Raw genomic sequence first — 57,671 nt, 5'->3', positions numbered from 1 at the left:
ATCGTTGTTCGAAACAATATAAGGAGGAAAAAGCTCTTATGCTAACGCAAATCAGTCAGTTTCAGCTTCCAATCCATTCAGTAGACAACCAGCCCTATTCCGATGATCAGATTATTAAAATGTTTTTTGCCACCTATCAGCGCTCTACATATACAGTGAGAAACTATCTTAGTGCCATAAATAAATTTCGCGATTTTATAGGGGACAAATCTTTGAAGGACGTTACGTGGAAAGATGTCGAGGTCTATAAGATAGGGCTATTTGAAGGACTTTTCTGCAAGGACAACAAACCGAAAGCACCTGCAACCGTTGCCATTTATTTAGCGCCGCTGCGTTCTCTCTACAAATGGGGAAGCGATTCGAATATTGGTATTTTCAAAAATAATCCGATGACCTGCATTCGTACCCCACAAATAACCATAAACAGTAAAAACAATTATTTAACAAAACGCGAGGTTCTTCTTCTGTTTGAACAGCTGAAACTCGAGGGATCGAGGGAATATTTAATCGGATTGACCCTTGTTTTATTAGGATTGCGGGTATCTGAATTAATCTCTATTGAATGGGGACATTTCCATACGGATCCGGAAGAAAGCTCAATTTGGTTGACGATCCTTGGAAAAGGGGGGAAGCAACGCGAAGTGAAGGTACCGGCAATGCTGTGGAAATTATTCAGCGAACGCAAACAATTTTTCCTGCAACAGGAAAAGCCCCTAAATCAGAAAGTATTCCCCATATCCGTAAGACTTATAGAGAAGATGATTCAAAAAGCCCGTCAGCAATGCAGTCTAGAGAAAAAGGTAACCCCACATTGGCTTAGACATACGAGTGCTACTTTAGCCCTACTTCGGGGGGCAACCTTGCAGCAGGTACAGGAATCCCTTGGACATACACACATTAATACTACCCAACGCTATCTTCATACCGTACAACAAATAAAAAAAGCAGCCCCCGATTTCGTGGAAGACAGCTTAAAAGACGGTTTATAGGAATATTTTCCTAGTGCTCTTGTATTATTTTGTAGTATTTACTATAATACAAAATAATGAATATATTGTAGAATAAAAGCAGAAAAAGAAGAATTTTACTAGAAAATGTCGAACAACGATAATTGTGCGAACACTACTCTACTACAATTTTGGGGAAAAATATAGTTAATAAAAAATGATGGAGAATAATACCAAATTAACTTGTTGAACTTCCATTAACGATAGGTCTGAAGTATCGCGTGGAACCTCATCTTTAGGTATTTAGACATTCTTGGATATCCAGTAATCATAGATACACATAAAAAAAGAGGCCCACACTTAAACCATCCGAATTAGATGGTAAAGTGTGGGCCTCATGTATAAGAAGCTGGCTCTGACAAATATACTTTTGGACCTTTATGACTGAATTGCGCTCAAGTTAATATTAAGTCTTGCTGCTACGCCAGCCGGGTTGTCCTGACTTCGAGCGCCGTTATCGTTGAAAGCTATAATGACAATGTCGTTGCGACCTTTGCGCAGAAAGGTGCGGATGTTGAAAGTGCGACCCGGGTTAAAGTTGGAGGTTGCAGTTGTCGGGCCATCGAATAAGAGAGGGACTCCATTGATGATGACAACGGCATAGTTATCGACTGACAGAAACAGGGTCGAGGCCAAAATATTTCTGTTTAGAGCCAGCGTAAATGTTTTGGAAATAATAGCATTACTGCTGTTCAGGTTGCCTGAGTACCATACGTAGCTCGCATTATTCACTGCAACCCAGGAAGGATCGCGGGGGATGATTTGGGCATTGAACCAGGAGTTGTCGGTTCCGATGATAGTGCTGGTTTGGCTGATTAATACCGGCTTTTCATTTCGCATCTGTTTCACTTGGGCACGGTAGAGCGACATGACCTTACTTTTGGGCAATCCCGCGCTTTTCGTCTGACGGACGGCTTTCTTGGGAATAGTGGCACTGCGGGGTCTCGCGGACTTCATACTATCCTCTCCCATCAACATGATAATAAATTGCTTGCATGTTATCATATTCTTAATAGAGTAGAGTGATAGGTATAGCAGCTTATAGTTACTAGTATATTTTAAATGATGGGTTCCAGGTTGTGAGTATCTGTTAGTTTGACGAAGGTTTATCGAGCTAGAAAAAGCTCATCGTTTATTCTTCCGGTTGTCCGGATGCTTTGCGGAGCTCATTGGCTAAATGATGAAATTCGGCTTGAGCTTCAGGATTAGTAGTAGCTTCGTAAGCAGCCTTCAGGAAGCCGATTACTTTATTGGCGTCTTGTGCAGTGAGCATATAGGCATCCAACTCCTTTAACGTTATCCGGTCATATTGCTCCAAGTCCCAGCTCTGAACGATGCTAATTAGCTTGGAAGCATAGCTCGGATCTGTCGCATACCCTGCCTTTTGCAGTGAGTAGGCGGCTTCTTTATAATTTTTTGCTGTACAATGTTCGAAAAAACCGGCCTTAGCGTAACGGCCATTTTCCATTAAGAATTGAGAGTGGTCTATAACACTCCCGATCCAGTCGTCATATACACGAAATCCATCTACCACATCGGCCCAATGGCCGTTGATAAATTCCTTTGTTTCTTGCAATTGCCCTGAGCCTTTGATGCCGAAAAGATTGTTACCGGGAGCATAAGCGCCCCAGCCGCTTTCTAATGCACCCTGCGCTATGGTGATGCTGGCTAGGATGCGGGTACGATGCATTTCTGCAACAGCAGTTGGTGCTAGAGTATTGATGAATTGCTGAGGATTCATAAGTGAATATCCCCTTTCTTTTTGAGTGCGGGGGGATGGATGGATTTATTTTGAAGATGTCCTGCCGTTGCTGCAACTAAAAAAGCATTGGCAAAAGTCAGCCCATACAGGCGCCAATCCAATGGGCTTGCACCAGCAGCTATCTGGGCGGCGAGAAGGACAGCGTAAGCTACCATTATGGCATAAATATCAGTTGGCAACGGCAGCCACCGGTCTAATGATGTTTTCGAATACTGGACAATGAAAAATGTCAACAAAGAAGCTCCTCCCATAGTGGAAAGAGCTTCCCAAGTGAAAAATTGGCTGTCCATGCTCATGTCACAACCCTTTCCATAGCAGTCCGATGGCCCCGATGATTAAAGCTGCTACAGTAGTCCGCCAGAGCCATGTTTGATTTTCTTCCAATTGGTCCAGCCGTTTGTGTGCAGCTTTGGTTGATAGCATTGCTTCATTCGCGATATCTCGGGCATTGATCATTAAATCAAGCTTGGTTTCTACTCGCGTTAATCTTTGCAGGATTTCACCTTTCTCTTCGTCATGTGGCATTGAGCACCACGCCCTTTCTGTGTAATGAAATAGCCCCGATAAGGGGGCTATTTTTTTATAGCTATAGATGTTAAAGTTCTTCCAATTCCCCAAAGGCCTCCAACGTTAGAGAACCGTGTGTAATATAGTTGAATCCTTCCGCATCTTGTGTGGATATATTTTTGATTCCAACTGTTGTAGTCTTATAAACGTAGGATGCTTGCCCATCAATGACGGTTAAATCCTTGCGTGAACCATTAATGTTTATCTTAATATCACCTTTAAAGGTACTTGCTTCTTCCTCCTTCCAATTTTTTATTTTAATGGTGATTGTGACGGAATCTACATCATCAGCGGCGATTTCCGTTTTGTTGGCAGTTACTACGGATTTAAAACCATTAAAGCTTGAGTTCTCTGCAAAGGATTGTGTCGTCCCGATATAAGCTGTACCTAGCAACCGAGTGTCATTAGCCTCCAACAAAATCATTTCAGATGGACCTTCTGATATTGCCATAACTGTTCCATTTTGCACCTGAGCATAAATATATGTCGTCATTTGATCATTCTCCCTTTATTTAATAAGATTCGACAACTTCCCAAGAGACTGTTGCCCCTACGGCTCCAGCCATGACAATTCTTACCGTTGTTGAATTTAGTAAGTATGCGTAAATTTCTAATTCCCCGTTTTGAGGTTTTCTCAAGTTCGGGAAAGTCAAGTACGACTTATTCATATTCACCGCTGTAATAGTGACATCTACGGTGCCACCAACACCAACCATTCCTCTTTGTACAAGTTTCACTCCCCCTACCGCCTTCCATGTGCCGCTATCATTCCATTCAAGCGTTCCGTTTCCATTATTCCTTAAAAGTTGTTCCGTCCAAAGTTTATACGCAACGTTGCCGAAACTCCAACCTCCAAGTTTTAAATAATTATCTGTATCCAGACCGAAATATGCAGCAAATTCACCATGCCTATGCAAAGTAAAATAAGACGCATTACCAGCATTTGAACCAACTTCGAATGTAGAACCTCCAGATATATCATGAATCCGACCTGTACTTTCTTTCAGAATAAGAGTTCCTGCCATTTTATCCCCTAATTTGTTTGTGGGAATATATCCGTTATATGAGGATGCGTTGATGTTACCGTTCGGTTCCCTTGTAACTATCGTATCACCAGTAGCTGCATAAAATGGAGCGAAACCACGTAACACATCAGCATCAAGTCCGCTTCCTGCTCCATCATTGGAACCTGTCCACACTGGAGAACTATTAGACCAAGTTATGGGGTTTGCTCCCGCTGTCGTAACATAAAGCCTAGTCATGCTTGTGCTTGCATAGTTAACTTCCATCAAACAAGCTGCTTTTGATGTGTCATGTCTTTTCCAAGCGCCAGTGTCATAATAACAATTGGAACCGAAGTAACAAGCTTCTTTACCGTCAATTTCAGCGAATGAAGTTGGAGAACTAATCCGAGCAATTCCGCTAAATGACAGCGGCCCAGTCATTTGTTCCAACCCATCTTTGGGCAAACTGGCATTTGCTCGTGTAAGCGCACTATTGGCTGTAGTTTGAGCTGCATTAGCTGCATTTGATGCGCTATCCACATCCTGCTTACGTGCAATATGGCTGTTTGCTATGGGCGTTCCAACATTGGCCTGGCCGTTGGCATCACGTTGTATTATTGTACTAGCTATGGCATTGGGAGTTGCGCCATGAGCAGTACTTGCGTTTCGATGTGTATCGACATCTAGTCGGAGATTATCCAGATATGCCCCATCTTGCAACAATAGCCAATCCTGTACACTATCCTTAGTCGTATTATCCGCTAAATCCTGTGCCAGGTTGCTGACTACTGTCGCCATGCTCGCACCGTACTGGATGCTTACGTCAGTAGGGTTGGATGTAATGCTGTACTGGTCTAGGGCGATGTAGGTCGCGTAGTAATCGGCCAGTGAATCATATTGGGCAGGGGATATATAGGCTGAATACAAACCATTAGGATCAAAGGTACTGACATTTAATTTAGTTGCAGCAGCATCTTTGTAGATCTGTAAAAACTTACTTACTCTTTTGGATAGCTTTGTGGTAGAAGTACCTAAACGATAGACACCATACGTAGTATCATTCACTAAGGTTGCTTTCTCGCGTACAATCAAACCACTGCCAACCTCAATTTGATTCCCGCCTTCATGAAGCGCAATATCGCCCTCTACAGCAATTTCCTCAATCGTAGATGAAGCAAGTTGGTATTGCAGTTTGTAAGGTGTATAGTTCTTAGTTGCATAAGTTGTGCTAGGTAACGTTTGAACAAGCAGTTGAACATCCAGGTCTACGAAGTCGGTGTTTATCGTAGATGCTATAGTACCATTGGATGCTTCCGCGTAAGCCAAGAAGTGAACAAAACCGTTAGCGTCTACATAAGACGATAATGGGGAGCCTCCGTCAACATTAGAGAACGATAGTTTAGTAACAGTTCCTAAAGACGTTGTTTTTAACGCACTATGGTATGTTGCTTGTACTACATGCCACATAGTAAGTGTGGCTTTATTCCCTCCCACACTGCTTCCGAATCCCCACCAGTTACACGTAATCTTGCCTACATTTGCTTTCAACCAAGTTACACGATCAACAGTAGATGTTGCTGTCCCGAAAATCTCGATACCGTAGTTTCGTATCACATGTTCTATAAGGTTGAAGGAGAATAATTGCTGAGATATGGTTAAATTAGTCACACCCGAACTGATTGCTGAGACACCATCTAACGTAATAACATTTGCATAACCCCCTACAAATTCAGATGGCCAAGCTCCAGATGGCGCAGTAAGTGTTGCACTAACATTGGTACTCGATTTTGCTATATGAGGATTCTCTACTACACTCCCTGAGAATTTGTTCAAGAATTTTGCTTTTAAAGCGTCTACGGCTGTGTAGTATTTCGTACCGCTTGAGTACTGACCGAATGCATTGTCTGATAGTTTCCAACCTTTGAAGTAGTTTTTGATGTCGGCAGTAGTAACATTGTACGACTCCCCAAATCCACTGTCAGAGTTGGAGACGGTGATATACATATAAGGATCACCAGTCATTTGACGGTATAAATCGCCAGATTGACCAGCAACAACTCCATTTAAGACTTTCAGTATCTTTCCGTCATATTTTGTCATTATTGCGCTATCTGGTTTAGCTTGAAGGTCAAGTCCCGAAAATGGCGGCAAGGTCACTGTTTTATATCCGGTATGCCCAGCGTAGAAAGTCCACGCTAAACTACCGTCCAAGTCTACTGTCTTAAATCGAGATTCCTTATAGTACTTGTTCCCCATCTTATACAACGTATCGTAAACTGATCCGTCTACACTGGATGCAAACTGTTGATTAGGGACATAGATGTATTGGTCTGATTTCGTTTCAAAAGTTGCAGCTGTGGAGCCTATAGTAAGCATTGGGTTTGTGAAGGTGAACATTCCTGGAATAGAGTTTGTTAATTCTACAAGAATCCGATTGCAATTCGATGGGGTGGTGAAAGTGCCACCAGTTCTAATGTCACTATAACCGGATGATATATAAGTTGCATCAGCATAAAATAATGCTTTTACAGTTTGAGAATTGGGATTCTGAACGTTAAATGTATACGTCGTATTAGGTAGAGCGTTGACGAAAAAATTGGTATACTGATTTGATCCTGTTGCATTCAACGTCAACTTATAAGGCTCATTCACTTGTGCATTAGCATGTAACGTCCACTCATTAAACGGAGGCAGTAGGTTCTTGCTAGACTTATTCACATACAGCCCATTCACATTAGCTATGCCTTCGGTATATGGATACCGAGCCGCAATTTGATTAATGTCTGTCAAAGTTGTTCCTAGCGCTGTATATTCTGCTGCCGATATCTCATAAAGACGAATACCATCTACAAATCCGTAGGTTCCGTTAGCTCCACTAACATCAAAATAGATATGCTGTGCTGATCCGAAATTGACAGGGGCTATTTTTACATACTGAGTAGAAAATGATGTTGTGACAGCATTTACTGTTGAGCCAACATTCGCACCGCCATTGTAAAATCTAAATGTGACATTTGTTGCATTCCCGTTTTTAGTGTCTGCTGCAAGAATATAATACTTAGTTGTATCCAATCGGCTATTCAAATTGTAGTTCACTGACATACCGCCACCTGAAGTAACGGTAGCCTTTATTGAAGACGAACCAACTGTTTTATACGTTGTATCTAAAACGACAGTACCTTGTGAGGATGAAAACTTACTAACATCCTCACAATTACCGTCACACCCTAGTTGATTAACCAAAGACCTACCACGCGCCGACAGATCAACCGGACCGGCCTGATCTGCATTAACAGTTTGCAGGCCGTAATTCAAGTTTGTGGTAAGAAGTTGATTGGACTTCAGTTTTGCTTCTAACGCATCAACCGTATCTTTCCTTGCGATATCCGCTGCAGCTACTGGAGCAGCGACTTGAGCTCTGCCGTTGGCATCACGAACTAACAATGTGTTGGGAGTCGCAGTTGAAACCGCTCCGTGTATACCGGTAGTTGCATTCATATGAGTATTGGCGGCTTCTAAGGTTGTTGCAGGGGGCGTGATCCAGCTGCTTTTTCCAGTGATCTGACGGGTCATTTTTCCTAAAGAGCCAAACAAGCCCGTAATTGTGTTAGGCCCTGTACTTGGCACAGCTGTATCATCAATGGTACGGTTCCCAATTACAGCATCCGTAGCCGCGCCATTGGCAAGGCTATTGCTGTCAAGCTTCGCTGCATCTCCTGCAGCACCAGTGTGTTTATGGTTTTGCAGCTCTTCCAATGCCTTATACGTTCTATTCTGCGTCCAGTTCAGCCAGTCTGCCGGAGGCTTCTCGCCTGGTTTCCAGCCTTCATTTTTCTTCGATGCGGATGGCTCAACGCCAGGTGATTTCCACTCAGGAAGTTCTTTTTCAAAAGCCATATAAATCGCGCTCCTCTCTTAAATAGGCAAATCGATATTTTCGGCAGGGGTGAAAACAGCACCTAGTGTCCCACCGCTTGTTTGATCCGTATTGGCAAAACCTGCTTCAATATCCATCTCAGGCCCATCACCGCTGGCCAGGGAGAAAGTCCCTTGCAGCTCTACCGCATCTACACGAACTCCTGCGGGGATCGTTTTTTGGAGAATTCTCGTAAACTGGCGAACATCGATTTCTGAATCACTGATTCGGCTAAAAGGAAGCCGCACTAAAGAGATCGCGGCAGGCTCGGGGTCCGACGGATCTGTGTACTTTTCACGAATTTCAATCTCAGAGTAATTCGCATTAACCGAGATCGCTATAACGCGAATGAGTGTATTGATATCGCCACGTGAGAGATTGCGAGCAATTTTAGACTTAATCAGCACGCGGTAGACCTCGTCTGAAGCCATCCCGCGAGGCTGGGCCACGTTTTGCCCGATATTATCCAAGGTTGAACCACGGGCAAGATCGATATCCCGCCAGAGCTGCATCGTCTCCAGTGTCTGATCGAGGTCATTGAGTTGTCCGTGGACAATGGACAGAAGCTTTCCAATATTGCTCTGCGGACTTTTGGCATAATGATCCGTTAACTTCTGTAACATCTCACGCAGATCAGGCATGGCTGCTCACCTCAATATCACTATGAAGGATTTGAGCTACTTTATTACTGGATACGGCAATATTGCCAGTCCCAAAGCTGCCAGAAGTCGCAACTTGAACATTAACATCCTCAATACCGACTACCTTATAAATCGAGCTGATCAGCTTCGTATATATCACGTCATCGCCCATGCCAAGCCCGCTATACAACGAGCCATCCACATCTTCACCACCAATATAGCGGATAATTGCTGTCCTGATTTGTGCATCGCCATCTACGGGGTATTGTTCATTTTTGGTCACGGCAACCTGGACCTTCAAAGCGATCTTTTCAGCATAACTGAACTTAATAATATGAGGAGAGCCTGACAGGTCATAAACCGTACGGGATACATCACCAAAGGATTGGATACCAACGGCTTTTGTTTCCAAAATGCATTGAGCTATAGCATCCGCACCGCCTCCTAGCAAGTAGGCTTGAAAGCTTTTGCCTGGCCGTCCTTCAGCATCGGTAGCGAGTGAAGTATTTTCAATGACAGTAGCTGCCCTTACACCGGCAATGCCCAGCAAAGCGCTGCGAATCGAATCCAAAGTAGCCGCGCCTCCCCCGGAAACCGAGAGCTGGAATCGTTCGCGGAATTCCGGGTCGGTTTCTTTTTCCCTGCCTCCGACAGTAGGGGCTGGGTTGGTTACAGAGGCTACATTCGGATTGGGATTCACAATCTCCGTTATCAACCCGCCTGCCACATTGCCGCGAACGCCTGCCAACGAGGCTCGAATGCTCACAGTCGCATGCCCGCTGGCATCTAAGGTAACGGGTACTGTAGTTGTGAAATATACCGCGTTCCTTGATCTGACTGAAAAGCCGGCAGCAACCGTATAGTCGGGGGTGCCCGTGATAGCTATGGAACCCGATGAAAACTGTTCGGGAATACGGGAGATTCCTACATACGGCCCGAGTCGGTCCTGTTGAACGCCCTGCGCGGTATTAATGTAGGCGGAATAATACACGTCCTCAGCTTTTTCCCATGGCTTGCTCAAAAACCAGGCAAAAATTCTAAGAATGATGCCAAGCGGCGATCTTTCCGAGGTATTGATGGTTTCCCCGTAGGCTTCGCGCGCTTTGGCCTCCATTTCCATAATTAAGTCGGCATACCGCTTGCGTTTAAATCCTTTTTCATCCAACATGCTGTGTCACCTCGCTTTCTATAGTTGTACCGTCAACTGCCGTAGCGGAGAAACGAACCGTCATGATCCGATTTGGTTTGTCATGTTCAAACTTTATGCTATCCACCGTCTTGATGCGCGGTTCTTGAAACAAACCTTGCCGGATTTGTTCCCGCATTTCCTCTTCATTCAAATTTTTCTCCAAAAACGCGCGAAATTTGATACCTAGCTCAGGCTGCAAAAACCACTCGCCTTTGTTAGTGCCGAGAGAGCTTTTTACACACTGCACAAGCTCGTCAGTTCCTTCAGCCATAACGATTTCACCAAGCTCCAGAACCAAATCACCTTCTACTAGCTTAAAAGACTGCATGGAAGCACCCCCACAATTACAGCATCGTTCTTACTGTGCATCCGTTTGCTTACAGGTATTGCGACTTGCCCGGACAGTGTGTTTCTAATTTCACCATCGGCACATACTACAAGCACGGTATCGCCAGATTTTACATTGGGAAAATGGATTTCCTCGTGTTCTTTTATAATTATTGTACGTTCAATCCCTTGATCGACGATGGTCTGCTCATGTTCCTTAACGATGTGCTTTTGTCCGATGGCCGGTACATTTTGGATCAGTGCAGGTTCCTTATCAGCTTTGCGAAAGAGAGGCTGCACAACAGCCATGCCGCTGGCCGAATCAAACGAAATGACTCTGCAAGGGAAACAGACGTACAGGTCATTGATAGCCTTTTCCACCATACCCGCCACAAAAGCATTTGCAGCACTTCCCGCATCCGTTGCACTCATGGATAAATCCCCTCCATTTCGGTCACAAAGTCGGAGCTGCTCATTTTATGAGAGCCCTTACGGATATGCAGTGTTGCTTCTTTTTGCCGCGAAACTAACCGGATCACTGAAGCAGTTGTAATTCGGTGCTGCAGTTGGGACTTCAAGCTCATTCCGCTAAAATTTTCCTCATCCAAAGGTTCAGGCATACCGATTAGTCCTGTATCCTGGGAAAGCTCGAATATGTCATCCTCACCTTCCCTTAAATTTCGGATATACAAATGCCCTTTGTTGATGTAGGCGCTTGTGCCGCAATCGGCTGCGATTTTTTTAATGATTTCTGTAACCTCTCCACTGGCTGTATAGCCGCCTGCGTACTTAACATCCTGATTCAGCACAAATTGGGCGACAGGCAACCCTAACTGCTCAGCCATTTCTTTTAATATGATGCTAGCGAGCGTATCTTCGGCATAGGTAATATCCTCCAGCTTGCGGTCAGACAGCTTGTCCGAATCGAGTACATGGATCGTTGTTATTTTATCTACACCACTCCAAGCTGTCTTGATTCTCGAAATATATCCCTGCAAAATCATACCGGCATTACCCTCATACCCGGCATTGATTATCAAAGTGTTATCCAGCTTAATTTCGGCCAAAGTCGAATCCGACAGATTGTAAATCTTAATCTCACTTTCGTTCGGCAGCAGGTCATTATCGAAAGGAACTGTAAATTCCATAGTGTAATTTTGATTTGAAAAAGTTCGGGTACCCGTCTGTATCTCAACCACTCTTCCGAAGTTGTTCATGATCAAACATCTCCATCCAGAAATAAAAATACCGTTTCACCTAACGTCTTCCAGTTCACATCGGTCTCTTTACCTGATTCATCGAGTGGTGTAAGAGTAACAGCAGGGAACCGATGGTCGGCGATATCATGAAAGAGTGGTTTTCCATATATAAGCTTTTCCCCATATACAAGCAGTTCTTTATTTCGATAAAGGTCTATGGTGAAAAAGTCAAATTGAGGGTTGTAATTCACTTCCATTTCAAATAACACATTAGCCAGTGGGATTTCAAAACGATAAGGAATTTGATGCTTAATGATATTGACCAGTTGAGTCGACAAATACGCTCTCCTCCTGTCCCTTTTCTTTTTTTACGGGCTGCTTCCGTCCTACTGTAATGACGGGGGCGGCTTGTGTGTGGATGAAGGGAGGCAACGTTTCGAGATAAGAGCTTTTAGCTACTCTCACTTCTTTTAAGGTGGCATTAAAGGAAAGGCCGTTTGCAACCTGATGATTGTGTGTACTCTGAAAGCTGGTGATGATTCCAACAAAATAATTGCGTCCGATGAACTCTATTATCGATCCGGCCTGATGGAGGTTCAAAATATTTTGCCGAATTTGCGCAGCATCGTCACCTACAATGAAACCACTGATACGCATTGTTTTCGCTTTGGCCCTTACGTGATCCATAATGTCGATGCCGTCTTCGATAGGCTGCTCGGTTACATCGATTTCATGCGATGGCTCTTCCGACTCAACCATTACGTAGTTCTCATTTATCGTAGCCATCTTTTATACCCCCACAATGCCTTGTCTTCGTGATGCGCTCTCGAACACTTCTTGGATCGTTTGCTTGACCCGCTCAGCAATGTCTTGTGCTGCTGTTGGGCTATCTCCATTCATTGTGATGTTGATGGTTGGACTGAATGAGAGTGCAGAGCTGGATGGACCTGCCAATGATGAAGCTGTGGGAGAAGCCTGTGTGGGAGGGCCATAAGTAGGGCTTAACGAAGCTCCCTGAGCGGCAAAGGGAGGTAAAGCGCTCTCTGTTAATGAAGCTGTATAGGGCTCTTTAACTGCATTCGCTACTTTTTGGGATGACCCAAGAACTCGTCCTTCTCCATCTTCAAGCCCGTCAGCCAGACCTTCGGTTGTCCAGAAGCCAACCTCCATCATGACTTTGGAAGGGGAACTGATTCTTAAAAATCCTGTGATAGCGTCCTTCATGCCTTGTCCGACGCTTATCACAGAATTCCATAGATTCGGAAAGGCGTTACGGATACCCGTAATAATTCCATTGATTAAGTCGGCTCCAATATTGATAAAACCACTCATTGCTTCCGAGAAATAAGTTTTAATTGCTTCCCAAACAGCTATGAATGTATCACGGTAGGTTTGCCAAGCCCCAGTAAAGTCTCCCGTAATAAATTGCAGGAATGCTTTGAAAATTCCGGTAGTATAGGTGAACATGATATTAACGAAGTTGTAAATATTGGTAAGTGTCCATACAATGGTATCCCAAATTGCGGTAAATGAGCTTTGAATAATGAGCCAAAGGATAGTTAATTCATTTACCCACATTGCCCGGATAATCGGCCATACAATAGAAAGAATTTGCTGTATATACGGCATTATTGAACTAATGTAGGCACTAAACCTATCAAATAAACCTTGTACATAATTGAAAACAATCTGGGTTTGGTCTCTAATGCCAAACATATTCGTTTTCCACATATAGGCGAGAGCTGTTATATATGCAGCTAGAATGACACCTACTGCAATAAAAGGCAGCAAAGGTGCAATCGCTGCCCAACCTGCGACAGCAACTGACCATAAAGAAGCGGCTAGTCCCACACCAAACGCAAGGGCTAAAACTCCAACCGCAGGGCCAAGAACATCGATATTTTGAATGAAAAAGTCAATCCCGTTCGAGACCTGATTCAAAGCATCAAGCAGCACACTTCCCACAACGCTGGAGAATTTTTCAATATGAGGTAAAGCTCTTTGGAGGCCGCCTTTCAAGAGAGCAGCTATTTTCTCAATAGCAGGAAATGCTTTCTCTACAATGCTCATCAGCTGCTTGCCCAGGGGAGCGAGAGCGATCATGATTTCATTCTTCAAAGAGCCGAACTTGTCACCAAGCGTTTCGGTGTCTTTGGCCGTAGTGCCTATAATCCCATTGGAGTTGGCCATTTCTTGAAGCATGGTACCTAACTCAAGACGCCCTTCGCGTATAGCAGCAGCCATTGCAGGTCCAGATGATTCGCCAAACGCTTCAATACTTAATTTGTTGGCCTGTGCCGTAGTTCCAGCTTGTTTAATCTTATTCATGGCAATATTGAGTGCCTGCTGTGTATCCTTAACGCCTACTTTGGACATGTTGCCGAGGGCGGTAGTATAAGAGCCTAGAACCATATCAGCATCCAGCCCTTGCTTGGTCCATTGCCCAATAAGGGCTGCTGAGGTATCAAAGTCAAAACCAAGCTGCCGCATCGGCCCCCCGAATTTGGTCATTTTATCAGCTAAGGTGTTGACGCCGAGGCCAGTTTTTTGGGATAAAAAATACATCTTATCGAACATTTCACTGCCCTGTTCAGCGCCGATACCCCAATTCTGCATAGTACCAGTGAGAGAGGACGAAATGGTGGCAGAGCTTATTTTGGTTAATGAACTCAGATCCATAATTTTTTTGGACATATCTTCAAGGACAGAGCCGGTAGCCCCGGTTTTTCTGCTAACATCTGCTATAACTGTAGCAACAGAGCCTAATTTATCCGGAACCTGGGAGCCTACCTTGTTGTAGCTCTCCATGAGGCCATTCAGTTGTTCTCCGGTAGCCCCTGTACTGGTTCTAATAATATTCATCGATTCCGTTGCTTGCGTGGCAGCATCCCAGCTCGCTGTTCCTATAGCCATCATAGCGGAGGTAAGTCCTTTACCAATTAATTGACTCACTTTGGAAAGGGACTCTCCTAGTTGTGCAAATTTGGAAGTCGCTTTATTAGTGCTGGCTGCGGCATTATTCGTAGTCTGAATAAACTGATTATAGTGATGGTTCACCTCAGTAAGACTATTATCAACTTCCAGAAAATGATTATTTACATCTGTAAAATGTTGATTTATTTCGGTTAAGTTATTGTTTACTTCTAAAAAATTATGGTTGAATTGTATATCTAGACTTTTATTATTTAATATTTGAGTTAGATTGCTGGTGATATTCGTTGCCATTGTTTTTCACCGCCTTTCTTCTTAAACAAAAGAAGCGTCCCTTAGGAACGCTTCTTTGATTTTTCCATGTTCTTTTCCATCATTTCGATGTACATATCAAGAGCGGCATTGGCTTCGGCCAAATCATCCTGGTCCATTTCGTTCAGCTCACTGTAAGTGATGTTCATATCACTCAGCAGCAGCCGCCACATGGCCCAGTTCCTCTCGGCTCGATGACGTGCCTCACTCCTGGTTATCGGCATTTGCCGATTCCTCATCTTCGCCTTCAAGGAAACGGAAGGAGGCTGCAATTACATCGTTGAATTCCTTCTTGTCGCTGCCGAAATAATCCCACGAAATTTTCGGGTCGACAATTACGTTTTTCATCATTTCCTCGGCCAGCTTTTCCTCTAAAGGTACACCGAACTTATTTTTAACACGGTCACTGATTTGGGCGGCTGCGCGGACACCGGGGAATTGGAAGGTGTATTGCTTTCCGCTGCGGGACGTATACTCTTTTTGCTTAAAGTTGTTCATTTACATTCACTCCTATTCCATTTTTAGGTCTAGCGCCTGAAATTCATACTCACGGTCTTCGGCTTCTTTACCGTATTTGCGGTCAGCCGGCTTTTTCAAGAAGGCTTCTGTAACAGAAGTGGTTTCCTTAGGATCGTTGGAAGAGATAATGCTGATCGGAACAACCTTGCCGCTGTTTGCCAGAGTATCCAGGTAGGAGAGTTGAGGACTCGTCTGCTGCAGAGTAATTTTAATAGTGCCTAAAGAGTTGTTGATTTTCGTACGTACGACATCGCCCAGGGCACCAACTTTTGTTTCATAGCTGTTCTCATCCTTGGTGATTTCAACCATGCTTTCTCCGAGACCTGTAATATACACGCCATTCACGGTGATAGCTACGTTCTTTGGATCATAGGTTTTTGTTGACATAGATAGTCCTCCTCAAAATTTAGTAACGGATAACGCCGTTGATTCTGGCAGCATGTACTGCGCCGGCAAGCTCGAAGAAAAAGGAACCGTCATTATAAGTACGCTCTGCACGATCGGCCGGATCTACTTCATCTCGGGATTTGAAAGTTGTGCCGTATAAGCCGATGCCATCAGAGTCGCTTGCGATAATGCCTTGGTTGTGCGCTCTTTGCAGCACAGTTCTCACGGCTCCTTCAATCTGGGAGATGCCTGCAGCTGTATAAGGAATTTTCGGTGTGCTGTTCAATAGCTTCTGGATGCTGTATTCGATTGAGAATTTAACGTAATCTTTGGCATGAATAATATCGATATATTCGTCATCAACTACTTTACCTTCCGTTGTTACGTTGTCTCCGGCTTTAGTAACGTAGGCGTTAGCGCCAAGACCATGGATCGCAAGCAGCTCAGTCGCTGATAGTTCGAGTGGTTCAATACCTCTAAGCTGCTTAAACTTCCAGGTTACACTGCCAACGGGGGCTGAGCCGGTTGCACCGACCCAAGCCGCGTCCGGATAATTGGCAAGGTTGGTGTGGTACAGCACCGAAGTGCGAGTGTACTTCTTGGCCTTGATAGCGGCCAGATCGGTTTGATTGGAAGAACGAGTAAAGTATTGATGTGTGCCATCGAGTTCAATCTCATCAGCTAAGGCAAGCACGTCCGTTTTGGCGGCGGAGGTGCTGATCAGGAAGTACCAATCCTTATCCATTACCTGCTGCAACCGTTCTACTAACGTTTCTGCACCCTCACCGATAGTGCTGTTGCGGCAGGTGATGGCGATAGAAGCGGGAGCTTGATCTCCTTGGGCAAAAATGGCGCTTGCCGCTTTGTATTCCTCAGTAGTTTCGGGAAAATCCGTTCTGACACTGGTCAAATCGAGGTATTCTTTATAGGCGAAGCCGCCTGCTTTTTCCCCGAGAATGAGTACTTTACCAAATCCTAAACGCCCTACGGGCTTCTGAATGTCGATGACTACAGTCACATCTTTCATAGTGTTAGCCAATGTAATTCCTCCCTATTTCCAATTTATAATGTCAATGGTAGTTTGCTTCGTATCAATTACACTTAATGTTTTGAAGGTTACTTCAAAGCTGTTTCGCCGTTCCCAAATGTTACCGATCTGAATATCGCGATTTTGAATTTCTCCTGCGAGGACAACCACGATGTTCGCATTCAGTTTCAACTCATCGCGTCCTAGAATGCGGAACCAGTCATGCATTCGGACGGCGTTAGTGAGGCTGTCCATCTTTTGATCTGAGCAGGAGATGAAGCTCATGCGAAAAGTCGGCTGTTCGGTATAGCGTTCGATAACCTCATCCGGGGACGAGGAGGGGACCACGGTTACCGAAGGCTGCTTGTCCGGGAATAGTACAGGTCCGGAGAAGCTGTATTTAATGAAGGGATAGGCGGCAGGCGCCGAAGCATCATCCAGTTCAACTACAGGCATAGTCATCGCGGCGACCAATCCTGTGGTGATGCTGGAACGAATTTGCTCCAAATTAATCATGGGGAACACCGTCCAACAGGAAGCTCCTTTTTCTTCATAACGGTTCATTACTCCTTTCCTAGAAAAATTTGTAATTTGCTGCTTTTTGAAGTAAAATGGGAACAGGTGTTCGTTATTTACTTTCACTATTAGGTGGCAATCGTAAGGGGAGTCCCATTTTTGTCGATAAACAGCATAGCGCTTCATTTTTATCCCGAGTGCACGTTATGGTGTTGCAAGGCAATCGGTCGAACTCCACAGTCCTTTATTTAACCGAATGGATCTTTTTTTGCGCTGTTTGCAAATAGTACTGAACGGTTCCCTTTTTAAGTACTAACAAGGAAGCTATCTCTTGAAACGAATAGCACATGCCATAATGAAGCTCATAACATTCTCGTTCTCTTGAACTCAAATGGGACAGTGCATGCTCAAGTCGGTGGCGCTGCTGCTCTGTTATAACAGAGGAGGGAGCTACATGGTGCTGCTGTTCGATGTAAGTCTGCATCTGTGAAGGATCCATCAGCTTTTCCCTTTGATAGGCAGCTCTTCGTTCAATACCCCGGCGGTTTCCAGGACATTTGCCGGTTTGCATCCAATCGATAGCGAATTGGACATCCGAGATCATGCCGTTTATCAGTTCTCTATCTCCACGGACTACGGTAGTTTCCTGTGCTTTTTGCAGCATTCGGCAAGTACTACGATAAGAGCTTTGCAGATCACTTAAACCTTCGCTGTAGCTTGGTGCAATAGGGTGAGGGGTCATCCTTCTTCTCTCCTTTACCATTTGGCAACGATTTGTTAAATACGATCTCATCGTTTATAAATATTTAAAAATAGCGATCAGCAGTATTAGATATTGTTACCTTGTGGTAATGATAATACATAATAAATACCATTTGGTAAAGGTGAGGGATCAGTCAAAAATGTCCATTTAAGTCGAAATGTCTTTGCCGGAAACGTATTTTCCTTCCATTATCTTTACCTTTTGGTCAAAGTTGTGTATATTTGTTACCAAGAGGTAACGAAAAGTCGGAGGGTTGATCATGATGAGCGAAACAGAGTTCGGTATTTATCTCAAAAAAGCTCGGGAAAGCAAGGGTGTCAGTGTAAACCAGTTGGCTCTTGAATCCGGAATCAGCAATGCGCAAATATCCAGGATTGAAAATGGGCGGAGAGGCATTCCTAAACCGGAGACGATCCGCAAGCTTGCCGAGGCTTTACAGATTCCGTATGAGGCAATGATGGAGAAAGCCGGACACATGCCGGATGACCATAAACAGGAAATTCCAGTCTGGGCTACCTCCAGAGACAAGCGGGATTTCAAAAAGATGCTGGAGGAAGATGGCGAGATCATGTTTGACGGCATTCCTATCAACGACACGGACAAGCAGCGGATTATGGACGTATTAACGGGATTTTTCTGGGAAGCCAAGCAAATGAACAAGCGTAAAAAACCGAAGGACTCTGATGATACCAAGGAGTGAACTAAGCCTTGCAATGCAGCTTGATTAATGAATTAGCCGGGTGATGACAATGGAAGAAACCATATCCAAGCTTATAAAGCGACATAAGACCAATTGCCCGTTCACTATCTCCCGCGGATTGGGTATTCATATCCAATTTCATGATTTAGGGACGCATACAAGGGGGGTGTACTACAGAAAGCTGCGGCGGCGGCTCATAGTCATCCACAATCAGCTTTCTTCGGAATGGCAGCGCTTTGTTTGTGCACATGAGCTCGGTCATGACCGCCTTCATCAAGGCATGAGCCGCTTTTTTCTCGAGGAGCATTCTTTCTTCAATCCAGGCAAATTTGAAAGGCAGGCTAATCTGTTTGCCGTAAAGCTGCTCACATCCTTTGACGAGATTCAGTCGGATGAAACGCTGGAGCAATTTTGCTCCCGCAACGGGATACCGGAGGAGATGCACAAGTTTTATTGAACGAGCTCGCTAGCTCTCGGTTGAGGATAGGCGTTCAAGGGTAAAGTATCCTTATGAGGGCTGCAACTAAGCACAAGCAACTGCAGCCTATCCACAATTGAGAGGAGATACCGTTATGGCCACGACGACTACGCAGCTTGAAGAGAAGATTATTGAGGCGTTGGATTCAAACCAAGTATGCTCTTTTGCAACTATTGAGGGCAATAAGCCGCATGTGCGGTATATGGCCCTTTTTCATGAGGGTATGACTATTTATTTGGCAACCAACAAGCAAACTCACAAGGTAGAGGAGCTGGAACGGAATCCAAACGTTCATATTCTGCTTGGATACGAGGGAAGCTGGTCGGCAAATTTTTTGCAAATCGAAGGAATAGGGCGGGTTTCCAAGGACGAGGCTTTGCGTAAAAAGGTATGGAAGGATGATTTCAAAATGTGGTTTGACGGTTCTGATGATCCGAACTACGTTATTCTTGAAATCACACCTCAATGGATCGAGTATACCGGCAAAGGTGCGAAGCCGGAGGTATGGAAGAAGAGCTGATGCTGCATGAAGCAGATGTTCCTTCCCAGGCATTGCCCCCTAACTTCTGTCTGAATCGACTATAGACCTTGCTCCCTAATAAGGAATATGAATAAAAGCCTCCAATTCTGCTCATTCGAGTAGATTGGAGGCTTTTATTATTTTCGGTCGGGACTTCATAACGTAAAGAAGTCTATACTTTAAAATGCGATAGCTGATCGAGAAGCTCTTGAACCATACTGCTTAGAGCAGCCGATGATGATGAAATTTCTTGCATGGAAGCAAGCTGCTCCTCTGATGCCGCGGCTACTCCTTGAGAATTCTGGGAAGCTTCGCGTGCAATGTGCGCCAACTGATCTACGGTAGCGCTAACTTCCTCACAGCTTGCGGACATCTGCTCTGCAGCTGCTGAAACCTCTTGAATCTGCACATTTACATTGGTCATTTCCTTCGTTATGGAAGCGAACCGTTCTCCACTTTCGGATACAGTCTGTACACCTTTCTCCACTTCAGAGGCTCCGCGTTCCATCGCATCAACGGCTTTTCTCGTTTCTTCCCGCATACTGCCTATCAAGTCGGCTATTTGTTCGGCAGCTGCTCTGGATTGCTCAGCAAGCTTGCGAACCTCTGTTGCTACTACGGCAAACCCTTTGCCATGCTCACCGACTCGCGCGGCTTCAATCCCTGCGTTCAAAGCAAGCAGATTGGTTTGCGTACTAATGGCAGTAATCATTGTTATGATAGCACCGATCTCCTCTGAGCGGATGCCTAACTGGCGGATGGCTTCATGAGACTGACCGACGGTTGAGCGAACCACATTCATTTGCGCCACTGCTGCTTGAATTTGCTTGTTGCCTTCATCCGTCTGCTGGGTGACATCTATAGCAGATTCGGTGACGCTCAACGAGGATTCAGCAATACGCTGTACACCAGTAGCCATTTCAGTCATGGCTGTGGAGGTATCACTGGCGTTGCTTTCTTGGACCTCAGCGCCGGCAGCTACCTCCTGAATCGCCTCGGTAATCGTTTCTGCCGCGCGACCCGTTTGTTCGGCACTGGCTGTCAGCTGCTGGGAGGTCGCGCCAACTGACATCGAGATGTCGGAGACCAGCTGAAGCATGCTTCTGAGCTTGGCAATCATATTGTTAAAATGGACGGCCATAACACCGAATTCATCCTTGCTTGGCTTCATCTCAAGCGATTTGGTGAAGTCACCCTCAGCCAGACGTTGCAGCAAAGCTGAAACAGCTTGAACTCGCTGCACGACAACTATTCTTATAATGATTGCGAGCAAAGCACCTATGAGCAGCAAGGAGATAATCGCAATAATGATGGAGGTAGTCATACTCTTTTGATACGTTTCCAGAATACGTTCTTTGGGGACGACCGTTTCGACATACCAGGTTTCGTTGGAGCCGTTAAGATGAAGCGGCTCAATAATACGAAGCACGGCGGCACCTTGTGAGTTTCCGGAGTAGTATCGATACGCCCCTGATTTTTTCATAACTTCCCAGGCAGCTGCTTTTTCCGGATTATCCGCATAGGGCTTGTTGATCCAGTCCTTGCTGGTACCATGGGATACATAAGAACCTTTATTGGAGATGATGCTTACATATCCTCCTAGCGGTTTTACAGCTTCAGCCTTTTGCTGCAGCCTATCCAGAGATAGATCCATGCCTATAATACCGAGAAAGCTGCCTTGCTTGTCTACAATTGGGTAAACAATAGAGGTCATAAGAACATCTTTTCCGCCGGCATTGTAGTTATATGGATCAAGAAGAGTAAGCTTTTTGGATCGTTTAGGCAGCTGGTAATAATCTCCCGCTCCATCTTTATCGTAATCATGAAGTGGCTCTATAGTTACGGAGCCTTCATTACGGAGGAGGTAAGGGATGAATCGCCCTGTCGCATCGTCATAAGGCTTTTTATTAATATTTAGCTTATCGTTATTGTCCCAAGCATTAGGTTCCCATAAGGTATAAAGACCCATAATGTTATCCTGTTCCTCAATCCTGTGCTTAAGCATTTCAACGATATCCTCGCGTGATTGCTTTTTCTGAGCTCTGGCATCCAGCAATATACCGGAAAGTGTCTCTAGCGTGCCCTGGAGGTCGAGTAATTCACTTTTGAATGAACTTGAAAACTCTTGTCCGGCTTCCTGTGCTTCATATTCTCCTTTTTCCAGGCTGACCTTATAAAGCTGATCCAGATTGGTGTAAATGAGACCGGAAAAAACTAACAAAAGGACCAGACCAACTGTAATACTAAGTTTTATAGACAATTTAAGATTGCGAAACCATGTCATATAATAAATCCCCCCGTACCCAATGTTTTCTTAATGATATTATATCGACATGGTTCGACATTTTTTTTATGCCTTATTGAAAAATAATAGAAAAAACTATTTTAAATATAATAAACCAAAAAAATAACTAGGTAAATATACCTAATATTTGAAAAAAATCATGAAATAATGCGCTTATTGGTTTCGTGAAATGCTCTGATACACTTCGATAGCACGAGCTCTTGATAATTTCAAGTCAACTATGGATCCCGGACGTGGCTTGTGAATTTCTTTATCCGACAGATTGGCCAATTCAGGCAGCCATTGCCGAATATAGGCCGCTTCAGGGTCGTGTGATTCCGATTGAGTTACCGGATTCATGATGCGAAAGTAGGGGGCCGCGTCAAAACCTAGCGAGGCGCACCATAGCCAGCCGCCGCGATTAAGCGTATTATCATAGTCGCTAAGCTTGCAGCGGAAATACTGCTCACCGTAAGGAAAGGGGCAGAGCAGATTTTTGGTCAGAAACATGGCGGTAATCATTCGCAGCCGATTAGGCATCCAGCCTGTTGTATTCAATTCTGTCATGGCGGCGTCAATGACAGGAATGCCGGTGCGCGCCTCACACCAGGCTTGGAAGTGACGTTGGTCGAGCGTTGAGAGATCGTAACGCTTTTCATAGCAATAGAAGTCCGGATCAAGACGGGCTTGATAGAGGTAGAAGTCGCGCCAAGCCAACTGGCGCAGCCAAGTCTCCCGCTGCTCGTGCTCGAGCAGCATCTCGTACACGCCGCGCACGGAGAGCGCGCCGACATTGACGTGCCGGCTGAGCCGGCTCGTGGCGTCCTGCGCGTAGCGGTCGCGCCCTGCGGCGTAGCCGGGCAGCCGCTCCGCGAGGAAGCCGCTCAGCACGCGCAGCGGATCGGCTGCCGAAGCGGCGCCTGGACCGCCCGCGTGCGCGATTGCCGCGGCATGGCCGCTAAGCGCTGCCGCAAGCTCTGGCGGCAGCGAATGCGCCGCAGCTGCGCCGGGCGCGAGATCCGCTGCGGCAAGCTCGCGCAAGTGCACGGGCGATGCCGGTCGGTAGAAGCGGAGCAGGTACTCGCTCCACTTCCGGTAGAACGGCGTGAATACCTTGTACGGCTCGCTGCGTCCGGTCCAGCGCTGGAAATCGCGCAGGTCCGCGAGCCCCAGCTCGTCGAACGATGTAACGGCCACCCCGGCAGCCTGCGCCACTTCTCGCAGCTGCCGATCACGTTGCGTCGCATAAGGAGTGTGGTCCTCGTGAAACACGAGTTCCTCCACAGGATGCGACTGCATAAGCCCGCGCACAACTTCCGCGGGATTGCCATAGAGCATGTGCAGCTGACGTCCGGCTGCACGGTAAAGCTCCTGCAGCCGCGCTGCGTGCTGCAGGAAATTGATTCCGCTGTGCTCGAGGTAGCGATCCTGCTGCAGAAGGTGCGGATCGAGGATGAGCACATGCAGGCTGGGCTTGCGCCGAGCGAGTATATAATCGAAGGCGGGCAGGTCGTTCACCCGCAGATCCTTACGGTGAAGAAAAAGAATCATCCAGATACCTCCAATTGTGATTCACCGTGCAACCGGTGAGGTAATAAAGCGTATATAAAGAAAGAAAGCCCTGCAGGCTTGTCCAACGCGAGGGCGTCGGTGCAAGCACTGAGGACTTCAATGAAAAGAAATCGTTCATGATTGTTCTAGATCAGTTGTCGGTCATCACATCTGCATATTGCTCATCTGATAAAATGCGTTTAGCCGTAACGTAGGTTTTCACATAATAAGCTTCGCTAAGCTTATTGATGGAAATACCTTTGCCAGTAGCGGAATGATAGAACTTTCCGTCGCCTACATAGACACCTACGTGAGAAATTCCGCTGACGCCTTTATTTACCTTGTTTTCTGTGTCAAAGAACACAAGATCGCCTGCCCGAAGCTCATCTTGACTCACTGTGGTACCGAGAGCTGCCTGTGATTTGGATTGATGCGGCAGACTGATGCCAAGCTTATCGAAGACGAATGCGGTGTAGCCGGAGCAATCAAAGCCTTTTTTAGTAGTGCCGCCACTTTTATACGGCGAACCAAGTCCATCATTAACGGCTTGACTCATAGGTGTTTCGGCGGAGGCGCTACCAACTTGAATCGTAAAAAATAGAGCTAAAGACATGGCAATACCAAAAAACTTCTTCAAAAAGATGTTCCCCTTCCGGTGCCTACGAGGTTAGCTTGAGGGTTCGGTTGAAGGTTCCCTATGATCACTATGAAGCGAGATCAATTCACCCAAGATTGGATCCCCCGTTTTCCGTTTGGAGCGGAAATTCGGCATTATGTATTATTTTCTTGCTCTGAATACTAAAATTCGATTAAAAATAAAAAAATCCTCCTTTAGTCACAAAATGTTCACAATTAAAAGGGCGAAACCTGAAACATTACATGAAAATTCGATAAAGGCTTATTTTTGGCGGCTTCCCACGATTGAAAGCGCCATCTTTTTATAGTTCCACTCCATATCAGGTATGCATATTCGACAAAATCTTTTTTTTATTTACAAAAATAACCTAAAGCTGAAGTTGTTTTCCTTCGACAGACGCGCGTAAAAGGAAAATATTAGGACATAAGACACTGGTTGAATAGCCTATTTATTACATTGTATAAATGGACGCAAAAAAGGACTTAAACTGCCGTTGAGGCAGCCTAAGTCCTTCTTTTTTTCTTTTATTCTTCCTTGGCGTTCCATAACGCATACTGTGAGGTGATCGCCCACATTTTGCAAAACATGTGAATGAAGCGGTAGGCCTGCACCCCTGCTACAGCTGCAAAACCAGCCCATATCATCGCCGACGTCATCACTGCAGCGGATATCGCAACTGTAATCAGCAGCAAGGTGAAGGCTAGCAGAAGCACCGGCAAAGTATTACGAAGCAGCAGCCGAAGCGAATGTGCCGATGATTTTCCGTTCAGCTTGCCGAATTGTACATACATGAATACCGTCTGCAGCAGGAACAAATACAGCAGGTATCCGCCTATGAGCGGAAGTATATTCCAAGCTAGAGATTCCAGGGTGAGATGTTTGTTGTAGCCATCTAAGACCTTAGGTACTAATAGATAGAGTGGAGCCGCGCTTAGCAATATCTGCAATATATACAGCCCTAGAAACGGAAGGCCAAGCTTCTGCATTCCTTGAACGAACCGATAGCCTGCATTCATCTCTGTATGCTCTACTGAGTAGTAAATCCCGGCGTTTAAAAGCGGACTAAGCAGCATGCGTGCAGCAAGTAGTGCGCATCCCCACCATAAATAGTATTGAATGAGGTCAGTTTTCATGATTTGAAACTGCCCCTCGACCCAGAATAGCTGAACCGCTTCCCGAGACAGGTCATTGCCTGGATAGCGGTGGAGGAGAGGCACAACAACAGAGCGGATCATACTGTATAGGACAAGTCCCCAGATCAAATTGTAGATAAACAGCGCGCATACAGCAAAAGGCTGATGCCATGCCATTGTCCAGCCTGTTTTCATCGTTTTCAACATGGATTGCACACCTCACCAAGCGACCCAACTGAATAGGGTCTCCATTAATTTGACGACGCCTAAATTCCAACGAGCGGTTAGCTTGCTATCGACGTTAGTTTTTAAAAAGCTGTTTATACGTTTGTTCTCCAGTATGATAGTATGCTGAGGATCAATGGCGACCCAGTCCAGCTGAGCCGGATGGTTTAATTTAAATTGGACGTCACTGTCTATACCATCCCATACTTTGTCGATTTGGGAACCATCAGCAAAATGAAAACGAATAGGGATGTTGTGATAAGTACCCCCAAGCTTTTGGATTTGTACTGTATTTTCATAAACCATTTGACCATCCCGAATAACCTTCTTGGATTTGATCCCGGCCACGGAATAATCGACCATAAATCCGCCATATACGTACTGCTTGAAAAATTCATCCCAGCTTCTTTTCGTCGTACTTTCAAGCACAGCTTGAAAATCAGAGGTTGTGGGATGCTTGAACTTCCATTTCTGGAAATACGCACGCATGACACGGTCCATCGTAGCACTGCCTATTTGTGACTCAATAGATTCCAAAACCAGCTTAGCACGCGTGTACACATTTTCTGCGTATTTTCCATGGCCACTGTAATTCCAAGAGTTTTGTTTAAGCGCCTCTGGATCAGTGATATAGCTCGACTCAATCGTTAGATTCGGCTTCACGCCATATTCGAGCTCCATTAATTTATCCTCGGTGTATGAAGTGAACCCTTCGTCTAGCCAAGCTTCCTCGAATTCGTTGCTGGCGACCATCCCATACCAGAACTGATGGCCAATTTCGTGAACGATAACTCGCTCCAGCTCTAAATCCGGTTCTTTGTCTCCCGCACCCCAGCCGGTAATCAGCGTAGGATACTCCATGCCACCGGCGCCATTTCCGTTTTCTGGAGGGACAACGATGGATAGCGTGGCGTAAGGGTAGCTGCCGTACCACTGGGAGTAACGAGCGAGTGCTTTTTTGGCGGCCGTCATATAGCGGGTTTTCAATTGCTCATGTTTGGGGTCGAGATACAGCTTAATCTTAACACCCGGCAGATTCGGAGTCGCATAGGGTTCTTCATAATAAATGAAGTTAGGAGATGCAGCCCAAGCGAAATCATGGACATCATCGGAGTAAAAAGCATATGTTTTTGTTTTGCCGTCATCTGCTGGCGGCTTGATTGGAAATCCGGTGGCCGCAACGATATAGCTGGAAGGAACTTTGATGCGAACGTCATAAATACCGAAGTCTGCGTAAAACTCGGAGTTGCCGTGGTACTGGTGCAGGTTCCAGCCCTCTGATGTTCTCCCGCGTGAGCCTGCTGGCTCGTACACTGCAACCTTGGGAAACCACTGACCGGCCATCACGAAGTCATCCGCATAGCCCATTCGTGCAAAAACCGCGGGGAGCTTGACCGAAAATACGTAATCAAGAGTTACGCTTTCGCCGGAATTGACAGCCTTAGGCAATTTTATCTTCATTAATGTACGGTCATCTTTATTACCGTCGTCTGGCTGCACATACTCGATGCGGGAAAGCAGTTCTTCTCCATCCAGCGTCTTAATGCTCGAAATGTCCATGCCTCCTCTGTTGTTGGACGTGCTCTTATCATCCCGGAGCCTACCTCCGGATTCTTTCATGAAGGTCGTTTTTGGGGAATTAAAAGCATTGGGGTACAAATGGAAATAAATTTCTTGAACAGGCAATTTTCCAGGATTTTTCCAAGTTAACGATGAAGTACCCGTGAGCATCTTTCCTTGTGCATCCAACTCCACATTCATGTGGTACTCTACAATCCGATTGCTTAGAGGTTTGGGTGCCGGCTTCTCCATAGGCTTGGCCGGGAGTCCGGGTGGGGCAGGCGGTTGTCCAGCTGAAGAGGATGGTTCGTTAGCATTTGCCATAGTGGGCCTTGCTTCTGGTTGGAGGCCTAAAGAAGAACCGTCGGCCTTGGATAAGTCCAGCTGGAATTGCTGGAAGTTTGGTGCTCCTTTGGTGGATCGGGATGCCAGCGCTGCAGGTTTTACGATCATAGAGCTGAGAGGGCTGCTGTCCGCTTTCAGGTTGGTAGTGGAGGGAGCAGGCTGGTTGTCATAACCGTAAGGTAGGAGGGCTTGGCTTATCCAAGATGCTCCACAGGCCAGTACAATAAGAAAACACCATTGTGCAGTTCGATTGCCGAGTTGTTTTTTCATCTCATTTTCACCCCGTTGACAAGCATCTAAAGCATGTATATGTTTGCAAATCGAGGATTATTAGCTAAAATAGTAAAGAACGATAAAACTTTATTTCAAAAAAATTGGATGGTGCCATCGATGGATATAAATAAGGATCAACCTACGGATAAACCGAAGAAACTGAACGCGCTTAATATTGTAAGCGGGAAGGTAGAGCATCGCGGATTTGGCGCGGGCTCGATCGACTTGAGCCAGTTGTCCAGTGTCATTGTGGATGGAGATGAAGCCTACCTAGATATGGGGGCAATCCATGCGAAGAGCAAGGTCGAGAAGGGGATTAAATTCTCTACCAATAAAGAAGATGTGCCGAATGGACATCCTTACTGGATCGTATGGGTGGCAGCCGACCGTAATGAGGCGGGTATGTATTATGCGGGTGTAACCTCATGCGAGATGCTAGTTGATTCCGAAGCTAGACGGGGCTGGAAAATTCTTGCCGATCATGTTAATCGATTAGATTATGCGCTTAAGCGGCGCTTCATGCTGGACAATTTGGGTGACCGTGAAAAGGCTGCGCTTAAGAAGCTGTTGATGGAACATAACCCTGATATGTGGAATAATTCGGGGGATGTTTTGAAGGAAGCTTTGGCGTAACACCAAAATTATGAAGATTATGTGACGCGCATTGTGCTTTTCTGGGAACTGGATGTATACTAATGCCTAGTATATGCGACATATACTAGGACAGCAAAAAGGCAGACCCTGGTCTGCCTTTTTGTGTTTAATATATAGTTATCGATCTGCAGTCAGTCTTCCATCACTTGTAATCGGTATGGGATCCCCTAGGTAGGTCGGCTTCGGCTTAAGCAGGTGAAGATAGGCGAAATCTTTATTCCTGGCAAGCACTTCCCTGGCCTGATTATAGGCCATCTTGGCATATACCTGTTTATCTGAGGCGACACCATACGCATCCAAGCCCATTTGACGAGCCGCATATACAGCACGCATAAGATGATATTGCTGAGTCACGATCAGTATTTTTTGCGTTTTAAAAATATCTCTGGCCCGATAAATGCTCTCATAGGTACTAAAGCCGGCATGATCCATAAAAATATGCTCGGACAAAACATTATGCTGCTCAAGAAAACTCCTCATGGCATTTACTTCATCATAATCAATTTTTCCGTGATCTCCACTGACGATAAATGTGTCAGATTTACCGGCATCCTGCAGCTCTAATGCGACCTTCAAGCGATCGCTCAGTATTTCCGATACGCTCCCATTCGGATAAACCCTGGCTCCTAGAACCAGAATAGCATCGGCTTTGGGGGCTTCCTCCAAATTAACGATGTACTTTGAGGCTTCTGACTTAACATGAGCATCGATTCCGAATACGACCAGAAATGGCGCTGCAAGAATAAGAATGAGTGCAAGAAGCTTCCTTTTATTAGCTTTGAGCATAGTTGATTCCTTTCAGCGAAATGGGTTCAAAAGCCGGCTTATCTTTATTGAACGCTTTTTTGTAGCCGAAAGTTGCTAATTATGCGTGATAGGAAGAAGAAAATTTCATTTGTCTCTAACCCTCGGCTTCAGATAAATCAATATATTATAGTAGGGCAAGCAATTTGGCGCTTAAGTAAGCAGGCAAGGGCTCGGCCAACAGCAAATGCAGAGCATTCCGGTCAGCTTGGTGTTGCTTCAGGTATGCAAAGAGCTTATCGGACTTTGCTATACGGTTCATTAGAGCGTAAGAAACGGCCCACACCTCGGGACTTCCCATAAGAATACCTTGCCATTCAAAAGATGGGACCGTTGGTAAGCGGCAAATTCCATTTTCACTATGAATGGCGAACTGGCCGATCATATCGATAGGAAGCTGTTGGTCGGTTACTTGAATCCGATAGCTGCTGGCAAAAGGGTGGTCGCCGCTGGACGATTGTGTCCAGGACCAACCTTGGAGGGCAGCGGTAACATCATCCAATGGAGCATCTGTAGTCAGGTCCCAATCGTGGACTTGATCGATAAGGCCCAAGCTGTACAGCAGGCCGCTACCGCCGGATGCGTAACGGATTCCGGCTTCATCCAGCTGTTTCGTCAATAGCCGGACTGTTTCCAATGGCAGCGTCAATCGTCTCACCTCATTTTGATTAAACTAGATTTTCTCTCATTTTACCAAAAAAGCAATTTGTTTTTCACTTTTCTTATAAAGAAAGGGACCTTCCCGTTTGTCAGTAGACTCTTTGGGCGGTCCCTTCCACTCTATTTAATCCATCATTTCTTATTCTTATCTTTATAGCCACTATCCCCTTTACTCAGTGGGCCAGATAACAACCCTGACCAACCGAGCAATTCCAATTACCTCAGCAAATCCGAATTTACTGCAAAATTATTTTATTCGTTTGCTGAGGCAAGGGGATAGTGTCCATAAGTGTTCGAATTGCGAATTGCTGCTGCTTTTTGCTTGTTACTTACTATACCAGATGCTCCCGCAGGAAATTAAATGTACGAGCAAAGGCATCCTGAGCCGCATCAGGTCGATATGAAGCACGTGTGTCATTGGCGAAGGCATGTGGAGCACCCTCATAGATGCGGTGCTCAAACGGTTTGCCATGTAGTTCCATGGCCGCTGCGAAGGCAGGCACTTGATCAGTGATACGCGTATCGAGCTCGCCGAAAATACCGAGCATAGGGCACTGCACCTGCGGCACCTGCTCCGCTTGCGGCAGGTTGCCGTAGAACACTACCGCGGCGCCTAGCTCCGTGTCGCGGACGGCTAACTGTGCGGCTAACATGCCGCCCAGGCAAAAGCCTACCGCGCCCACGGCACGTGGCCGCGAACCGCCCGCACGTCCGCGCAGATAGCCTGCGCTTGCAGCGAGCAGCTCAAGATACGCCGGCGCCTGTGAGCCTGCGGAGAAGATTGCCTCCAGGGTCTCGCCTATGGCTTGACCCTCAGAGTCCGGAAGCTCGCTTAGCGCTTTGCCGCGTGCTTCCGGATCACGCCATGCTGCCGGCGGAATCGTATCGAGAAAACGCTTCGCGGTTGCGACTCGATCCTCCTGCAGCGCGGGCGCCTTAACGCCGTCCCGATGGAACAGGTCCGGCGCAAATGCCACGTATCCGGCCTTCGCGAATCGGATGGTTACATCCTGGATATGGGCGTCGACGCCCCATATCTCTTGGATAACGATGACCGCGGGCTTTTCAGCCGCGGTCGGGCCCTCTGGCAGCACTAGAAATCCTGAGTACTGCCCGTCTTCGCCAAATTTCACCCATTCATTTTGCAAACCCATGCTCCACCCACACTCCTTACCAGATATTGGACCTTGTCCTCTAGCCTAAGCATATGCGAGTACGGGCGGGATTTCAACTAATGTTATTACTCATTCCACCAACGCTTCAAATCTTCCCACCATGTTCCATTGCCCTTTGGCTTATCCGTCTTGCCTGTATCCTTTTTCACGGGCTGCTCGGTACAATATTCCGTCGGCTCGGTACCTTCCACGAAAGCCTCCATCCGTGAATTCGGGCAGCCTTCGTTGGCAAGCTTGCCTGATGCCGGATCAATATACACGCTCACGACTCCTTCAGGAACCGCGAACAGCTTAGGCGGTACCGACTCTAGCGCTCGCTCTGTAAACTCGGCAAAAATCGGGGCAGCCAAATGGGATTCAACCGTACTAATATTGCGATCCTTGTCGTAACCGACCCAAACAGCAGTTGACAGTTCAGGGGTGTAACCTACCAGCCAAGCATCTGTATTGGTTGTACCGGTTTTCCCTGCGACAGGGCGCTTCAGCACATTGGAGACCCGGTTACCGGTTCCTCCCTGTTCGAATACGCTCTCCATCAGTTGAGTCATTACGTAGGTGTAGGGTGCTTCGATAACCTTTTCCATTACCGGTTTTGATTCGTATAGCGGTCGACCACGGCTATCCTCAATGCGGACGATAGCTGTCGGTTCTACACGTACCCCTTGATTGGCAAATATACCGAACGCCGATGCCATCTCAAACGGACTAATGGGGAAAGTCCCCAGTGCCAAAGAAGGGAGAGGCTTCATAGGACTCTTGATACCCATTTTTTGAGCCGTAGCAATGACATTCTCAGCACCAACCTCAAGCAGGGTATGTACAGCAAAAATATTATCCGACTTTGCAATAGCTTGTCTTAGATCGATCGTATTGTAATAAGTGTTGCCGAAATTTCCGGGGGTGTAGCTCTGCCTTCCGTTGTCATAGGTGAAGGTTGTCGGCTCACTTTTAAATTGTGTAATTGGCGTGTACTGCTTCTGCTGCAACGCTGTGACATACACGATCGGCTTGAAGGAGGAGCCGGGTTGACGGCTGTCTGCGAATACCCGGTTAAATTGGTTTTCGCCATAATCGCGCCCGCCTACCATTGCCTTTATGTAGCCGTTTCGTGGATCAATAGCGATGAGCGCGGCTTGCATTTCCGTAAATTTGCTTAGCTGGTCCGTGACTACTTCTTCGGCAACCTTTTGAGCATTAATGTCCAGTGTTGTATAAATTTTCAGTCCTTGCTCTTCGAATTGGTCCTCACTTATGCCAAGCTGTCCGATGGCGATGCTTCGTACATAGTCACGGAAATATCCTCCGATAGCGGGCTTTTTCTTCTCTAAAGGCAGTATCGTAAGCTTCTCTTTTGAAGCTTTATCCGCTTCCTGCTGAGTAATAGAGCCTGAGACGACCATGGTTTGCAGAACGGTACCTTGTCGTTCTTTCGCATTCTTAGCGTCATAGTAAGGGGAGTAGTAACGCGGTCCTTTCGGAATTCCGGCGAGCATCGCGCTCTCGGCCAAGCTCAACTCCTTGGCGTCCTTACCAAAGAACAGCTTGGCCGCCGCTTGAATACCGTAAGTGGAGTGGCCATAATAAATTTGGTTTAAATACTCCTCAAGAATTTGATCCTTGCTCATCTGCAGTTCCATCTGAACAGCGTAGTAAGTTTCTTTTAACTTTCGTGTCCAGGTCCGCTCATGCGATAAATACAGATTGCGGGCGAGCTGCTGCGTGATCGTTCCGGCGCCCTGCACTTTAGACATGTGCTGAAGATTGACAACAGCGGCTCTGGCAATTCCGCGCATATCAAATCCATAGTGATGATAAAAATTGCGATCTTCAATAGCCAGCGTGGCTTGGATCAAATTGGGAGAAATTTCGTCCAAGGAAACATTTTGGCTGTTTTTGCCGCCATTTAATGTCTCGATAACTTCGCCGTGGTTATCGAATATTTCGGTGGATGGCCCCATTTTGGAAACGGGGAGCGCCTGTGAGCGCATGTATAACAGCATAATGAAGAGAGCGGCCGCGCATAAAATGAGTGTGGAAAAGCTTAAAGAACTCATTTTTTTAATTCGCTTGAACCAGCGTTGCTGATCGGATTCATTAGCTTTAGTTTGCTGAGACGGGTGTGGGCGTTTGTTCTGCATATCGGACACGGATCATCGATCCTTTCCTGAAAGAAAACTAGTATTTTAAATAAGTACACACTTTCCATTATGGAAAAACATAGCAGCGCTTATTCATCTAAAAGCAGGTTAATGTTAATTTTTTTTGAACGGGGGCTTTTTAGGGCCGTTTGTATTTGCATTTTTGGAAGGATACACTATAATACAATTTGATGTATAGCAGCAAGGTGTTACTTAGTAAAGCCGCGTCATTTTATAATGAGACATGTAATGGAATGGGCGGGAATTCGTGTGAAAGAAGGGTGAAACGAACCATGGAATTATGGTATACGGAGAAACAAACGGAGCAATTCGGTATTACCGCGAAAATTCGCGAGACACTTGTGACGGAGAAAACCGATTTTCAAGATCTTGCCATAATCGATACATTGGAATTTGGCCGCATGCTTGTACTGGACGGTATGGTTATGACCACGGTAAAGGATGAGTTTGTGTATCATGAAATGGTGGCACATCCTGCGTTGTACACGCATCCTAATCCTAAGCATGTACTTGTTGTGGGCGGCGGCGACGGCGGCGTCATTCGTGAAGTGCTGAAGCATCCTGAAGTGGAAAAGGCAGTTCTGGTTGAAATTGACGGCAAGGTTATTGAGTATTCTAAAAAATACTTACCCGAAATTGCCGGTGAATTGGACAATCCTCGTGTTGAAGTAATCGTGAACGATGGCTACATGCATATTCATGATCATAAAAATACTTATGATGTTATCATGGTCGATTCTACAGAGCCTGTAGGCCCGGCAGTTGAGCTGTTCAGTAAAGGATTTTACCAAGGTATCTATGAATCACTGAAAGAAGATGGCATTTTCGTTGCACAAACAGACAACCCGTGGTTTAAAGCGGATCTGATCCAAAGCGTCAATCGTGATGTAAAAGAAATTTTCCCGATCGTACGCGTGTATTGCGCGAATATTCCTACCTACCCAAGCGGCTTGTGGACCTTCACTTTAGGTAGCAAAAAGCATGATCCATTGCAAGTTGATGAAACGAAAATTCCCGAAATCAACACTAAATATTACTCCCCGCGCCTTCACAAAGCAGCATTTGCGCTGCCGAAGTTCGTAGAGGATCTTTGTAAATAATTTGTTGAAGGAAGTGTAATGCATGCGTTTGGATCAAGCTTATTCCGGCAACGTGTTTATTTTAAGCTCCGATAATTATGAAGCCTCCCGTGCTGTTATCTATGGCATGCCAATGGATTATACGGTCAGCTTCCGTCCCGGTTCCCGGTTTGGTCCCCCCCGTATCCGTGAGGTATCGATCGGACTAGAAGAGTACAGTCCTTATTTGGATAAAAGCCTGGAGGAAATAACCTACTTCGACGCAGGCGATCTGCTTCTGCCTTTCGGTAATCCTGGGCGCAGCTTGGACATTATCGGTGAATATGTCCGTGGTCTGCTGAACGACGGTAAATTCCCTCTTGGCCTTGGCGGAGAGCATTTGTGCTCTTGGCCGGTATTCCGTGAAGTATATGCCAAGTATCCTGACTTGGCGATTGTTCATTTCGACGCTCATGCTGACTTGCGTGAACAATATGAAGGAGAGCCGTTATCCCATTCAACGCCACTGCGCAAAGCAGCTGAGTTGATGGGCGGACGAAACATTTACCAGTTTGGTATCCGTTCTGGCTCCCGCGAGGAGTTCAAGTATGCTCGTGAGAATATTAATTTCCATCCGTTCGAAGTGCTGGAGCCTTTGAAGAAGGTACTCCCGGAGCTTGCTGGACGTCCTATTTATTTGACTATTGATATTGACGTGCTCGATCCGTCCTGTGCACCGGGTACAGGTACTGCAGAAGCGGGAGGGATTACCTCCAAGGAGCTTCTAGGTGCCATCCATGCTATGGCTGCGGCGAATCTCAACTTTGTTGGCGCCGACGTTGTGGAAGTAGCTCCTGCGTATGATCCGACAGAGCAGACGCAAATCGTAGCGGCGAAATTAATTCGTGAAATATTGCTTGGGCTTGTAAAGTAACCCCAGCTTCAACAAAAATATAAAAGGCAGCTTCTTTGCGTTGTTTGCAAAGAGCTGCCTTTTTTCTTGAACAGAGAATTTAAGCTGTAATATTTTTCCGGGCTCAAGCCCTATGGAGTGTAAATACGGTCAACTCCGGCCTGCACCAAAACCGGATAGGCATGACAGAGACTCCGATGCCGCGATTCGTATAGACCTGAAGCTTGCCGTTGCCTAGCGTGTACAAGCCATCGACATATTTTTGGCCAAATTGGGGGGTGACCACATGACCGTAGAAAGGCAAGCGGACTTGGCCGCCATGAGTGTGCCCAGATAATTGCAGATCAACGGGGTGCTGAAGCGCTATATCCGCGAAATCAGGGCAATGGGATAGAAGCAAAGTGAATTCTTCCTTTGGCACCTGTAGAAGCGCTTTTCGCAGGTCGGGTTTACCATCCCACATATCATCTACACCACTTAGCCATATCCTGGAGCCGCCCCTTTTTATAGGGATTGATCGGTTGATTAGAAGGTCGAAGCCGCTGTTAGTGAGGATGCCTGAGATTTTCTCCGACTCCTTGCCATAATAGTCGTGGTTTCCAAGCACCGCTGCTTTGCCTAGCGGGGCTTTCAGCAGGGATAATTGCTGAAGAATCTGATTATCCTCGCTGACTACGGAATCGAACAAATCACCAGTGAAGCAGATCAAATCAGGCTGTAAATTTTGGATGACCCCAACCAGATGGGTTAACTGCTTGACGGAGTAGTGAAAGCCTAGATGGACATCACTGAATTGGATCACACGTACGCCGTCAAAGGCAGCAGGAAGCCGCTTAAGGGATAGCGTAATCATCCGAGTCTGAAGCCATCCAGGCTCAGCGTACCTCGCGTAACCATAACCGGAGAATGGTGCTAAGACTGTTCCGGCGAGCGTGTAGGCGCATTTTTTCAAAAAGGCCCGTCTATTCATTCTTGAGCCACCCATTCAACATCTCCTTTGCTTACGATTTTAATATTCATATGTTGTATAAACGGATTTAATCAAGCAAAGTTACCTAAAGTCGACGATGAATTTTGCGAAAATGACTTGGAGTGACACCTTCTTGCTTTTTAAATAATTTAATAAAATAACTGCTGTCCTCGTAGCCTACATGTTGGGCCACATCGCGGACCTCCATATCCAATTGTTGCAGGAGCAGCTCCTTCGCTTTACGCAGCCGGTAATGGGTTAAATAGGTAATGGGCCTAATTCCCAGCGCTTGCTGAAATAGAAGACAGGTGTGCTGAGGTGTTACCCTTAGACTATCCGCCAACTGCTGGAGACTGATGGGTTGATTGTAATTTTCTTCAATATAATGAAAGGCCGGTGCCAATTGTTCAGCATGCTGTTGTTTCGAACGAACCTCCGAGTGGGAGGTGTACAAAAACAGGTCGAGCAGAAGCTGGTAGACGAGTGCTGAACATTCTACCCCGCGAAGCGGATTTTGCAATTGCAGCAGAGATAAAATAGCGCCTATCTTAGAGAGTGTAATGTCAGGGTTAGTTAAATAAAGCACCGTAGAAGCGTCAAAATGCATAGAGGCTAGCATCTCCGACATATGAGCACCGTTGAAAGTAACCCATTTAAGCGACCATGGCTCCCGAACGGGGGTGTATTCGTGCTTTTCATGTGGAAACAGCAGCATTCCTTGTCCTTGACTGACAGTGTACGATTTGCCGCCTACTTCTAGTCGGCCCATACCATTCAATGTTTGTATCCACTGATAATCAGGGAAGCCTGCTTCTCTTCTCATCGGCTCCTGATTATACCAGCTTCCGACACTTGTTACATACATGGGAAACTTCATTTCCATCTCTGTAATGACACCGAAAATATTATGATCCATCTCTGTCATCCTTCTACTGTTTATTGACAAGACAATATGAATATTTTCATATTAACAAGAAAATACTCTGATTGATATAGTAGAAAGATTAGGATTATCATACTCATATGATTGTATTTGATGAAGGAGGTAATACGTTATGGCGGTATCCAAAAATGTTAAACTGCCCCATATGTTTTATGGAGGGGATTACAATCCAGAGCAATGGCCGGAGGAAGTTTGGCTTGAGGATATGAGATTAATGAAGAAAGCGGGTGTCAATATTGTCAGTATTGGCATTTTCAGCTGGGCTGCCTTGCAGCCGGGTCCGCAAACCTATGAATTTGCCTGGATGGACCGGCTAATGGATTTGCTCGCGGCTAACGGAATCATGGCTGACCTTGCGACAGCCACAGCGTCCCCTCCAGCTTGGTTGGCCAAGCTGCATCCAGAGTCGCTTCCGGTTGATGAGAATGGGGCACGCTATATGCAGGGCTCGAGACAGCACTACTGCCCGAATAGCAAGGCATTTCGATTGTATGGGCAGCAGTTGGTCCGCAAGCTCGCTGAACGCTACAAGGATCATCCTGCCTTGGCGATGTGGCATATTAATAATGAGTATGCCTGTCATATTTCTCGCTGCTATTGTGATGAATGCACATTGGAATTCAGAGTTTGGTTACAGAAAAGGTACGGTACACTGGATGTGCTGAATTCAAGTTGGGGCACAAACTTCTGGAGTCAGAAATATTATGGTTGGGATGAAATTGGACTGCCTGGCAAGACACCTACTTACGCCAATCCAGGACAGCAGCTCGACTATATGCGCTTTATGTCCGACAGCTTGCTGGATGCTTATTTGGGTGAACATCGTATTCTCAAGGAGATCACGCCTGAGCTTCCCATTATGACCAACTTCATGGGTGCGTTTAAGCCGCTGGATCAGTTCGAATGGGCTAAGCATATGGATGTAGTCACCTGGGACAGCTATCCGGAGCCGACGAGCGGAATTCCTGTTTTTGCTGCAATGCAGCATGATTTGATGCGCAGCCTAAAGGGTGGACAACCATTTATTCTAATGGAGCAAGTTACGAGTCAAGTGAACTGGCGGCAGCATAATCCATTGAAGAGACCGGGTGTCATGCGTCTATGGAGCTATCAGACTATCGCTCGTGGTGGCGATGGGGTAATGTTCTTTCAATGGCGCCAATCATGGGCTGGAGCGGAAAAGTTTCACGGAGCCATGGTCACGCATACTGGAGATGAGAACAGTCGGATTTACCGCGAAGTGGAGCAACTGGGCAACGAGCTGAAGCTGCTCGACGCTATTGTTGACGCTCGCGTTGAATCGAAGGTGGCCATCCTATTTGATTGGCATAACTGGTGGGCGCTGGAGCTGGACTCCAAGCCCAACCGTGATGTGCTGTATGTAGAACAAGTTCGTCAATATTATCAGGCATTGTTCAAGAGTAATGTAGGGGTTGACTTTGTCCAACCCAATGCAGATTTAAGCGGCTATAAGCTAGTGTTGGCACCTGCAATGTACATGGTAGGAGACGGCGTAGCTGACAACTTAGAGGCTTATGTTCAAGCAGGAGGTACTTTGCTCACAACGTTCTTCAGCGGTATTGTTGATGAGAACGATCGTATCCATCTGGGCGGTTACCCTGCGCCTTTGCGTAAACTACTTGGTCTTTGCGTTGAAGAATTTGACCCAATGCTGCCTGGACAAACCAATGCCATTAATGTTGAAGGATTAGGTGAGGCAGATGGCGAATACAACTGCAATCTTTGGGCCGATCTTATACGTTTAGAGGGAGCAGTATCTCTGGGTAGCTTTAAGGCTGACTTTTTCGCAGGATCGCCTGCAGTTACAGTCAATAATTTTGGGCAAGGCAAGGCCTACTATGTGGGCACCCAAGTGGAGGAGTCCTTCATTGATGGATTGTTAGGGCATATTCTTGGCGATGTGGGCCTTGCAGCACCATTGGATGTACCAGCTGGTGTGGAGTTGAGCGTGCGAACTAATGGCGACCAACGTTTTATCTTTGTACTCAACCATCTGGCGCAGACAGTTGATATGCAGTTGCCAGAAGGAGCTTTCATCGAACTGCTTGGCGGCAGTACTCTCCGCGATAAACTGCAGTTGGAACCTAATGGGGTTGCTATCTTGCATAAACAGGATTAAACACGGAAACAAAAGGACTCCAATCAGCTTTCCTGCCTCGTAAGGGAGGGCTGAATTGGAGTCTTTATTTTTATCTTTAACCTTAGATACATCTCAGATCATAGATCATTTCCTTCAAGATAACCACTCTTGATAAGAGAGCCTTGCATAGTCGCTTTAACCACTCTAAGCACACCAAGCACGCCAAGCACCCCAAGCACACCAAGCACACCAAGCACACCAAGCATACCAAGCACCCCAAGCACCCCAAGCACCCCAAGCACCCCAAGCACTCATCCATTGCTTATGGTCACTATCCCCTTCACTCAGTTAGCGAATTTTTAATAGTTCAGTATTAGTTCAACTATCCTTCTTCATCGCTACCCCTCAAATTTTCTTTCTCAATTTTATTGATAAAAGGTTGTTGAGGGAACATATGTTTGATATAATAAAGGGAACGAATGTTCCGGAAAATGGTGGGGGTGCATTTAATTGGTAGAGGGGTCGGCTGTTGCAGAAGATAGGCTTAAAGTTGAGGAATTAATGGGACAATTTAATACGGAACAAGCTTGTGCTGATGCGTTGTATGCAGCCAAATGGCCGAATGGGTTTCGCTGCGCACGTTGCGGGCACCTGCATGCCTATAAAATCACAACACGAAGGCTCCCGTTATTGGAATGCAGAGCCTGCCACTATCAGGAATCCCTTACCGCAGGTACTGTAATGGAGGGCAGCAGGAGCAGTCTGCGCAAATGGTTCCATGCCATCGTTCTCGTTTCATATAATCCAGGTGGTGTTAACGCTGTGCAACTTGGTGGAGCGATTGGCGTCACCTACAAAACAGCTTGGCTTATACTTCACAAACTACGTCATGCGATGAGCCAGGCAGATACATATATCAAGTTGTCTGGCAGTGTCCGGGTGAATGCAGCTTTTTATGGCCGTCCTCACAACCCGAGCCTCCAGCGCCATCCCCAAGAGCAACCGCTACTAGTCGGTGCTTCTGTCAATAATGAAGGCCAATCTATTTATATCAAAATAAAACAAGTGGAACAAAATTATCTTCTGGAGCGATCTGTCAAGCATGCTGGGACTCGCGCTTTTATGGAGAGCCAAGTTGAAGCGGGAGCGGCTGATGTTGAGTTCGTTACGGCCCGGTTTAGTTCTCGACGTTTTCAGACATTATTGGATAACGTTAAGGAAGCAAGCCGATGGATCAACAAAATGTTTCATGGGATAGGACCGAAGTATTTACAAGCCTACCTTGACGAATACTGCTGTAGATTAAACTACAATAATCAAGAAGGATCAATTTTAAAGCGTCTGACGCATTTATGCGCTTCCACTGAAACAGTGACGTCTCGTTCCTTAATTGGATTCGTAGTCACTACATAGCCTGACTATGCATTTTTTAGTATTTGATCGCTCCTATCCATACAAACCGCAGATAAGAATGAGGAATTTATAATAGACTGGTGGAACTTTACTGAACTAAGGGGATAATGGTCGTAAGAGTGTCGAAATACAATCAATCTTTGGCTGAGCCCGACCCAACCCAACCAAATTGAATCAAACTCAATCTAGCGCCAACTAACTCTATCCACCCAATCAAACTCAATCTAGCGCAAACTAACTCTATCTAACCCAATCTAACCCAATCCAATCAATCTAACGCAATAGAAAAGTTGAAAAAAGTTGCTGCTGAAACTTACGGGATGATACTGAACCAAGGGGATAGTGACCATAGGCTTGCTGTAAGATGATAATGTGCGAAGTCTCAAATTCGGAATAAATAGACCTCCTGATATAGTCGACAACGTTGCAGTGTAATTGAAAAAAATGATTTCATTCGTTAAACTGTTTCTTGTGACAGGAGGAATGAGTTATGAATACACCTATGAAGGTACATATACTTATAGATAGTTTTATTGAAGATCAGCACATCGCTCAAAATGCAGACGGTGACTTGTATTTGAAGGGTAACCATTATTACTTACGTTATAACGAAGAAGCTCCAGAAATGGAAGGGACCGTTACAATCATTAAGCTGGGACAGGATAGCATTCGCATCCTTCGTCAAGGAAGTCTTCGTTCGGAGCAGACTTTTATTAAGGGTCAACGCTTAAATGGTTATTATGACACACCTCAAGGCAAACTGGACATGGAAACGCTGACTGAATCTTTGGCAATCAACTTAACTGGAGGTCTTGGAACTGCTGAGTGGAGTTATGAGCTGTTTGTGATGGGAGATAGAGCTGGAGTTTATAAGCTAAGGCTCACTGTCACTGCTAAATAGCTAACTTGCAACCATAGAAAAAAGCCGGCCCATACGAATTCAAATATCCGCATAAGCCGTCTTTGCTAGTGCGCCGACTGCACGCAGCGCGTGAATTTCTTTTATACTCATTCCGGTTCGAAGCAGAAGTTTGGCATTTTTCTTGATAATTGACTTGACTTGCATCGGTTTTAAGCCAGGCTTTCGAGAGAGCATCAGCGCTATAACGCCTGTTACATGGGAGGTGGCCATTGAGGTGCCGCTCAGCTCATGGTATTTCCCTCTTAGCCAGGTTGAATAGATCTTGTCACCAGGAGCATAGATGTCGATCTTGCTGCTGATGTTGCTGAAAGGAGCGATTTGTCCCCGCCTTGTTGTAGCTCCTACTGCAATGACTTGACGAAGCCTTGCCGGGTAGTCAATAGTAGCCTGCTTGCCTTCATTTCCGGACGAAGCAACAACGATAACGCCCGCTTGATAAGCGTTGCGGATTGCGGCCTCCAATGCTTTGCTGTAGGCTTTCATCCCGAAGCTCATATTGATAATATGAATTTGATTTTTCACGCACCAATCAATGCCCCCTATAATATCGGAGACAAAGGCGCTCCCTTGATTATCAAATGCTTTAACGGGGTGGATCATCGCCGATGGAGCTACGCCATTGATACCTCGCAGGCGACTAGAGGCTGCAATTGTACCTGCAATGTGGGTGCCGTGTCCATTATCATCATTAGGCATCAGATGCCGGTTTAGGAGATTCACTCCATAGGATAGACAGTGTCGTAGATCGGGATGAGTGTAATCAGCTCCGGTGTCAATGATACCGATTCGAATGCGCTCTCCCTTGGATTTTCCCCATGCTTGGGGAGCCCGGATATGTCTAATCCCCCAAGGCACGGTTCCAGCTCCACTGCGTGCTTTATTGCCGTTGGACGGCTGAACGGCACTTATTATTTTGGATGAATGAACTTTCATCTTACTGTCCATTTCGATCGATTTAATGTAGGGAACAGAAGACAGCTTTGCTGTTGATTGCAGCGTGCAAGATATGGCGTTAATGATTTTCAACGGCTGCACGTTGTTCAATCGGGTTAAAGATTGCTTCATCAGGTTACACTGCTGAATACATGCTGCATAATCGTCGCGGTTGGTGAATCGTATGATATGCTTGCGGTCATCGTTTTCTGTGCCTTCCATGGCTTCATGCAGCCATTCGACAAACAAGGATGGTTTCAAAGTTGTCGCCCCTCCCGCGCATCGGAATCCCCTTATTTCCACTTTTCATATCCTATGTTAAAGGGAGTTCGGTGGCATGTGCACATGGCCTTTTTCAAAATAAATGGGTTCTCAGCCGTGTCATAAACTTTATTGCTACATACGATGAATAAGGGGAATCAGACGGTTCTCTTACTTATTAGTAGGGGGGAGCGGCGGACGTAGTTCGCGTGTCTTCGTGGATACAGTCAAGGGCGAAGGAAGGAAATCCTTCGCTTCTTCCTTATGCTGAAGCAAGGCAGTTGCTTTTTTACATAAAATAAGGTTTACTATTAGGGAGTATAATGGATAATATAGTTAGAACTCTTGTGAAAATGTTTGAAGGGATGTGCTTGGATGAGTGCACAGTACACTCTCAAGGTCGGTGCGGAGCAGGCCAAAGAGATGCCAATGGTCGACCTTGCATTTGAAGTGCTAAAAGCAGCGAATACGCCTTTTTATTATCGGGACCTTATGGCGGAAATCTCCAAAATTAAAGGACTCTCCGAAGAAGCAGTCATGCAGGTAATCGCTCAACTATATACGGAGATCAACATTGATGGTAGATTTGCATGTGTTGGTTCGAATCTATGGGGGCTGAAACGCTGGTATCCTGTAGAAAAATCAGAGGATGCTGTAGGAAGTGCTAAACGTCCTCGCATCATTAATGATGAAGATGATGATTTGGACGATGATGATTTGTTTGCTGAAGAAGAGGATGCTTTTGTCGAGGAAGAAGAGTACGATTCCTTCGATAAAACGCGTGATGATGATTTCGATGCCGAAGAAGAGGTAGAGGAAGAAACTGAATTCCTGGCAGAAGAAGAAATAGATGAAGAAGAGATCGACGACAACGCCTTGGAGGAAGAAGACTCTGATTTAGATGAGGATGAGGACGAAGAGAGCGATGAAGACGAGGACCTGGACGACGAGAAAGGTAAATAAGTCGAATTGTTCTCGCTTTACTTGACAGCGCTGTGCGTTGGGGGGTAAAATATTTTCTGGGCTTTTGATATAAAGAGTGTATCATGACGGATGTCTTGACTATAAAGTGCCCCCGCTTATAACGGGGCGCTTTTTCTTTTTTAGGATGTAATATTTCGGAAAAAAGGCATACTATCAAAATTGGAGGTTTACATACATGACTAAGTATATTTTTGTTACGGGAGGAGTCGTGTCCTCATTAGGAAAAGGGATTACGGCTGCTTCACTTGGTAGGCTGTTGAAGAACAGAGGGCTCAAAGTAACGATACAAAAGTTTGATCCTTACATCAATGTGGATCCAGGGACAATGAGTCCTTATCAGCATGGCGAGGTATTCGTAACCGATGATGGTGCGGAGACGGATTTGGATTTGGGTCATTATGAGCGGTTTATCGATATTAACCTTTCGAAGAATAGCAATGTAACAACCGGTAAAGTTTATTCCTCCGTTATTACCAAAGAACGTCGTGGAGAATATTTGGGGGGTACGGTCCAAGTTATTCCTCACATTACGAATGAAATTAAAGACCGTGTATTTCGTGCTGGGCGTGAAGCTCAATCTGATGTTGTAATCACAGAGATTGGAGGCACGGTTGGCGATATTGAGAGCTTGCCGTTTCTAGAGGCGATCCGTCAAATTAAAAGTGATATCGGCCGAGAAAATGTGATGTACATTCATGTGACACTTATTCCTTATTTGAAGGCTGCCGGTGAGGTCAAAACAAAACCAACCCAGCACAGTGTCAAAGAACTCCGCAGCATTGGTATTCAGCCGCATGTTGTAGTGTGCCGTACGGAGCATCCATTAACAGAAGATATGAAGCGCAAGCTGGCGTTATTTTGTGATATTGACCTCGGAGCCGTTGTCGAATGTCTGGATGCGGATACGCTGTACGAAGTACCGATGATGCTGCGGGAGCAAGGATTGGATGATATCGTAGTTAATCATTTGAAATTGACGACTAATCAGCCGGAAATGACAGAATGGGAAAATCTTGTTAAGCGCGTCAAGTCATTGAAGCATACAACTGAAATTGCAATTGTTGGTAAATATGTTGCTCTTCATGATGCTTATTTGAGTATTGTTGAAGCGCTTGGTCATGCTGGAATAGATAGCAATACGGAAGTGAAAATCCGTTGGGTGAATGCGGAGGATGTCTACGATCATAACGTGTCTGAACTGCTTCATGGTGTACAAGGTATCCTTGTTCCAGGCGGTTTCGGAGACCGTGGAATAGAGGGTAAGGTATCGGCGATCCGCTATGCCCGTGAGAAGAAGGTGCCTTTCTTCGGTATATGTCTTGGCATGCAAGTAGCCGTTGTTGAATATGCTCGTTCCGTGCTGAAGCTGGAAGGCGCTAATAGCTCAGAGATCAATCCAACAACACCGTATCCGGTAATTGATCTGCTGCCAGAGCAAAAGGATGTTGAAGATTTAGGCGGCACTATGCGCCTCGGCTTGTATCCTTGTAAGCTTACTGAAGGTTCCCTTGCAATGCATTGCTATGACGATGAACTGGTTTATGAGAGACACCGTCACCGTTATGAGTTTAACAATGAATACCGTGAGTCCATGGAGGCTGCCGGATTTAAAATTACTGGAACCTCACCGGATGGAAGGCTGGTTGAAATCATCGAGTGCCCTGATCATCCGTGGTTTCTGGCTGTACAGTTCCACCCTGAGTTTACTTCGAGACCGAACCGTCCTCAGCCTTTGTTCAAGCATTTTGTGCAAGCGGCTTTTCAAGTTGAAAAATAGAGGCATGTATCCAAACTTAGCAGCATAATACAATAGCAATAGAAAATACGGTTTCACTTCAAAAACTTCTTGATTTGTAAAACTTTTCAAATTTCCTTCAAATGCAGCAGGAATCTCGTTATTTGTATCGAATTTATTTTGTTAGGCTAGATCAACAGAACGGAATTCCGACAAATGTGAACGCGATATGAGGAGGTTACCGTATTGAAGAAAAAGTTGCTTATTGTGGATGATCAGAATGGTATTCGGATCTTGCTGATGGAAGTGTTCAGCAGCGAAGGGTATGAGACCTACCAAGCATCGAACGGCAAGCTTGCTCTGGACATTGTAAGGAGCGTTTCCCCCGACCTGGTTTTACTGGACATGAAGATTCCGGGAATGGACGGATTGGACATTTTGAAGCATATCAAGAGCATCGACAGCACGATAAAAGTCATTATGATGACTGCATACGGTGAGCTGGACATGATCAAGGAAGCAACAGACCTCGGAGCGATCATGCACTTCACCAAACCTTTTGATATCGATGAACTGCGCAGTGCGGTAAACAATCATTTGCGTTCAACTAATAATAGTTCTTACGCTGTGGGATCCTGAATTTAGGGTCTCTTTTTTTTGTGCGGAGGGATCTGTTCATGGCTTTGAAAAAAGCCAAAGGCTTGGTTATCATTTCATTATTTGTATGCTATAATAGGTCAGTATGACAGATGAGCGGTTTATCGCAATAAACTCGGTCAATAAATACTAGGAGGAAGAGTCACATGCCGTTAGTTTCAATGAATGAATTTTTGCCTAAAGCTAAAGCTAATAAGTTCGCAGTAGGTCAGTTCAATATGAATAATCTGGAGTTCGCTCAAGCGATTGTAGACGCAGCTCAGGAACTAAATTCTCCTTTTATCTATGGTGTTAGTGAGGGAGCTTTGAAGTATATGGGTATCGAATTTACTGTGGCTATTGCAGAAGCAGCGGCTAAGAAATCCGGTTTGCCGATCGCTCTGCATTTGGATCATGGTAGCAGCTTTGAAGTTGCAATGAAATGTATTCGTGCGGGATTTAGCTCGGTTATGTTCGATGGTTCCCACTATTCTTTCGAAGAAAACATCCGTTTGACGAAAGAAGTTGTAAAAGCTGCGCGCGCTATGGGCGTATCAGTAGAAGGCGAGCTCGGAACTATCGGCGGTGTGGAAGATGACATCAGCGTAGACGAAGAGAATGCTAGCTTGGCGAAGCCAGAAGAAGCAATTCGTTTCTATGAAGAAACTGGTGTTGACTGCTTAGCCATTGCAGTAGGTACTGCACATGGTATGTATGCAGGAGAGCCAAACATCCGTTTTGATATTATTGAGCAGGTTTCCAAAGCGATTCCGGTACCAGTCGTGCTTCATGGTGGATCTGGCGTACCTGATGAAATGATTATTAAAGCAATCGCAGCAGGAGTAGGCAAAATCAACGTAAACACAGAGAATCAAGTTGCTTGTACTGAAGCTATTCGTGAAGTTCTTAACAAAGACGCGAAAGTGTACGATCCTCGTAAATACCTCACTCCTGCTCGCAAAGCCATGGTTGAAGTGGTTAAATCCAAAATTCAATTGTTCGGTAGTTCCAACCAAGCTTAATTTGATTGACGGGGAATGCATCGCAAAAGATGTATTTCCCTTCTATTGTTTTTATCAGTCACGCCTGTCGGTTATTCATATCGTTTAGCGCTTTAAAGTGGTTACGTGGGAGGAAGAGGGACGAATGGAGAAATTGATGGTCGCCGGCGGTCGGCCGCTGCGGGGGACGGTCCAAATTAGTGGTGCCAAGAACAGTGCTATTGCTTTGATACCTGCAGCAATTTTATCGGAATCGACAGTTATATTGGATAATTTGCCTGTATTGAGCGATGTGGCTATTTATTCGGAGCTGCTTGAGGAACTAGGTGCAACGGTTCAGTGGAATGAAGATTTTATGAGTATCGATCCAAGCCGTTTGCAGTCTAAGCCGATGCCTAATGGAAATGTCAAAAAGTTGAGAGCGTCTTATTATCTTATGGGCGCGCTGCTAGGTCGCTTTGGGGAAGCAACAATCGGATTGCCTGGAGGTTGTAATTTTGAGCCTAGGCCAATTGATCAGCATATTAAAGGTTTTGAAGCATTAGGAGCACGTGTAAGCACAGAGAATGGAGCTTTGCATATTAAAGCTAAGCAATTGGTTGGGGCTAAGATTTATTTGGATGTTGTTAGCGTGGGTGCAACGATTAATATTATGTTAGCGGCCTCACGTGCCAAAGGGTTTACTTTGATTGAAAATGCGGCGAAAGAGCCTGAAATCATAGATGTTGCTACACTTTTGAACGCCATGGGTGCTAAGATTAAAGGAGCTGGAACAGAAACGATCCGTATCGAGGGCGTTGATTCCATGCATGGGTGCCGTCATTCGATTATTCCAGACCGCATTCAAGCGGGTACTTATATGATAGCTGCAGCTGCAACACACGGAGACGTTGTTGTAGATAATGTTATACCTAAGCATCTAGAAGCTATTACTGCTAAATTGCAGGAGATGGGTGTAATTATTCATGAAATGGATGAATCCATCCGTGTTATTGGACGACCAGAGTATGAAAGCGTCGACGTTAAGGCACTTGTATATCCGGGGTTTGCGACGGATCTACAGTCTCCCATGGCGAGCTTGCTCACCCAAACCAAAGGTGTCAGCATTCTGAGCGATTACGTGTACAGCAATCGTTTCAAGCATGTTCCGGAATTGCTTCGTATGGGTGCTAAGATCAAGGTGGAAGGACGGTCGGCTGTTATTGAAGGCAGCAAACTGAGCTTCGCTAAGGTGAAGGCAACCGATTTGCGTGCCGGTGCTGCATTGGTTATTGCCGGACTAACTGTATCAAGCGGTGTAACTGAAATAACTGGAGTTGAGTATATCGATCGTGGGTACGATCACCTAGTGTTGAATCTATCAAATTTAGGTGCAGAGGTTTGGCGAGAGCAAGGTTAAATTTGGTATAGGTGAAGTAAATTTGGGTAATGCTAGATTATATTTCAAATTTTGAAAATTTAATAGTTTGGTGGTTGAGATGATGGATATGCCTCTAGCACAACTAGAAGGTTTGAAACTGACAGAGCTTTACCAATTGGCCAAAAAGCATCAAATTCCATACTATGGAACATTGAAGAAAAAAGAACTTATTTTCGCCATTTTACGAGCACAGGCAGAAAAAAGCGGTTTGATGTTTATGCAGGGCGTTCTGGAAATACTACAAGATGGATTTGGCTTTTTGAGGCCTATCAACTATTTACCGAGCTCTGAGGATATTTATATTTCTGCTTCGCAGATTCGTAAGTTTGATCTTCGATCGGGCGACCTGGTTTCAGGAAAATGCAGGCCCCCTAAAGAGAACGAACGTTATTTCGGCCTTTTGCATGTTGAAGCGGTGAATGGAGAGGATCCTGTTACCGCAGCAGAGCGGCTGCACTTCCCGGCCCTAACCCCTTTGTATCCGCAAAGAAAGTTGAATTTGGAAATATCCCCTACCCATCTTTCCACTCGACTTATGAATTTGTTGGCTCCTGTTGGTTTTGGCCAGCGTGGTTTAATTGTTGCTCCTCCCAAAGCAGGTAAAACACTGTTGCTTAAAGAAATAGCCAACAGTATTTCAACGAATCATCCCGAGGTAGAGCTTTTTGTACTCCTGATTGATGAGCGTCCGGAGGAAGTTACCGATATGCAGCGCTCTGTTAAGGGCGAGGTTGTCGCGTCCACCTTCGATGAACTTCCAGAGAATCATATTAAAGTTGCTGAGCTTGTATTGGAGCGTGCACAGCGTCTGGTTGAACATAAAAAGGATGTTGTCATATTGCTCGACAGCATAACTCGTCTCGCTCGTGCCTACAATCTAGTTATTCCTCCATCCGGACGTACGTTATCTGGTGGTATTGATCCTGGTGCTTTTCACCGTCCTAAACGTTTCTTTGGGGCTGCTCGTAATATTGAGGAAGGCGGGAGCTTGACGATTTTGGCTACCGCATTAGTTGAAACAGGATCGCGTATGGATGATGTTATTTACGAGGAATTTAAAGGTACGGGTAATTTAGAGCTTCATTTGGATCGCAAGCTCGCCGAACGACGCATTTTCCCGGCTATCGACATTCGTCGTTCTGGAACACGACGCGAGGAGATGCTCTTAACCAAAGAAGAACTGGATAAAGTATGGGCGATCCGCAAAAGTATGAATGATTCACACGAATACATCGAAGCGTTTATTAAAAAATTGGCTGATTCGAAATCGAATCAAGAATTTTTGGATTCGCTTGAAACCGGAAATAATAAGCCGTCTGGCGGGAACAGCACATCTTCATCTTCCTCAGCCTCACCGTCCAAACGGGTTAAAAATTCCGCATCATAAGTGACAGCTACAACTTCATTAACATCGAAGTTATGGTTCACATAAGGAGTAAGTTCGATATGAATGTAGTCTATGCCGATCGTGATGGAAATGTCTTCGACCATCCTGATTTTGTTGCACTCGGTCGTAATGGAGACATGGTAACGGATATCATGGACGATGAGTTGATTCCGTTGCCTGAAGGAGCAACATTGGTTAGTTTGCCTGATACCCGACCTATTGGCATTCATGCCGAGTCGGGTAAGATGCAGGTGCTGCCAGGCGAGGTAAATGCAGTAGGCGCGCTTATGCCTCAAGGGTTCACGCGGCTGTTGCTCCCTGGCTACGCCAAGTCGGATAAAACCAAGGTTCTTCCCCTTTTCGGATATACAGCAGTTGTATGGAAGGAAGGACAATTCTTCGTTGCCGCTCATGCAAGTGATGACCCTGAGCCATGGAACCCGCGTAACTGCGATCCAGACGAGCTTGAAGTCAAGGTAGGGGGCTTGCTGAAGCAGTATGATGGGAATCGCTTGTACCAGCATTTGTCCAACTGTGCACTGGAGTATGAGTGTTTGACGGCTTCGAATACATTTTTGGGCAGGCTGGAAGGTGCTGTGCCCGTTTCTTTTTCCTGTAACGCGGGCTGCTTCGGATGTATTTCCGAACAGCCGGAGGATAGTGGATTCCCTGCTCCGCAAACAAGGATGAACTTCAAGCCCACAGTGGATGAAGTCGTTCAGGTAATGCTGGAGCATTTGAAAACGCCAGACGCTATTATCAGTTTCGGGCAAGGCTGTGAGGGTGAGCCTTCTACGCAAGCTCCAACCATTATTGAGGCGATGCGCCGTGTAAGGCAGCAAACCAGTAATGGGTTTATCAATATCAATACGAATGCGGGCTTGACCGATCATATCCGTGGGATCGTTGATGCAGGATTGGATTTGATGCGCGTAAGTACGATCAGCGCACTTGACGATCACTACAACGCATACTACAAGCCGCGTGGCTATACTTTGCGTAATGTGGAGAAGTCGCTTCGCTATGCAGCGGACAAAGGTGTCCTTACTTCGATCAACTACCTCATCTTTCCGGGCGTAACCGACCGTGAGGAAGAGGTGGAGGCGATGATTGAATTTGTTCGCCGCACGGATCTGAAGCTGATACAGCTGCGCAATTTAAATATTGATCCTGAGAGTTATTTGAATTTGATTCCAAAAGCTCAGGGAGAGCTGCTTGGTATGAAGCAAATGATAGAGATTTATGAACAGGAACTGCCAGGTGTTGTTCTGGGCTCCTATACCCATATTCCGGCAGCGTTGAAGCGTAGAAATGACTTGCAACAGCAATGATTTACGTGATATAATCTTGCATGTGTTTATCAACTCTGATTCACATGGTGTTTCAGGGCAAAAGAGGTGAAAGTCATGAAAGAAGCAATCCATCCAACGTATCACAACACTACACTTACATGCGCTTGTGGTAATGTTTTTGAAACAGGTTCCATTAAGCAAAACCTGCGTGTTGAGATTTGTTCCGCTTGCCACCCATTCTTCACAGGTAAGCAGAAATTTCTTGATGCCGGCGGTCGTGTTGATAAGTTCAAAAAGAAATACGGCATCTAATTCTAGATGTTTCCAATGGCTTACAGCATAAATTAACCTCCTGTGGCTATCCTAAGAACACAATTCTTAGGATAGCTGCAGGAGGTGTTTTCGTTTTGAGCCTACGACCACTTACAAGAGAAAGAATCGTTGTATCCATACTGACTGTATTTTTGGCCACAGCTTCTTTGACTGCTTGCCAGAAGCAAAACACACAGGTTAAATCCTATTCGCAAGATGGGCTTCTGGGAATTACGGATGTCAATCCCAATATGCCGACTAGCCCGACTCATCATACTTATTTGGCAGATACGAGGCTGATGAAGGCTACAATTAACCAAGTACCCCATGTAACAGGTTCAACGATTTCAGTCAATGGGGATACAGCTAACGTTAAAATAGATGTCCCTGCTAATTTAACCGATCAGGAAGTAGCGGTTGTAGAGAAGGAAGCTAGAGATAAGCTATCCCACGCAATGCCCCGATATACGGTAAAGGTTTCCGTTTCTCGTAAATAATGCTGCAGGTTGCTATTTCAGTATGAATCGTCTATACTTATCTTTGCCGTGCTAGACGGGGAGGTAGCGGTGCCCTGTAACCTGCAATCCGCTACAGCGGGGTTGATCGCCTAACTGCGGTATTGCGATGTAAGGCTTGGGTTTTAGAATTGGTGTTGAGAGTCGGGTCCTCCGCAATGGATGCTTGTGAATCCGGTCAGGTTCGGAAGGAAGCAGCCGTAAGCGGGATGTTCCATGTGCCGGAGGGTGGCCTAACTTGAGCTGAGTCTAAAAATTCCGCTTGGATCGTAATATCAAATTAGGTGCACGGTTTTACTTACAATTTATGCACACGATAAACATCGGGATAGGCTCTTCTAGGGCTTAAGAACGGTGTTTTTTTGCGTTTACAGAAGGAAAATGAAATATTTAGGAGAATTGTATACTAAAGTTAACTAGGGTTGGCAGACAAAGGGGGGTGGCCCGGTGCAGCAAGGTTTAAATTTGCTACAACGATTCGCTGGTACATTTTTGCGTGATGTTAATCTTGGAGTCATATTGATGAATACGCAGTTTGAGCTTATTGATATTAGCGATATGGCATGCCGTGTGCTAGGATTAACTAAAGAGGATGTTATTAATTGCCAGGTAGAGCAGATTTTTGCTAACATGCCTGCGGAACATCAACTGGTGCACCGCAATATTTTGGATGGCATGGTTGTCCGAAATCATGCACTTTCTTGGACAAACAATCAAGAGCGCTATGAGCTGCTGGTGGATTCCAATGTGCTTCGTGATGAAGATCATCGAGTTGTAGGCGCCTACATCATATTTAAGGATGTTACCAATCTTCGTTCGTTAGAAGAGCAAGTGCAGCGCAGTGATCGGTTGGCTATGATTGGTCAAATAGCGGCAGGGACGGCTCACGAAATTCGCAATCCGCTTACTTCGATCAAAGGCTTCCTGCAGATGATGCGCAAAACGATGAAGGATCTGGGAATGGACCGTGAAACCGGGTATACCGAAGTCATGCTGACCGAGATCAATCGGATTAATGAGTTGGTAAATGAGTTTCTATTGCTTAGCAAGCCCAAAAATGTGACTTACGTAGAGGTAGATACCTCGCAGGTTATGAAGGACATTCTTCCAATAATTAATAATGAGGCTATCATGCATGGCGTTATCATGCACTACGAATCAGCAGATAAGCTGCCGTCGGTAATAGCGGATAGGGAGTTGTTGAAACAAGTATTTTTAAATATATGCAAAAATGGCATCGAGGCTATGGGGGACGGAGGCCATTTAACCTTAACCGAAAGGGTGGACGATGACGAGCGTAAAGTGAACTTTGATATTCATGATACAGGCCCCGGAATTCCCTTGTTTGTTATTGATAAGATTTTCGATCCTTTTTTTACCACCAAGGCTGAGGGGACCGGGTTAGGCCTATCGGTGTGTCAGCGTATTATTCACGATATCGGCGGTCATATTCGCGTTTCCTCGAAAGGCTTCGGGACCACATTTACCGTTAGTATCCCTTTTCCTTAACCACTTCAAAGACATTCCGTTGTGTAGTATAATAAACAGGATAAACAATTACTGGAGAGGATGCTTTTGTCACATATCGCATTATACCGAACGTGGAGACCGCAGGCTTTCCGAGAAATTGTTGGTCAAAAGCACATCGTTCAAACACTGCAAAACTCTCTTCGCGAAGGTCGGTTTACGCATGCTTATTTATTCAATGGTCCAAGAGGGACGGGTAAAACGAGCGCGGCTAAAATATTAGCCAAAGCCGTAAACTGCTTGAATGGCCCGGCGGTAGAGCCTTGTAATGAATGTGCTAATTGCATACGTATTACGGAAGGTGCAGTCATGGATGTAGTGGAGATCGATGCAGCCTCTAATCGGGGTGTGGAAGAAATCCGGGACATTCGCGACAAGGTGAAATATGCGCCAACCGAAGTTCGCCAAAAGGTATATATTATCGATGAAGTCCATATGCTGACGACGGAAGCTTTCAATGCTTTGTTAAAAACATTGGAGGAACCGCCTGCACATGTTATGTTCATTCTGGCTACTACAGAGCCGCACAAGCTGCCGGCCACGATTATATCGCGATGCCAAAGGTTTGATTTCCGTCGTGTTTCACTGGAGGACCAGGTGGAGCGGCTACATGAGGTGTGCCGGGAAGAACGGATAGAAGCTGATGATGATGCGATCCGATTTATCGCCAGACTTTCTGACGGCGGAATGCGCGATGCACTCAGTTTGCTGGATCAGATTATGGCGTTTTCAGGGCAGCACGTTACTTATGACGACGTTATTTCCATTACCGGAGGGATGGCTTCAGATCAGTTTGAAAAGCTGGTTCAGGCCATCAAACAGCGTGATGTAGGAGCGGTGCTGCAGCTGATCGATGATTTTATGCAGGAGGGTAAGAGTGCCGACAAGTGCATGGAAAACCTGCTGTATTATTTCCGCGATTTATTGATGGTTAAGATGGTTCCCGGCTCACAAGCCGTAACGGATCGAATTATTGATGTAAAAAGATTTGCCGGTGTTGCTGAGTCATTCACTACACAAGAGCTTATTTCCATGATGGATACGTTGAACTATTACCAAACGGAGATGAAATACTCGGTGCAGCCTCAGACGCTGCTTGAAGTGGCGCTGATGAAGTTGTGCAGCTCTACTGCTGGAGGGGCTCCCTCCCGGGCTGGCATCAGCGATGGCTCCAAGGGTGCGGAACGTGCTCCTGATGGACTTGTGTCTCAATTAATGAGCCGTATTCAGCGGCTTGAGGAGCAATTGGTGCAGCTGCAGAAGCAGGGTGTTGCACCTGCGGCGGGCAGTGCTACCGGCGGTGGGGCTGGGCAATCCGGTTCCGGCTCAAGAAGTACAGCGATTCCGGCGGCGATGAAGAAGAGTGTCGAGAAGCTGGACGGCTTCCTGGAAGGGAAGGACTCTCAGGATTCTAAGTCGGTACTCCAGAAGTGGAATCAGGTGTTGGGTCGGGTGAAGGAACAGCGAATTACCATTCATGCCTGGTTGGTTGACGGTGAGCCTGTATCGGTCCATGGAGATGCAGTATTGGTAGCATTTAAAAGCTCGATGCATCGGGAAACGACAGAGAAGCCGGCTAATAAACAATTGATTGAGCAGGTAATGGCGGATGTTTTGGGCAGTCCGTACAGGTTGATATCCATCATGATTAAGGATTGGAAGTCAGCTGCTGATCAAGTTAAACCGGTTGAAGGAAGTAAAGAAGAGCTTAAGCTTGTTCCAGAGGATGAACCTGTGGCTGCTAGAGAAGAATGGATTAGTGAGGCTATTCAATTATTTGGTGAAGACTTAGTTAAAATAAAAGAAGACTGATAACGAGGAGTGATTTTTTATGAACAACATGAATCAAATGATGAAGCAAGTTAAGAAGATGCAGGAGCAAATGCTGAAAACCCAAGAGGAGCTTGCTCAAAAATCGGTGGAAGGCTCTGCCGGCGGCGGGGTTGTAACTGTAAGCGTAAACGGGCAAAAGAAAATCACCTCTATCCTGATCAAGCCTGAAGCTGTGGATCCAGAGGATGTAGAAATGCTGCAGGACCTCGTCTTGACGGCTGTCAATGATGCTATGACCAAAGCTGAGGAGCTCGCTAATAAAGAAATGTCTCGCTTAACCGGTGGAATGAACATTCCCGGCTTATTCTAATTTAACACCATAAGAGTGACAACCAACTCAGTCGTGCTTCAAGCAACGGTTGCACCCTAGTGATAACTGGCTTCGATGTACCCTGATGTTATGGTTGCGCTATAAGGAGCTATCCCTTTGTTTTATCCTGAACCGTTAGCTAAACTGATCGACGCCTTCTCCCGTTTGCCGGGTATTGGCCCCAAGACAGCGGCACGGCTTGCTTTTCATGTGCTGCGAATGAAGGAAGAGGATTGTATTGATTTCGCCAAAGCGTTGGTGAATGTCAAAAGGAATCTGCATTATTGCTCCATCTGTTGTAACATTACAGATACCGACCCCTGCCGTATTTGCCAGGACAAGGGAAGGGATCATTCAATAATTTGCGTTGTTCAAGAACCGAGAGATCTTGTTGCCATGGAGCGAACCCGCGAGTTTAACGGCTACTACCATGTGCTTCATGGAGCCATTTCACCTATGGAAGGTATCGGTCCTGACGAAATTCGCATTGCCGATTTGTTGAAACGTTTGAGCGATGAGAGGGTGCAGGAGCTGATTCTGGCTACAAACCCTAACATTGAAGGTGAAGCAACAGCTATGTATTTATCTCGGCTTGTACGGTCTTTTGGCTTGAAGGTCACTCGCATTGCGCATGGACTACCCGTTGGTGGCGATTTGGAATATGCGGATGAGGTTACTTTAACCAAAGCGCTTGAAGGGCGCAGAGAGTTGTAGTTTATCGGAAGTTTATTTTTGATGTAATACCAGAAGTTCCTTAGCATAAAGTCGTGCATATCTATGATATGCTCGGCTTTTTTTTGTTTTCGGCGGGTCATTTGTACTTTTTGCTAGTTTGGCGTTCTATCTTGGGAGTTGGTTTCATATGTATATAAAAGAGGCAAGAGGCTGCAAAATACTTATTCATTTTTGTAGTACATGCTCTGGTCCTATCACTTATCACTGTATTCAGGAGGGGATTGGGTTGAGGTTTTGGCATCGATTGAGTCGTGTACAGCGAAGGAAGTCAGAGTTGGAGATGAATGATAAATTACAGCTGATGCAGGAAATTGAAAGAGCTCACATGGAATGGGTAACCGCACAAAAAAGGCTGGACTTCGTTCTGGAGAAAGAACAGATTGACTATGCTGTTTTTGCGTTGGAAGCTGCTGAAAAACGTTTTGAAATGCTTATTAAACAGGCGAAAAATTTGAAGTTGTCTGCCATAGAAGTTAACAGGGGGAGGGTTATGGAGGGGTAATGATAAAGTCCTATTTGTTGTGGGGGATTTTTAGCATTTCGGGTATTCTTCTGGTGTTTACACTGTTTCGTCACAGGTTTGCGTTTAACTGGATCGGTTATCTTTGCCTGAATGTTGCAATTGCCGCTTTTTTATTGTATATTGTAAATCTGCTCGGGCCGTATACACGTGTGGAAGTTCCGATCAATGCGACCACAGTCGGGACCGTGAGTGTTCTAGGAGTTCCGGGTTTATTGCTGCTTGTTGCAGTGAAGCTTTGGATTGTATGATGTGGTTTTTCCTTCGTTGGAAAATAAAACTTGCAATCAGGTTTTCAACTGTGGTATATTAAGAAAGTCGCCGCTAAAACAAAACACGAAATACTGTGGATGCGTAGCTGTGACGTATAGCTTAATTCAAGTAATAAAGTTAGAATTTGCCCTTTGAAAACTGAACAACGAGTGAGTGTTAAAATAGAGAATGCAAATTCTCGCTAGCATTACTTTTGAGCTTAAGACAAGCTTGCGTTAAACGGTCTTCGTGACCAACTTTAATGGAGAGTTTGATCCTGGCTCAGGACGAACGCTGGCGGCGTGCCTAATACATGCAAGTCGAGCGGATTGTTCCTTCGGGAACAGTTAGCGGCGGACGGGTGAGTAACACGTAGGCAACCTGCCTGTAAGACCGGGATAACTATCGGAAACGATAGCTAAGAGCGGATAGCTGGATGGAACGCATGTTCTGTTCATGAAACACGGAGCAAT

58 protein-coding genes, 1 rRNA gene, 1 other RNA gene and 1 riboswitch are annotated in these 57,671 nt (G+C 45.7%); of the genes, 27 read left to right on the top strand and 33 right to left on the bottom strand.

The genetic code is table 11. The annotated features are described in order from the left end of the window. The first annotated feature begins 38 nt into the window (after positions 1 to 38). A complete protein-coding gene (locus NV381_RS33920; RefSeq protein ID WP_258217728.1) occupies positions 39 to 989 on the top strand; it encodes a tyrosine-type recombinase/integrase in 951 nt (316 codons plus the stop codon). Positions 990 to 1,385: 396 nt separating this feature from the next. Here the strand turns inward: NV381_RS33920 and NV381_RS33915 are convergent, their stop codons facing one another. The 20 genes from NV381_RS33915 to NV381_RS33820 all read right to left on the bottom strand — a co-directional run bounded on the left by NV381_RS33915 (position 1,386) and on the right by NV381_RS33820 (position 18,046). Then, positions 1,386 to 1,964, bottom strand: coding sequence for a hypothetical protein (locus NV381_RS33915; RefSeq protein ID WP_258217727.1), 579 nt, complete (start codon positions 1,962 to 1,964; stop codon positions 1,386 to 1,388). Between the two features lie 175 nt (positions 1,965 to 2,139). Beyond that, positions 2,140 to 2,748: a glycoside hydrolase family 73 protein gene (locus NV381_RS33910; RefSeq protein WP_258217726.1), complete on the bottom strand. Its 609-nt coding sequence runs from the start codon at positions 2,746 to 2,748 to the stop codon at positions 2,140 to 2,142. Continuing rightward, on the bottom strand, positions 2,745 to 3,005 hold the full coding sequence (locus tag NV381_RS33905) for a hypothetical protein (protein ID WP_258217725.1): 261 nt from the start codon (positions 3,003 to 3,005) through the stop codon (positions 2,745 to 2,747). The genes NV381_RS33910 and NV381_RS33905 overlap by 4 nt, the downstream gene beginning before the upstream one ends. Before the next feature lie 61 nt (positions 3,006 to 3,066). Beyond that, positions 3,067 to 3,294 (bottom strand): hemolysin XhlA family protein, encoded by a 228-nt coding sequence (locus NV381_RS33900; protein WP_258217724.1) that lies wholly within the window; start codon positions 3,292 to 3,294, stop codon positions 3,067 to 3,069. Between the two features lie 70 nt (positions 3,295 to 3,364). Beyond that, entirely contained in the window at positions 3,365 to 3,829 is a 465-nt protein-coding gene (locus NV381_RS33895; RefSeq protein WP_258217723.1) for a hypothetical protein, read from the bottom strand. A 19-nt stretch (positions 3,830 to 3,848) separates the two neighbouring features. After that, positions 3,849 to 8,237 carry a hypothetical protein gene (locus NV381_RS33890; RefSeq protein ID WP_258217722.1) on the bottom strand — a complete coding sequence of 1,463 codons (4,389 nt, stop codon included), beginning with the start codon at positions 8,235 to 8,237 and terminating at the stop codon, positions 3,849 to 3,851. Between the two features lie 18 nt (positions 8,238 to 8,255). Continuing rightward, entirely contained in the window at positions 8,256 to 8,897 is a 642-nt protein-coding gene (locus NV381_RS33885) for a hypothetical protein (protein ID WP_258217721.1), read from the bottom strand. After that, the gene (locus NV381_RS33880) at positions 8,890 to 10,065 is read right to left on the bottom strand and encodes a baseplate J/gp47 family protein (RefSeq protein WP_258217720.1); all 1,176 of its coding nucleotides are present in this window, start codon (positions 10,063 to 10,065) and stop codon (positions 8,890 to 8,892) included. Before NV381_RS33880 ends, NV381_RS33885 begins: the two co-directional genes overlap by 8 nt. After that, a complete protein-coding gene (locus NV381_RS33875; RefSeq protein ID WP_258217719.1) occupies positions 10,055 to 10,414 on the bottom strand; it encodes a DUF2634 domain-containing protein in 360 nt (119 codons plus the stop codon). The genes NV381_RS33880 and NV381_RS33875 overlap by 11 nt, the downstream gene beginning before the upstream one ends. Continuing rightward, the gene (locus tag NV381_RS33870; protein ID WP_258217718.1) at positions 10,396 to 10,845 is read right to left on the bottom strand and encodes a Gp138 family membrane-puncturing spike protein; all 450 of its coding nucleotides are present in this window, start codon (positions 10,843 to 10,845) and stop codon (positions 10,396 to 10,398) included. Before NV381_RS33870 ends, NV381_RS33875 begins: the two co-directional genes overlap by 19 nt. Next, positions 10,842 to 11,630: a phage protein gene (locus NV381_RS33865; RefSeq protein WP_258217717.1), complete on the bottom strand. Its 789-nt coding sequence runs from the start codon at positions 11,628 to 11,630 to the stop codon at positions 10,842 to 10,844. Before NV381_RS33865 ends, NV381_RS33870 begins: the two co-directional genes overlap by 4 nt. A 2-nt stretch (positions 11,631 to 11,632) precedes the next feature. Continuing rightward, complete coding sequence (locus NV381_RS33860; protein ID WP_258217716.1) at positions 11,633 to 11,950, bottom strand: phage baseplate plug family protein; 318 nt, start codon at positions 11,948 to 11,950, stop codon at positions 11,633 to 11,635. After that, positions 11,922 to 12,398, bottom strand: coding sequence for a phage baseplate protein (locus tag NV381_RS33855; protein WP_258217715.1), 477 nt, complete (start codon positions 12,396 to 12,398; stop codon positions 11,922 to 11,924). The genes NV381_RS33860 and NV381_RS33855 overlap by 29 nt, the downstream gene beginning before the upstream one ends. 3 nt (positions 12,399 to 12,401) lie before the next feature. Continuing rightward, positions 12,402 to 14,837: a phage tail tape measure protein gene (locus NV381_RS33850; protein WP_258217714.1), complete on the bottom strand. Its 2,436-nt coding sequence runs from the start codon at positions 14,835 to 14,837 to the stop codon at positions 12,402 to 12,404. 41 nt (positions 14,838 to 14,878) lie between these two features. After that, positions 14,879 to 15,079: a hypothetical protein gene (locus NV381_RS33845; RefSeq protein WP_258217713.1), complete on the bottom strand. Its 201-nt coding sequence runs from the start codon at positions 15,077 to 15,079 to the stop codon at positions 14,879 to 14,881. Further along, a complete protein-coding gene (locus NV381_RS33840) occupies positions 15,060 to 15,353 on the bottom strand; it encodes a hypothetical protein (RefSeq protein ID WP_258217712.1) in 294 nt (97 codons plus the stop codon). The genes NV381_RS33845 and NV381_RS33840 overlap by 20 nt, the downstream gene beginning before the upstream one ends. A 12-nt stretch (positions 15,354 to 15,365) precedes the next feature. Continuing rightward, on the bottom strand, positions 15,366 to 15,761 hold the full coding sequence (locus tag NV381_RS33835; protein WP_258217711.1) for a DUF3277 family protein: 396 nt from the start codon (positions 15,759 to 15,761) through the stop codon (positions 15,366 to 15,368). A 19-nt stretch (positions 15,762 to 15,780) separates the two neighbouring features. Then, a complete protein-coding gene (locus tag NV381_RS33830) occupies positions 15,781 to 16,800 on the bottom strand; it encodes a DUF3383 family protein (RefSeq protein ID WP_308862397.1) in 1,020 nt (339 codons plus the stop codon). A gap of 12 nt (positions 16,801 to 16,812) precedes the next feature. After that, positions 16,813 to 17,352: an LIC_12616 family protein gene (locus tag NV381_RS33825; RefSeq protein ID WP_258217710.1), complete on the bottom strand. Its 540-nt coding sequence runs from the start codon at positions 17,350 to 17,352 to the stop codon at positions 16,813 to 16,815. 196 nt (positions 17,353 to 17,548) lie between these two features. Further along, positions 17,549 to 18,046: a sigma-70 family RNA polymerase sigma factor gene (locus tag NV381_RS33820; RefSeq protein ID WP_258217709.1), complete on the bottom strand. Its 498-nt coding sequence runs from the start codon at positions 18,044 to 18,046 to the stop codon at positions 17,549 to 17,551. A gap of 283 nt (positions 18,047 to 18,329) precedes the next feature. Here NV381_RS33820 and NV381_RS33815 point away from each other — a divergent pair, with 283 nt between their 5' ends. From NV381_RS33815 to NV381_RS33805, 3 genes are all read left to right on the top strand, one after another. Beyond that, complete coding sequence (locus tag NV381_RS33815) at positions 18,330 to 18,767, top strand: helix-turn-helix domain-containing protein (RefSeq protein WP_258217741.1); 438 nt, start codon at positions 18,330 to 18,332, stop codon at positions 18,765 to 18,767. Positions 18,768 to 18,816: 49 nt separating this feature from the next. Next, positions 18,817 to 19,224: an ImmA/IrrE family metallo-endopeptidase gene (locus NV381_RS33810; protein ID WP_258217708.1), complete on the top strand. Its 408-nt coding sequence runs from the start codon at positions 18,817 to 18,819 to the stop codon at positions 19,222 to 19,224. A gap of 115 nt (positions 19,225 to 19,339) precedes the next feature. Further along, on the top strand, positions 19,340 to 19,765 hold the full coding sequence (locus NV381_RS33805) for a pyridoxamine 5'-phosphate oxidase family protein (RefSeq protein WP_258217707.1): 426 nt from the start codon (positions 19,340 to 19,342) through the stop codon (positions 19,763 to 19,765). A 172-nt stretch (positions 19,766 to 19,937) separates the two neighbouring features. Here NV381_RS33805 and NV381_RS33800 read toward each other — a convergent pair whose 3' ends face one another. From NV381_RS33800 to NV381_RS33780, 5 genes are all read right to left on the bottom strand, one after another. Further along, positions 19,938 to 22,049: a methyl-accepting chemotaxis protein gene (locus NV381_RS33800; protein WP_258217706.1), complete on the bottom strand. Its 2,112-nt coding sequence runs from the start codon at positions 22,047 to 22,049 to the stop codon at positions 19,938 to 19,940. A 174-nt stretch (positions 22,050 to 22,223) separates the two neighbouring features. Further along, positions 22,224 to 23,600, bottom strand: a complete 1,377-nt coding sequence (locus NV381_RS33795) for a cryptochrome/photolyase family protein (protein ID WP_258217705.1) — start codon at positions 23,598 to 23,600, stop codon at positions 22,224 to 22,226. 151 nt (positions 23,601 to 23,751) lie between these two features. Then, entirely contained in the window at positions 23,752 to 24,237 is a 486-nt protein-coding gene (locus NV381_RS33790) for a C40 family peptidase (RefSeq protein WP_258217704.1), read from the bottom strand. Between the two features lie 4 nt (positions 24,238 to 24,241). After that, a riboswitch (cyclic di-AMP (ydaO/yuaA leader) is annotated at positions 24,242 to 24,381 on the bottom strand. 380 nt (positions 24,382 to 24,761) lie between these two features. Next, positions 24,762 to 25,577, bottom strand: a complete 816-nt coding sequence (locus NV381_RS33785; protein ID WP_258217703.1) for a hypothetical protein — start codon at positions 25,575 to 25,577, stop codon at positions 24,762 to 24,764. Positions 25,578 to 25,589: 12 nt separating this feature from the next. Then, positions 25,590 to 27,770, bottom strand: a complete 2,181-nt coding sequence (locus NV381_RS33780; protein ID WP_258217702.1) for a M1 family metallopeptidase — start codon at positions 27,768 to 27,770, stop codon at positions 25,590 to 25,592. Positions 27,771 to 27,890: 120 nt separating this feature from the next. Between NV381_RS33780 and NV381_RS33775 the strand changes: the two genes are divergently transcribed. Next, a complete protein-coding gene (locus NV381_RS33775; protein WP_258217701.1) occupies positions 27,891 to 28,406 on the top strand; it encodes a YwhD family protein in 516 nt (171 codons plus the stop codon). A 138-nt stretch (positions 28,407 to 28,544) separates the two neighbouring features. On the opposite strand, the gene NV381_RS33770 is transcribed toward NV381_RS33775, so the two are convergent. The 4 genes from NV381_RS33770 to NV381_RS33755 form a co-directional block, all read right to left on the bottom strand. After that, entirely contained in the window at positions 28,545 to 29,213 is a 669-nt protein-coding gene (locus NV381_RS33770; protein WP_258217700.1) for a SanA/YdcF family protein, read from the bottom strand. Between the two features lie 145 nt (positions 29,214 to 29,358). Then, entirely contained in the window at positions 29,359 to 29,880 is a 522-nt protein-coding gene (locus tag NV381_RS33765) for a hypothetical protein (protein ID WP_258217699.1), read from the bottom strand. A gap of 343 nt (positions 29,881 to 30,223) precedes the next feature. Further along, positions 30,224 to 31,045, bottom strand: a complete 822-nt coding sequence (locus NV381_RS33760; protein WP_258217698.1) for a dienelactone hydrolase family protein — start codon at positions 31,043 to 31,045, stop codon at positions 30,224 to 30,226. Between the two features lie 86 nt (positions 31,046 to 31,131). Next, positions 31,132 to 33,204, bottom strand: coding sequence for a transglycosylase domain-containing protein (locus NV381_RS33755; protein ID WP_419182328.1), 2,073 nt, complete (start codon positions 33,202 to 33,204; stop codon positions 31,132 to 31,134). 293 nt (positions 33,205 to 33,497) lie between these two features. Between NV381_RS33755 and speE the strand changes: the two genes are divergently transcribed. Next, entirely contained in the window at positions 33,498 to 34,325 is an 828-nt protein-coding gene (gene speE / locus NV381_RS33750; RefSeq protein WP_258217697.1) for a polyamine aminopropyltransferase, read from the top strand. 22 nt (positions 34,326 to 34,347) lie between these two features. Further along, complete coding sequence (gene speB, locus NV381_RS33745; protein WP_258217696.1) at positions 34,348 to 35,217, top strand: agmatinase; 870 nt, start codon at positions 34,348 to 34,350, stop codon at positions 35,215 to 35,217. A gap of 103 nt (positions 35,218 to 35,320) precedes the next feature. On the opposite strand, the gene NV381_RS33740 is transcribed toward speB, so the two are convergent. Continuing rightward, positions 35,321 to 36,166 carry a metallophosphoesterase gene (locus NV381_RS33740; protein WP_258217695.1) on the bottom strand — a complete coding sequence of 282 codons (846 nt, stop codon included), beginning with the start codon at positions 36,164 to 36,166 and terminating at the stop codon, positions 35,321 to 35,323. Between the two features lie 85 nt (positions 36,167 to 36,251). Further along, on the bottom strand, positions 36,252 to 37,082 hold the full coding sequence (locus NV381_RS33735) for a helix-turn-helix transcriptional regulator (protein WP_258217694.1): 831 nt from the start codon (positions 37,080 to 37,082) through the stop codon (positions 36,252 to 36,254). Between the two features lie 139 nt (positions 37,083 to 37,221). Here NV381_RS33735 and NV381_RS33730 point away from each other — a divergent pair, with 139 nt between their 5' ends. Continuing rightward, complete coding sequence (locus NV381_RS33730; RefSeq protein WP_258217693.1) at positions 37,222 to 39,249, top strand: beta-galactosidase; 2,028 nt, start codon at positions 37,222 to 37,224, stop codon at positions 39,247 to 39,249. Between the two features lie 98 nt (positions 39,250 to 39,347). Here NV381_RS33730 and NV381_RS33725 read toward each other — a convergent pair whose 3' ends face one another. Beyond that, positions 39,348 to 39,512 (bottom strand): hypothetical protein, encoded by a 165-nt coding sequence (locus NV381_RS33725; protein WP_258217692.1) that lies wholly within the window; start codon positions 39,510 to 39,512, stop codon positions 39,348 to 39,350. A gap of 208 nt (positions 39,513 to 39,720) precedes the next feature. Between NV381_RS33725 and NV381_RS33720 the strand changes: the two genes are divergently transcribed. Next, positions 39,721 to 40,623, top strand: a complete 903-nt coding sequence (locus NV381_RS33720) for a transposase (RefSeq protein ID WP_258217691.1) — start codon at positions 39,721 to 39,723, stop codon at positions 40,621 to 40,623. A gap of 490 nt (positions 40,624 to 41,113) precedes the next feature. Then, positions 41,114 to 41,524, top strand: coding sequence for a DUF1934 domain-containing protein (locus NV381_RS33715; protein ID WP_258217690.1), 411 nt, complete (start codon positions 41,114 to 41,116; stop codon positions 41,522 to 41,524). Positions 41,525 to 41,563: 39 nt separating this feature from the next. Here NV381_RS33715 and NV381_RS33710 read toward each other — a convergent pair whose 3' ends face one another. Continuing rightward, positions 41,564 to 42,739 carry a S8 family peptidase gene (locus NV381_RS33710; protein ID WP_258217689.1) on the bottom strand — a complete coding sequence of 392 codons (1,176 nt, stop codon included), beginning with the start codon at positions 42,737 to 42,739 and terminating at the stop codon, positions 41,564 to 41,566. 375 nt (positions 42,740 to 43,114) lie between these two features. On the opposite strand from NV381_RS33710, the gene rpoE reads away from it, so the two are divergent. The 17 genes from rpoE to NV381_RS33625 all read left to right on the top strand — a co-directional run. Continuing rightward, positions 43,115 to 43,702 carry a DNA-directed RNA polymerase subunit delta gene (gene rpoE / locus NV381_RS33705; protein ID WP_258217688.1) on the top strand — a complete coding sequence of 196 codons (588 nt, stop codon included), beginning with the start codon at positions 43,115 to 43,117 and terminating at the stop codon, positions 43,700 to 43,702. A 196-nt stretch (positions 43,703 to 43,898) separates the two neighbouring features. Further along, positions 43,899 to 45,500 (top strand): CTP synthase, encoded by a 1,602-nt coding sequence (locus NV381_RS33700; RefSeq protein ID WP_258217687.1) that lies wholly within the window; start codon positions 43,899 to 43,901, stop codon positions 45,498 to 45,500. A 204-nt stretch (positions 45,501 to 45,704) separates the two neighbouring features. Next, positions 45,705 to 46,097 (top strand): response regulator, encoded by a 393-nt coding sequence (locus NV381_RS33695; RefSeq protein WP_258217686.1) that lies wholly within the window; start codon positions 45,705 to 45,707, stop codon positions 46,095 to 46,097. Between the two features lie 164 nt (positions 46,098 to 46,261). Beyond that, positions 46,262 to 47,116: a class II fructose-1,6-bisphosphate aldolase gene (gene fba / locus NV381_RS33690; RefSeq protein ID WP_258217685.1), complete on the top strand. Its 855-nt coding sequence runs from the start codon at positions 46,262 to 46,264 to the stop codon at positions 47,114 to 47,116. A gap of 124 nt (positions 47,117 to 47,240) precedes the next feature. Beyond that, a complete protein-coding gene (locus NV381_RS33685) occupies positions 47,241 to 48,494 on the top strand; it encodes a UDP-N-acetylglucosamine 1-carboxyvinyltransferase (protein WP_258217684.1) in 1,254 nt (417 codons plus the stop codon). A gap of 82 nt (positions 48,495 to 48,576) precedes the next feature. After that, a complete protein-coding gene (rho, locus tag NV381_RS33680) occupies positions 48,577 to 49,902 on the top strand; it encodes a transcription termination factor Rho (RefSeq protein ID WP_258217739.1) in 1,326 nt (441 codons plus the stop codon). A gap of 59 nt (positions 49,903 to 49,961) precedes the next feature. Beyond that, positions 49,962 to 51,233, top strand: coding sequence for a radical SAM protein (locus NV381_RS33675; RefSeq protein WP_258217683.1), 1,272 nt, complete (start codon positions 49,962 to 49,964; stop codon positions 51,231 to 51,233). Positions 51,234 to 51,308: 75 nt separating this feature from the next. Continuing rightward, entirely contained in the window at positions 51,309 to 51,506 is a 198-nt protein-coding gene (gene rpmE / locus NV381_RS33670) for a 50S ribosomal protein L31 (RefSeq protein WP_171650169.1), read from the top strand. 95 nt (positions 51,507 to 51,601) lie between these two features. Continuing rightward, on the top strand, positions 51,602 to 52,003 hold the full coding sequence (locus NV381_RS33665; RefSeq protein WP_258217682.1) for a hypothetical protein: 402 nt from the start codon (positions 51,602 to 51,604) through the stop codon (positions 52,001 to 52,003). A gap of 46 nt (positions 52,004 to 52,049) precedes the next feature. After that, positions 52,050 to 52,313, top strand: an RNA gene (ffs, locus tag NV381_RS33660) — signal recognition particle sRNA large type. A 155-nt stretch (positions 52,314 to 52,468) separates the two neighbouring features. Continuing rightward, a complete protein-coding gene (locus NV381_RS33655) occupies positions 52,469 to 53,530 on the top strand; it encodes an ATP-binding protein (RefSeq protein WP_258217681.1) in 1,062 nt (353 codons plus the stop codon). Positions 53,531 to 53,596: 66 nt separating this feature from the next. Next, on the top strand, positions 53,597 to 55,360 hold the full coding sequence (dnaX, locus tag NV381_RS33650) for a DNA polymerase III subunit gamma/tau (RefSeq protein ID WP_258217680.1): 1,764 nt from the start codon (positions 53,597 to 53,599) through the stop codon (positions 55,358 to 55,360). A 19-nt stretch (positions 55,361 to 55,379) separates the two neighbouring features. Beyond that, positions 55,380 to 55,691 carry a YbaB/EbfC family nucleoid-associated protein gene (locus tag NV381_RS33645; protein WP_258217679.1) on the top strand — a complete coding sequence of 104 codons (312 nt, stop codon included), beginning with the start codon at positions 55,380 to 55,382 and terminating at the stop codon, positions 55,689 to 55,691. Positions 55,692 to 55,808: 117 nt separating this feature from the next. Next, complete coding sequence (gene recR, locus NV381_RS33640) at positions 55,809 to 56,405, top strand: recombination mediator RecR (RefSeq protein WP_258217678.1); 597 nt, start codon at positions 55,809 to 55,811, stop codon at positions 56,403 to 56,405. Positions 56,406 to 56,652: 247 nt separating this feature from the next. Next, a complete protein-coding gene (locus tag NV381_RS33635; RefSeq protein ID WP_258217677.1) occupies positions 56,653 to 56,928 on the top strand; it encodes a YaaL family protein in 276 nt (91 codons plus the stop codon). Continuing rightward, positions 56,928 to 57,197 (top strand): pro-sigmaK processing inhibitor BofA family protein, encoded by a 270-nt coding sequence (locus tag NV381_RS33630; protein ID WP_258217676.1) that lies wholly within the window; start codon positions 56,928 to 56,930, stop codon positions 57,195 to 57,197. The genes NV381_RS33635 and NV381_RS33630 overlap by 1 nt, the downstream gene beginning before the upstream one ends. Before the next feature lie 260 nt (positions 57,198 to 57,457). Then, positions 57,458 to 57,671 (top strand): 16S ribosomal RNA (locus tag NV381_RS33625); the annotation flags it as partial.

The organism is Paenibacillus radicis (ex Xue et al. 2023) (genome assembly GCF_024722015.1).
Classification (GTDB): Bacteria; Bacillota; Bacilli; order Paenibacillales; family NBRC-103111; genus Paenibacillus_S.
This window is presented reverse-complemented; position numbering and strand designations above follow the sequence as displayed.

Bases quoted from the DNA above. Each gene is read 5' to 3' on its own strand.
- NV381_RS33840 (WP_258217712.1), bottom strand. From the start codon at position 15,353: ATGAACAACTTTAAGCAAAAAGAGTATACGTCCCGCAGCGGAAAGCAA.
- NV381_RS33815 (WP_258217741.1), top strand. From the start codon at position 18,330: ATGAGCGAAACAGAGTTCGGTATTTATCTCAAAAAAGCTCGGGAAAGC.
- NV381_RS33920 (WP_258217728.1), top strand. From the start codon at position 39: ATGCTAACGCAAATCAGTCAGTTTCAGCTTCCAATCCATTCAGTAGAC.
- NV381_RS33735 (WP_258217694.1), bottom strand. From the start codon at position 37,082: ATGGATCATAATATTTTCGGTGTCATTACAGAGATGGAAATGAAGTTT.
- NV381_RS33775 (WP_258217701.1), top strand. From the start codon at position 27,891: ATGGATATAAATAAGGATCAACCTACGGATAAACCGAAGAAACTGAAC.
- NV381_RS33835 (WP_258217711.1), bottom strand. From the start codon at position 15,761: ATGTCAACAAAAACCTATGATCCAAAGAACGTAGCTATCACCGTGAAT.
- NV381_RS33800 (WP_258217706.1), bottom strand. From the start codon at position 22,049: ATGACATGGTTTCGCAATCTTAAATTGTCTATAAAACTTAGTATTACA.
- NV381_RS33685 (WP_258217684.1), top strand. From the start codon at position 47,241: ATGGAGAAATTGATGGTCGCCGGCGGTCGGCCGCTGCGGGGGACGGTC.
- NV381_RS33715 (WP_258217690.1), top strand. From the start codon at position 41,114: ATGAATACACCTATGAAGGTACATATACTTATAGATAGTTTTATTGAA.
- NV381_RS33890 (WP_258217722.1), bottom strand. From the start codon at position 8,237: ATGGCTTTTGAAAAAGAACTTCCTGAGTGGAAATCACCTGGCGTTGAG.
- NV381_RS33630 (WP_258217676.1), top strand. From the start codon at position 56,928: ATGATAAAGTCCTATTTGTTGTGGGGGATTTTTAGCATTTCGGGTATT.
- NV381_RS33910 (WP_258217726.1), bottom strand. From the start codon at position 2,748: ATGAATCCTCAGCAATTCATCAATACTCTAGCACCAACTGCTGTTGCA.
- NV381_RS33915 (WP_258217727.1), bottom strand. From the start codon at position 1,964: ATGAAGTCCGCGAGACCCCGCAGTGCCACTATTCCCAAGAAAGCCGTC.
- NV381_RS33900 (WP_258217724.1), bottom strand. From the start codon at position 3,294: ATGCCACATGACGAAGAGAAAGGTGAAATCCTGCAAAGATTAACGCGA.
- NV381_RS33755 (WP_419182328.1), bottom strand. From the start codon at position 33,204: ATGCAGAACAAACGCCCACACCCGTCTCAGCAAACTAAAGCTAATGAA.
- NV381_RS33645 (WP_258217679.1), top strand. From the start codon at position 55,380: ATGAACAACATGAATCAAATGATGAAGCAAGTTAAGAAGATGCAGGAG.
- NV381_RS33785 (WP_258217703.1), bottom strand. From the start codon at position 25,577: ATGTTGAAAACGATGAAAACAGGCTGGACAATGGCATGGCATCAGCCT.
- NV381_RS33855 (WP_258217715.1), bottom strand. From the start codon at position 12,398: ATGGCTACGATAAATGAGAACTACGTAATGGTTGAGTCGGAAGAGCCA.
- NV381_RS33885 (WP_258217721.1), bottom strand. From the start codon at position 8,897: ATGCCTGATCTGCGTGAGATGTTACAGAAGTTAACGGATCATTATGCC.
- NV381_RS33880 (WP_258217720.1), bottom strand. From the start codon at position 10,065: ATGTTGGATGAAAAAGGATTTAAACGCAAGCGGTATGCCGACTTAATT.
- NV381_RS33805 (WP_258217707.1), top strand. From the start codon at position 19,340: ATGGCCACGACGACTACGCAGCTTGAAGAGAAGATTATTGAGGCGTTG.
- speB (WP_258217696.1), top strand. From the start codon at position 34,348: ATGCGTTTGGATCAAGCTTATTCCGGCAACGTGTTTATTTTAAGCTCC.
- NV381_RS33870 (WP_258217718.1), bottom strand. From the start codon at position 10,845: ATGAGTGCAACGGATGCGGGAAGTGCTGCAAATGCTTTTGTGGCGGGT.
- NV381_RS33820 (WP_258217709.1), bottom strand. From the start codon at position 18,046: ATGACCCCTCACCCTATTGCACCAAGCTACAGCGAAGGTTTAAGTGAT.
- NV381_RS33730 (WP_258217693.1), top strand. From the start codon at position 37,222: ATGGCGGTATCCAAAAATGTTAAACTGCCCCATATGTTTTATGGAGGG.
- NV381_RS33810 (WP_258217708.1), top strand. From the start codon at position 18,817: ATGGAAGAAACCATATCCAAGCTTATAAAGCGACATAAGACCAATTGC.
- fba (WP_258217685.1), top strand. From the start codon at position 46,262: ATGCCGTTAGTTTCAATGAATGAATTTTTGCCTAAAGCTAAAGCTAAT.
- rho (WP_258217739.1), top strand. From the start codon at position 48,577: ATGGATATGCCTCTAGCACAACTAGAAGGTTTGAAACTGACAGAGCTT.
- NV381_RS33865 (WP_258217717.1), bottom strand. From the start codon at position 11,630: ATGAACAACTTCGGAAGAGTGGTTGAGATACAGACGGGTACCCGAACT.
- NV381_RS33700 (WP_258217687.1), top strand. From the start codon at position 43,899: ATGACTAAGTATATTTTTGTTACGGGAGGAGTCGTGTCCTCATTAGGA.
- NV381_RS33760 (WP_258217698.1), bottom strand. From the start codon at position 31,045: ATGGGTTTGCAAAATGAATGGGTGAAATTTGGCGAAGACGGGCAGTAC.
- NV381_RS33845 (WP_258217713.1), bottom strand. From the start codon at position 15,079: ATGCCGATAACCAGGAGTGAGGCACGTCATCGAGCCGAGAGGAACTGG.
- NV381_RS33740 (WP_258217695.1), bottom strand. From the start codon at position 36,166: ATGAATAGACGGGCCTTTTTGAAAAAATGCGCCTACACGCTCGCCGGA.
- NV381_RS33795 (WP_258217705.1), bottom strand. From the start codon at position 23,600: ATGATTCTTTTTCTTCACCGTAAGGATCTGCGGGTGAACGACCTGCCC.
- rpoE (WP_258217688.1), top strand. From the start codon at position 43,115: ATGAGTGCACAGTACACTCTCAAGGTCGGTGCGGAGCAGGCCAAAGAG.
- NV381_RS33675 (WP_258217683.1), top strand. From the start codon at position 49,962: ATGAATGTAGTCTATGCCGATCGTGATGGAAATGTCTTCGACCATCCT.
- NV381_RS33780 (WP_258217702.1), bottom strand. From the start codon at position 27,770: ATGAAAAAACAACTCGGCAATCGAACTGCACAATGGTGTTTTCTTATT.
- rpmE (WP_171650169.1), top strand. From the start codon at position 51,309: ATGAAAGAAGCAATCCATCCAACGTATCACAACACTACACTTACATGC.
- speE (WP_258217697.1), top strand. From the start codon at position 33,498: ATGGAATTATGGTATACGGAGAAACAAACGGAGCAATTCGGTATTACC.
- NV381_RS33770 (WP_258217700.1), bottom strand. From the start codon at position 29,213: ATGCTCAAAGCTAATAAAAGGAAGCTTCTTGCACTCATTCTTATTCTT.
- NV381_RS33875 (WP_258217719.1), bottom strand. From the start codon at position 10,414: ATGCAGTCTTTTAAGCTAGTAGAAGGTGATTTGGTTCTGGAGCTTGGT.
- NV381_RS33825 (WP_258217710.1), bottom strand. From the start codon at position 17,352: ATGAACCGTTATGAAGAAAAAGGAGCTTCCTGTTGGACGGTGTTCCCC.
- NV381_RS33895 (WP_258217723.1), bottom strand. From the start codon at position 3,829: ATGACGACATATATTTATGCTCAGGTGCAAAATGGAACAGTTATGGCA.
- NV381_RS33850 (WP_258217714.1), bottom strand. From the start codon at position 14,837: ATGGCAACGAATATCACCAGCAATCTAACTCAAATATTAAATAATAAA.